This is a genomic window from Zoogloea sp. 1C4 (assembly GCF_009469605.1).
Classification (GTDB): Bacteria; Pseudomonadota; Gammaproteobacteria; order Burkholderiales; family Rhodocyclaceae; genus Zoogloea; species Zoogloea oryzae.
Genome location: NZ_SSXU01000026.1, coordinates 1 through 48,362 on the forward strand (window position 1 = coordinate 1; position 48,362 = coordinate 48,362).

Sequence of the window (48,362 nt, forward strand, 5' to 3'; positions counted from 1 at the left end):
ATTCATCCAGTCCGCCTTGCGGGAGTGGGCCTACGGCCATGCTTACACCAACTCGGACCAGCGCCGCGCGGCCTTGCCGCTCTGGAATCACTTCTACAACTGGCATCGACCCCACCACGGCATCGGCTGCAAAACCCCCAGCTCTCGGCTACCAGGGGACGGAAACAACGTCTTGACTCTTCACAGCTAGCGCAGCTTTTCGAGCAGGCCGTCGAGCTGATCCAGGTTGCCGAACTGGATCGTCACCGCGCCAACGCCCTTCTTGTTGGCCTTGATCTTCACGGTTGCACCCAGGCGATCGGCGATCTCTTCTTCCAGACGCAGGATGTCCCGGTCGGGTGCCGGGGCGGGGAGCTTCGTCTTCGGATTGAGCTCGTGCTGCACGAGGCGTTCGGCCTCGCGCACCGACAGCCCGCGGGCGGCGATCAGGTTGGCGAGGCCGACCTGCGCAGCGCCGTCCAGCGGCAGCAGCGCCCGGGCGTGGCCCATGTCGATGTCGCCCGCCATCAGCAGCTCCTGCACCGGCGGGGCCAGCTGGAGCAGGCGCAGCAGGTTCGAGGCGGCCGGGCGGGAGCGCCCGACGGCGTCGGCGGCCTGCTGGTGGGTCATGCCGAATTCCTCGATCAGGCGCTGGATGCCGGCGGCTTCTTCGAGGGGGTTGAGGTCTTCGCGCTGGATGTTCTCGATCAGCGACATGGCCAGCGCGGCCTCGTCGGGGATCGCGCGCACCAGGCAGGGCACGCTCACCAGCCCGGCGATCTGGGCGGCGCGCCAGCGGCGTTCGCCGGCGATGATCTCGTAGCGTTCGGAATCGAACTGGCCGCCGATGGGGCGCACCAGGATCGGCTGCATCACGCCCTGGGATTTGATCGAGGCGGCGAGCTCTTCCAGCGAGCCCGGGTCCATCCGGGTGCGGGGCTGGTATTTGCCGGGCGACAGTTCGCTGGCGGGCAGCACCTGGAGTTCGCCTTCGTTCTTCGCGTCGTCGTCGGTGTTGGCGGCGAGGAGGGCGTCGAGGCCGCGGCCGAGGCCTTTGAGTTTGGGAGGTGCCATGGTGGGGTCGGTTAAGTCTTGATCCGCGCGATCATTTCCTTGGCGAAGGCCAGGTAGGCCTGGGCGCCCTTGGCGCTGCGGTCGAACACCACGCCGGGCAGGCCGTGGCTGGGGGCTTCGGCGAGGCGCACGTTGCGCGGCACGATGGTCTTGAACACCTTGTCGCCGAAGTGGCTTTCGAGCTGGGCCGAGACCTGCTGCTGCAGCGTCACCCGCGGGTCGAACATCACCCGCAGCAGGCCGATGATCGACAGGTCGCGGTTGAGGTTGGCGTGGACCTTCTTGATCGAATTGACCAGATCGGAGAGGCCCTCGAGGGCGTAGTACTCGCACTGCATCGGGATGATCACCCCGTGGGCCACGCACAGCCCGTTGAGGGTGAGCAGCGACAGGGACGGCGGGCAGTCGATGAGCACGAAATCGTATTCGGCGCGGTGCAGCGCGAGGGCGTCGCGCAGGCGGTTCTCGCGGCGGTCGAGGGCGACCAGCTCGACTTCGGCGCCGGCCAGATCGCGGTTGGCGGGCAGCACGTCGTAGCCGCCGGATTCGCTGCGCACACAGGCGTCGGTGACGGTGCTGAGGCCGACCAGCACGTGGTAGATCGACTTGCCGAGGCTGCGCTTGTCGATGCCGCTGCCCATGGTGGCGTTGCCCTGGGGGTCGAGGTCGATGAGCAGCACGCGCTGGCCGGCGGTGGCGAGGCCGGCGGCCAGATTGACGCAGGTGGTCGTCTTGCCGACGCCGCCTTTCTGGTTGGCGATGCAGAAGATGCGGGCCATGTTCAGGTACGTTTCACAATGAGGAGGTGGCGTTCGGCGCCAAGGCCGGGGACGTCGAGGGGAACGCTGCGTTCCAGCGCGAAACCGGCCGGAATGCGGGCGATCTCGTCCTCGGGATAAACGCCTTTCATGGCGAGGATGCGTGTTTCGGGGCCGGCCAGATGGGCGGTGAGGTTCACGAAGTCGGCCAGATCGGCGAAGGCGCGGGAGATGATGCCGGCCGGGGCGTCGGGCGCGTAGGGCGGCTGCCAGGCTTCGATGCGCGCGTGGTGGGCGCGGAAGTTGGCGAGCTTGAGCTCGATCTTGGCCTGGTTCTGGAAGGTGGCCTTTTTTTGCACCGTCTCGACGGAATCCACCTGCAGATCGGGCCGGCAGATGGCCAGCACCACGCCGGGCAGGCCGCCGCCGGAGCCCACATCCACCAGCCGGTCGATGCCGCCCATGTGGGGCAGCACCGAGAGGGAATCGAGCAGGTGGTGGGTGACGACCTGGGCCTCGTCGCGGATCGCGGTGAGGTTGTAGACCTTGTTCCACTTGATGAGCAGGCGGGCGAAGGCGAGGAGCTTTTCCGGTGCGTCGGCCGGCAGATCAAGGCCGAGGGCGGCGATGCCTTTTTCGAGGATGGTGCTCATGCGGATTTCGACTCCCGGCCGCGGGCCAGTTCGCCGCGCTTCAGCCACACCAGCAGCAGGCTGATGGCCGCCGGGGTGATGCCCTGGATGCGGCTGGCCTGGCCGATGGTTTCGGGCTTGTGCTGGCTGAGGCGCAGCTGGACTTCCTTCGACAGGCCGCGCACGGTGGTGTAGTCGAGATCCGGCGGCAGGCGGGTGGCCTCCGAATCCAGCTGGCGGGCGACTTCATCCTGCTGGCGGTCGATGTAGCCCTGGTACTTGGCGGCGATCTCGAGCTGCTCGACCACCTGCGGGTCGGCCTCGGGCGCTTCGGGGGCGCCGGGGAGCGTCATCAGGCTGGCGTAGCTCACGCCCGGGCGGCGCAGCAGGTCGAAGAAGCTGTATTCGCGTTCGATGGATTTGCCGAGCACGGCTTCGGCGGCTTCGGCCGACACCTTGGCGGGCGTGGCCCAGGTGGCCCGGAGGCGCGCGGTTTCGCGCTCGATGGCCTCGCGCTTGGTGCAGAAGGCGGTCCAGCGCTCGTCGTCCACCAGGCCCAGCTTGCGGCCGGTTTCGGTGAGGCGCAGATCCGCGTTGTCCTCGCGCAGGCTGAGGCGGTATTCGGCGCGAGACGTGAACATCCGGTAGGGCTCGGAGACGCCGCGGGTGATGAGGTCGTCCACCAGCACGCCAAGATACGCCTCGTCCCGGCGCGGGCACCAGGCGTCCTGCCCCTTCACCTGCAGCGCGGCGTTGATGCCTGCCAAGAGGCCCTGGGCGGCGGCTTCTTCGTAGCCGGTGGTGCCGTTGATCTGGCCGGCGAAGAACAGCCCGCCGATGGACTTGGTCTCGAGGCTGGACTTGAGGTTGCGCGGGTCGAAGTAGTCGTACTCGATGGCGTAGCCGGGGCGCAGGATGTGGCAGTTCTCCAGCCCCTTGATGGAGCGCACGATGTCCAGCTGCACGTCGAAGGGCAGGCTGGTGGAGATCCCGTTGGGGTAGATCTCGTGGGTGTCGAGGCCTTCGGGCTCGAGGAAGACGTGGTGGCTGTCCTTGTCGGCGAAGCGGTGGATCTTGTCTTCGATGCTCGGGCAGTAGCGCGGGCCCACGCCTTCGATCACGCCGGAGTACATCGGCGAGCGATCCAGGTTGGCGCGGATGATGTCGTGGGTGCGGCTGTTGGTGCTGGTGATCCAGCACGGCAGCTGGCGCGGGTGCTGGCTGGCCTTGCCGAGGAAGCTGAACACCGGCACCGGGTTGTCGCCGGGCTGCTCTTCCATCACCGAGAAATCGATGGTGCGCGCGTCGAGGCGCGGCGGCGTGCCTGTTTTAAGCCGGCCCTGGGGCAGGGCGAGTTCCTTCAGGCGCTGGCCGAGGCTGATCGCCGGTGGGTCGCCCGCGCGGCCGGCGGAGTAGTTTTGCAGGCCCACGTGGATCAGGCCGTTGAGGAAGGTGCCGGCGGTGAGCACCACCGCGGGCGCCTCGAAGCGCAGGCCGATCTGGGTGACGACGCCCGTCACGCGGTCGCCCACCACGGTGAGGTCGTCCACCGCCTGCTGGAACAGCCACAGGTTGGGCTGGTTCTCGAGGCGTTTGCGGATCGCCGCCTTGTACAGCACCCGGTCGGCCTGGGCGCGGGTGGCGCGCACGGCCGGGCCCTTGCTGGCGTTGAGGATGCGGAACTGGATGCCGCCTTCGTCGGTGGCGGCGGCCATCGCGCCGCCCAGGGCGTCCACTTCCTTCACCAGATGCCCCTTGCCGATCCCGCCGATGGACGGGTTGCAGCTCATCTGGCCGAGGGTTTCAATGTTGTGGGTGAGCAGCAGGGTGGCGCACCCGGCCCGCGCGGCCGCCAGTGCGGCTTCGGTGCCGGCATGGCCGCCGCCGACAACGATCACGTCGAATCGGGTGGGATGGAGCATGGAAAACCGGGAAATGGTGAATCGGGGGAGCCGAATGATACGACCTTGCGCTGCAAAAATACAGCGCCGTACGTCGCGCCAACCGGGAAAAACGGCGGATTTACAACGGCTTATCCGCACTTTTCGGGTTGGCCGGACGGCCCCCGCCGGGGTGCCGGAGGCGGGGGGCGGACGGGGTGCCGGCGATTTCGGCCGTTTCGTGGTGCGTCGAACAAATTGTCGGCCTGCTTCTCCCGTGACTGGGGCGAGGCTGGCGGCCGACGGCGTTGCCGGTGGCGCGTGTATCAGGTCGACTCAATGCCGCGCGCGGGAAGCCGTTAAGAGTTCACTTGAATGGACTCAGCCAGGTAGGCCCGCGCGCGAGTCGGACTCGTGATCCGGCGCAACCGGCCCCCCACTCCTTCGTGACCGCTACTGGTTTTTCTTCTGCACTTTGCCTGCCGACGCTCCCGACCGGGAGCGCCGAGCCCCGTCTCGTCGAGGCGATGTGCCTTCCCGTCGAGGTCGTCCCGACCGCGTGTGCCCTCGCCGAGGCGGCCCGCCGCATGGTGGCCAGGGCGGTGGCGTGGCTGGTCGTCGTCGATGGCGACAAGCCGGTGGGCAGCCTGGGCGGGCAGGATGTGCTGCGCGCGGTGCTGGCGGGCGATCCTGCCGGGCAGACCGTCGGCGAGGTCATGGATACGTCGCACCGCTACGCTGTGCTGGGGGAAAACCTCCAGCTCGTCGTGGCGCGGCTGGGCGCGGGCGCCGTGCCCCGTCCGGTGCTGGTGGTGGATGACGCGGGTCGGGTGGTCGGGCTGCTCGACCCGGAGCGGGTTGCCGCGGCGCTGAAGGCTGCCGCCCACGAGCCCGTGCCGGCCGGGCGGGCATGGCTGGCGCCGGCGCTGATCCGCGCGCTGCCCGATCTGGTGTGGCTGAAGGACCCGGACGGCACCTTCCTGGCCCGCAACCACCGCTTCGAGCGCCTGATGGGCGCGCCGGAAGAGGCGGTGATCGGCCACACCGATTACGACTTCATGGCCTGGGACTTGGCCGACAGCTTCCGCCAGAGCGATCTGGCCGCGATCCACGCTGGCTGCGCCCAGCGCAGCGAGCAGGAAGTGCGCTTTGCCGACGACGGGCACCGGGAGTTGCTGGAGATCATCAAGACGCCGATGTTCGACCAGCAGGGCGGCCTGATCGGCGTGCTCGCCGTGGGGCGCGACATCGGCGAGGCGCGTCGGGCCCAGCAAGCCCTGCGCGAGCGGGAGGCGATCTTCTCCAGCATCGTCAGCCAGGCTGCCGATTCGATCGCGCTGATGGATGTGGAGAGCCGGTGCTTCGTCGAGTTCAATGACGCGTGCCATCGCAATCTGGGCTATTCCCGCGAGGAGTTTGCCCGGCTGGATATCCGCGACATCGACTGCCTGCTGACGCCGGACGAGATCGCTGCGGAGGTTGCCAGAATGATCGGGCCGACCGGTCATGTGCTTGAGACACGCCATCGACACCGGGATGGTTCGGTGCGCGACGTGCGGGTGAGCGGTCGCGGCATCCGCCTGCGGGGCGAGCGGCGCTACGTGGCGGTGATCTGGAGCGACATCACCGACAGCAAGCTGGCGGAGAGCCGGCTCCGGCGCGCCAACGCGGCCTTGCACACGATCAGCGAATGCAATCAGGCCGTGGCGCGCGCCACCGATCCCGCCCGGCTGCTGGACGAGGCGTGCGGGCTGATGGTGGCCTTCGGCGGCTATCTGCTGGCTGCGGCGAAGTTCGACTGCGCGGACGAGTGCGGGCTGCCGGCGGATGGGCAGATCTTCGGCGCGGGGTACGACCACGTCGGGCGGCTGGACCGCTTTCCCGTCACGCCGGAAGCGGACCGGCCGACCATCTGGCGCGATCTGTCTGCCAACCCGCAGCTGGCCGGCTGGGCTGAGGGCCTGCCGGCGGGGGCGGCGATGTGCGCGCTGCCGCTGCGCGCCGAAGACCGCTCGGCCGGTGTGCTGTACGTGGCCTCGTCGGCGCCGGGGGCCTTCGACGAGGAGGAGGTGCGTCTGCTCGCCGAGCTGGGCGGTGACATCCTGTTCGGCCTGCGGGTGCTGCGCGACCGCCGGGAGCGGGAGGTCGCCGAGAAGCGCCAGCGGGTCACCGAACGGCAGCTGCAGAACCTCGTCGAGACCAGCCCCACCGTGCTCTACAGCCTGCGGGTGACACCCCAGGGCGAAGTGGTGCCGATCACCGCCAGCGCCAACGTCCAGTGCGTGCTGGGCTATTCCCTCGAAGAGACTCTGCGGCCCGGATGGTGGTGGGACAACCTTCACCCCGACGACCGGCTGAAGGCGGCCCGTGCCGCGGAGGTGGCGGCGAGCGGCGAGCGGGTGGCCCAGGCGTATCGCTTTGCCCACGGCCGCGGTGGCTACGTGTGGCTGCGGGACGAGCTGAGCCGAGGCCCGGCCCTGGACGACGGCAGTTGCGAGATCGTCGGCTCGCTGACCGACATCTCCGCCCAGAAGACCATCGAGCTGTCCCTCGAGGCCCAGCGCCGGGTGCTCGAGAAGGTGGCCTCCGGCGCCCCCCTCGCCGAAACCCTGGACGTGCTGCTGTGGGGCGTCGAGGCTCGCCTGTCGCGGGTGCGGGCGTCGGTCCTGCTGCTCGATCCGGATGGCGTCCATCTGCGTCACGGCGCCGCGCGACAGCTGCCCGAGGGCTACATGCGGGCGGTGGACGGGGTGGCCATTGGCGAAGCCGTCGGCTCCTGCGGCACCGCCGCCTGGCGCGGCCAGACGGTGATCGTGCGCGAGATCGCCACCGATCCCCTGTGGGCCGATTTCGCCGGGCTGGCTGCATCCTACGGGCTGGTGGCCTGCTGGTCGTGGCCGATCTTCAGTCGCGAGGGGCGCGTGCTGGGCACTTTCGCCCTTTATCCCGACGAGCCCTCCGAGCCCGATGCGCTGACCTTCGAGCAGGTGGCGATCGCCACCCATCTGGCGGCCATCGCCATCTCCAGGCATCGGGAAGAGAGCGCCCTGCGGGAGAGCGAGGCGCGATTCCGTCAGCTTTTCGAGATGGCGCCGCTGCCCCTGAGCTTTGTTCATGCCGACGACAGCGTGGGCGATGTGAACCGCTGCTTCATCGAGACCTTCGGCTACACCCGCGACGAGGTGCCGACGGTGGCCGACTGGCTGCGTCTCGCCTATCCCGACCCCGCCTACCGGCAGCAGGTGGAGGGGCAGCACTTAAGCCAGCGCGTGCGCGAAGGCGCCGAGCGCCGCATCGAGCCGGTGGAGCGTGAGGTCACCTGCAGGAACGGCGAGCGGCGGACCATGCTGGTGTCCGGCGCGCCGGTGGGCGACAGCTTCCTGATGACCTTCTTCGACATCACCGAGATGCGCCGGCTCGATGCCCAGCTGGAGCACTACCGCCACCATCTCGAAGATCTGGTGACCCAGCGCACCGCCCAACTGGCCGAAGCCTCCGAGCGGGCCGAGGCGGCCAGCCGCGCCAAGAGCGCCTTCCTGGCCAACATGAGCCACGAGATCCGCACTCCGATGAACGCCATCCTCGGCCAGGCCCGGATGCTTGAACGCAGCCCCCTCAGCCAGGCGCAGGAAGATCGCCTGACCCGCATCCGCCAGGCCGGCAGCCATCTGCTGGCGCTCATCAACGACATCCTCGACCTGTCGAAGATCGAGGCCGGCAAGCTGCAGCTCGAAGCCGTGGATTTCTCGCCCGAGGCCCTCTTCGACCAGGCCCACTCGCTCATCCACGACCGCCTGGTGGCCCGCCGGCTGAAGTTCGAATCCAGCACCCACGGCCTGCCGCCGGTGCTGCGCGGCGACGTCACCCGGCTGCGCCAGGCCCTGCTCAACTATCTGAGCAACGCGGTCAAGTTCACCGAGCACGGCGGCGTCAGCCTGCGTGCCAGGGTGGTCTCCGAAGACGCCGCCGCCCTGCTGGTGCGCTTCGAGGTGAGCGACAGCGGCATCGGCATCGCCCCCGAGCAGCTTGCCCGGCTGTTCCGTTCCTTCGAGCAGGCCGACGCCTCGACCACCCGCAAGTACGGCGGCACCGGCCTCGGGTTGTCGCTCACCCGCCATCTGGCCGCCCTGATGGGCGGGGAGGTCGGCGTGGAAAGCGAGCCCGGCCGGGGCAGCACCTTCTGGTTCACCGCCCGCCTGCAGCGCCGGCCGGGCGTCAGCATGCCGGCGGTCAGCCTGCCCGCCGCGCCCCAGGGCGGCGGCCACGTGCGCGGCGCCCGGGTGCTGCTGGTCGAGGACAACCTGCTCAACCAGGAGGTCGCCATCGAGATGCTCTCCGATCTGGGCCTCGTCATCGACCGGGCCGCCAACGGGCAGGAGGCCGTGGCGCTGGTGGCCGCCAACCGCTACGACCTGATCCTGATGGACATGCAGATGCCGGTGATGGATGGCCTCGAGGCGACCCGCCGCATCCGTCAGATGCCGACCCCGGCGCCCACGCCCATCATCGCCATGACCGCCAATGCCTTCGATGAGGACCAGGCCGCCTGCTTTGCCGTCGGCATGAACGATTTCGTGGCCAAGCCGGTGGAGCCGGAGACCCTGCACGGGGTGATCTTCAAGTGGGTCGGCCAGCCCCGGCCGCCGGTCGCCGCCGACGCCGCGAGCATCGACTGGCGCACGGCGCTGGCGGGCATCGACGGCCTCGACTGCACCCGCGGGGTGAGCGTCGTCCGCGGACGGTGGCCAACCTATCTGCGCATCCTGCGCACCTTCGTCAGCACCCAGGGCGACGCCGGGCCGAAACTCGAACGCGCCCTCGCCGAAGGCCGGCTCAACGACGTGGAGCACCTCGCCCACGCCCTCAAGGGCTCGGCCGGCAACATCGGCGCCCTGAAGGTTTTCGAGATGGCTGCCGACGTGTGCACGGCGATCCGCGCCGGCGGCGATGCCGAAGCGGCGGCACGCCCGGTGGCCCGGCTGGTGCGTGCCCTGCAGCCCCTGCTGACCGCCCTGCGGCAGCGCCTGCCCAAGGAGGAAGATGCCCCATGAGCCAGCCAGCCCGGTTTGCACCGTTCCAGTGGGCCGACTACTTCGAGACCGGTTTTGGCGAGGTGGACGGCCAGCATCACAAGCTGGTCGATCTGGTCAATGCGCTGGCCCAGCGGGCGGCCGGCGGGGCCGACATCAAGCCCGGCGAACTCGCCCACGTGCTCGACGGCCTGGCGCGCTACGCCGTCCATCACTTCGCCACCGAAGAGGCACTGATGACGCAGGCCGGCATCGACGCCCGACACCTGGACGGCCACCGGCACGCCCACGCGGATTTCGTCGCCCAGGTCGAGGCGATGCGTGGCGCCAGCGACGCGACCCAGGTCGTCCCGGCGCTGTACACCTTCGTCACCAGCTGGCTCACCTTCCACATCCTCGACACCGACCAGTCCATGGCCCGCCAGCTGCGGGCGATGGAGGCCGGCGCCACGGCAGCCGAAGCCTACGAGGCCGACACCGGCCACAGCGCCGACCCCGGCAACGCCGCGCTGATCGGTGCGGTGCGCAGCCTGCTGGGCCTGGTGGCCGAGCGCAACCACGAACTGGGCCGCATCAACGCCAGCCTGGAGCAGCGGGTGGCCGAGCGCACCGCCCAGCTCACCACCGCCAACCGCGATCTGCGCCACACCCAGCAGCGCCTGCTGGAGGCCGACAAGCTGGCCGCAGTGGGGCAGCTGGCGGCCGGCGTCGCCCACGAGATCAACAACCCCCTTGGCTATGTGGCGGCCAACCTGGGTGCCCTGCGCGAGTACGCCGAACGGCTGCTGGCGCTGGTCAACACCGCCGACCGGCTTGCCACCGGCAACGGCGCCTGGCAGGCCGCCCGCGCCGAGGCAGAGCTCGATTACATCCGCGAAGACCTGCCCAAGCTGGTGGATGAATCCCACCGGGGCCTGGCGCGGGTGGGTGACATCGTGCATGCCCTGCAGGGTTTTGCTGCGCCGGGGCCGATGGATACCGCGCCGGCTTCCATCGAGGGCCTCCTTGACGGCGCCATTGCCGCAACCGCGCCGAGCCGTCGGCCGGGCCAGCAGGTGCGCCGCAGCTATGGTTCGCTGCCCAAGCCGGCGGTCAACCAGACCCTGCTTGGCGAGGCCTTCAAGGCGCTGCTGGACAACGCCAGCCGGGCCCTTGGCGGTGATCCCGGCACCATCACCGTCCGCGCCGGTCAGTCGGGCCAGCACCTGCTGGTGGACGTGGAGGACACCGGCTGTGGCATGGACGAGGCGACCCGGGCGCGGGTCTTCGAGCCCTTCTTCACCACCCGCGCGGTGGGGCAGGGGCGGGGGCTGGGCCTGTCGTCCACCTACCGCATCGTCAGCCAGCACGGCGGGCACATCGAGGTGGATAGCGCGCCGGGCAAGGGCAGCCGCTTCCGCGTGGTGCTGCCGCTCGAGTGAGTCCCGGCTCCCGGAGGGCATCCGGCAGACGACAAAAAACCCGGCGCCAGGCCGGGTTTTTTGTTGATGCAGGGGAAGCTCAGCGCGCGCGGGCCAGGGCGCGCAGGCGCGCGACGCGCTCCTCGGTGGCCGGGTGGGTGCTGAACAGGCCGCGAAGGCCGCCGCCGGAGAGCGGGTTCATGATCATCATCTGGCCGGTTTCCGGGTGGGCTTCGGCAGTGGGCATCGGAATGCCGCGGGCGAAGGCGTCGATCTTCATCAGCGCGTCGGCCAGGGCGTTCGGATCACCGGCGATCTCGGCGCCGCCCCGGTCGGCCTCGAACTCGCGGGCGCGGGAGATCGCCATCTGGATCAGGCTCGCGGCCAGCGGGGCGAGCAGGGCCACCGCAATGCCGGCGATCGGGTTGGCCGGGCGGCCTTCCTCGTCACGGCCGCCGAACATCACCGCAAAGTTGGCCAGGGCCGAGATGGCACCGGCCATCGTGGCCGAGATGGTGGAGATCAGGATGTCCCGGTGCTTCACGTGGGCCAGCTCGTGGGCCATCACGCCGCGCAGCTCGCGCTCGGAGAGCATCTGCAGGATGCCGGTGGTGGCGGCAACGGCGGCGTTCTCGGGGTTGCGGCCGGTGGCGAAGGCGTTGGGCTGGTCTTCGTGGATGATGTAGACCTTGGGCATCGGCAGCTGGGCGCGGCCGGCCAGTTCGCGGACCATGTTGTAGAGGTAGGGCGAGCTGGTTTCGTCCACTTGCTGCGCGTTGTACATGCGCAGCACCATCTTGTCGGAGAACCAGTACGAGAAGATGTTCATCGCGCCGCCGAAGACGAGCGCCATGAGCATCCCCGACTTGCCGCCGATCATGGCGCCGATCGCCCCGAAGAGGGCGATGATTCCGGCCATCAGGATCGAGGTCTTGAGCCAGTTGCCGAGCATTGCGGGTATCCGTCCTTTCGAAGTTAAGCGGAAAGCGAAGGGTTAGATGGGGGAGTTCGCAAAAAATTCAATCAGCCGGTGGCCAGATCGAAGCGGCTACCGGCCGCAATCGGCATGCCGCGCAGGAAATCGGCGGCGGGCAGGCGGCGGGCGCCGGGCTTTTGCAGTTCGGTGATGCACAGGGCGCCTTCGCCGCAGGCGACGATCACGCCGGCCCCTTCGGCCAGCAGGACTTCGCCCGGCGTGCCGGTGGCGTCGATGGCGCGGGCGCGCCACAGCTTGACCGGCGTGCCGTCGAAGCTGGCCAGCGCGCCGGGGAAGGGATTGAAGGCGCGCACCGCCCGTTCGATCTCGATGGCCGGGCGGGTCCAGTCCACCGCGGCCTCGGCCTTGCCGATCTTGGCGGCGTAGGTGACGCCTTCGGCCGGCTGGGGCGTGGCCACCAGCGTGCCGGCGGGCAGGGCTTCGAGGGCTTCGACGATCAGCTCGGCGCCGACCCACGCCAGGCGGTCGTGGAGGCTGCCGGTGGTGTCGTCGGGCTGGATCGGCTCCACTCGCTTCATCAGCATCGGGCCGGTGTCGAGGCCGGCGTCCATCTGCATGATGGTGATGCCGGTTTCCAAGTCGCCGGCTTCGATGGCCCGGTGGATCGGTGCGGCGCCGCGCCAGCGGGGCAGCAGCGAGGCGTGGATGTTGAGGCAGCCGTAGCGGGGCAGATCGAGCACCGCCTGGGGCAGGATGATCCCGTAGGCGGCGACCACCAGCACGTCACAGCTGGCGGCGGCGAGCGGCGCCTGCTGTTCGGGCGTGCGCAGCTTTTCGGGCTGATGCACCGGAATGCCGGCGGCCAGCGCCACCTGCTTGACCGGGCTCGGCTGCAGCTGCATGCCGCGGCCCGCGGGGCGGTCCGGCTGGGTGAGGACCAGGGGCACCTCGAAGCCGGCGGCGAGGATCGCCTCCAGGGCCGAGGCGGCGAATTCGGGGGTTCCGGCGAAGGCGACTTTCATCAGGCGGTGATCCGGGCTTTCTTGGCGAGCTTGCCCTTGATGCGGGTCTGCTTGAGTTGGGAGAGGTATTCGACGAAGACCTTGCCGTCCAGGTGGTCGATCTCGTGCTGGATGCACACCGCGAGCAGGCCCTCGGCGTCCAGGTCGAAGGATTCGCCCTTCTGGTTGAGGGCGCGCACGGTGACCTTCTCGGACCGGCTGACCTTGTCGTAGATGCCGGGCACCGACAGACAACCTTCTTCACAGACCTGCTCGCCCGATCGGGCGATGATCTCGGGGTTGATGAGCGCCAGGAGACCGGACTTGTCTTCGGATACGTCGATCACCACCACGCGCTTGTGTACGTCCACCTGGGTGGCGGCGAGGCCGATGCCCGGGGCTTCGTACATCGTCTCGGCCATGTCGGCGATCAGTTTGCGGATGGCGTCGGTCACCTCGCGCACCGGCGCGGCGCGCGTGTGCAGGCGGGGGTCGGGGTAGCGGAGAATGGGTAGAAGGGCCATAAATGTTGCCGGATGAAGACTTTACGTGCAGAATTTTGAGCCAAATCTGCGATGCTCGCGTCTTGGCGCGGCACGCACCCGGCTCCGCCAACTCGACCGCCAAAATAACCGCCTGAGGCAACCGCCAGAGCGGCCGGTTATGTCGCGGCAAAGCAATCCGCCGAAAGCGAGTGGAAAACGAATGATTCGCAGCATTATATCTGCCCTCCTCATCGGCGTCGCTGCCCTGGTTCCGGCGGGTGTCGGTGCCACCGGCCCGATCCGCCTGGCCGACGACGCGCCTGACAGCCACGTGGTGGTGCCCGGCGATACCCTGTGGGGCATCTCCGGCAAGTTCCTGAAGGAACCCTGGCGCTGGCCCGAAGTCTGGCGCCTGAACCGCGAGGAAATCCACAACCCGCACCTCATCTATCCGGGCCAGATCGTCGTCCTCGACCGCAGCGGAGCGACGCCCGCACTCAAGATCGGCAAGCGTATCGGCGGTGCCTTGCCGGGCGACCGCGCCCTCTACGAAAAACGCTTCCCGCAGGTCTACTCCGAGCCCGCCAAGAGCGCGATCCAGAGCATCCCGGTGCGCGCCATCCAGCCCTTCCTGTCCGAGCCGCTGGTGGTCAATGACCAGCAGGACACCGACGCCGGCATCATCGTGGCGACCCAGGAAGGCCGTGTCTTCACCGGCGCCGGCGACACGATCTTCGCCACCCGCGTGCTGCCCGGCATCTACGACTGGAACGTCTATCGCAAGGCCAAGCCGCTGGTCGAACCGGTGACCGGCGAGATCCTCGGTTACGAAGCCACCTACCTTGGCCGTGCCCGGGTGACCGCCGAAGCGGGCCTCCCCTCGCCCGATGCAGCGTCCGGCGATAGCGACAAGGCCCGCCTGCCGGTGCCCGCCAGTCTGACCATCACCGCCGCCAAGATGGAGATCGGCAAGGGCGACCGCCTGCTGCCCGCCGGCCGTCCCGAGCTCCTGAGCTACGTGCCCCATGCGCCCGCCACCGCGATGAACGGCCGGGTGGTGTCGATCTACAACGGCGTGGCCGAAGCCGGCCGCTACAACGTGGTGTCGATCAGCCTTGGCAAGCGCGAGGGCATCGAGATCGGCCACGTGCTGTCCCTCCACCGCAACCGCGGCGAAACCCTCTACCGGGAAGACAACGTCGGCCGGCCCCAGCAGTTCAAGCTGCCCGAGCAGCGCTACGGGCTGGTGTTCGTGTTCCGGGTGTTCGACCGCATCGCCTACGCCCTCGTGATGGACAACGACGGCCCGGTGGCCGTGGCTGACAGCGTCCGCAAGCCCTGACGCGCTGATTCAATCCCGCGCGGGCCGATCCCGCCGCGCCGGTGCGTCTGCCGGTGGCGATGTCGGCCCCGCTCGCGGCGGTTTCGTCGCGACACCCTGATTCCGTTCCAACTTGTCGAATCCTCATCCCCTCGCCGCGTGGCTGAGGCTGACCCTTACGCCGGGTGTCGGCGCCGGGAGTCAGCGGCAACTGCTCGCCGCCTTCGGCCTGCCTGAAAACATCTACGCCGCCGGGCATTCGGCGCTGGCCGCCGTGGTCGGCTCGCCGATCGCCCGCACCGTGCTCGAACACGACACCGCGGCGGCCGTCGATGGGGCGCTGGCCTGGGCCGACGAGCCAGGCAACAGCGTCGTCACCCTCGGCGATCCGCTCTATCCCGCGGCGCTGCTCGAAATCCCCGATCCGCCGGTGCTGCTCTACGTGAAGGGCGATCCGGCGCTCCTGTCGCGCCAGTCCATCGCCGTCGTCGGCGCCCGCAGCGCCACGCCCCAGGGCGAGGCCAACGCCGAAGCCTTCGCCACGGTGCTGTCCCAGGGTGGGCTGGGCATCGTCAGCGGGCTCGCGCTGGGGATCGACGCCGCTGCCCACCGGGGCGGGCTGGCCGGGCCGGGCAGCACCGTGGCGGTGATCGGCACCGGCGCCGACCGCATCTACCCGGCGCGCAACGCAGCCCTCGCCCGACGCATCGCCGAAGCCGGCGCCATCGTCAGCGAATACCCCCTCGGCACCGCGCCGCTGGCCCACAACTTTCCCCGTCGCAACCGGCTGATCGCCGGGCTCGCGAAGGGCGTGCTGGTGGTCGAGGCGGCCCTGAAGAGCGGCTCGCTGATCACCGCCAGACTCGCCATCGACTGCGGCCGCGAGGTCTTCGCGATTCCCGGCTCGATCCATTCGCCGGTGGCCCGAGGCTGCCATCAGCTGATCCGCGACGGCGCGAAGCTGGTCGAATCGGCCGAGGACATCCTCGAAGAGCTGCGCCTCGACACATGCCGCACTGCAGCGCCAGCGGCGCCCACGATGGGGCCGGATGACGACGAAAATGCCCCGGTCATTGCATCCCTCGGGCATGACCCTGTGGACATGGACACGTTGGTGCAGCGCACCAGCTTGACGCCGGAAGCGCTCTACGCCATTCTGCTTACGCTGGAACTCGAAGGGCGCGTTTCCCGCCTGCCCGGAGGTCGTTTCCAGCGTCTCTAAAAATGACCGGCCCCAGGCCCCGCGCCATGTTCGACATCCTCGTGTATCTCTTCGAGAACTACGTTCACGCCGACGCGTGCCCCGAACCCGCGCAACTGGCTCGCAAGCTGACGGCTGCCGGCTTCGAGGAAGAAGAAATCTCCGAAGCCCTCGACTGGCTCTCCGGCCTGCGCCAGCTGTCCGACGGCGAGCGTCCGGCTCAGGTCGCCCGGCCCGGTTCGCTGCGCGTCTATGCCGACGACGAACTCGTCCGTCTGGGCGTCGAATGCCGCGGCTTCCTGCAGTTTCTTGAAAATGCCGGTATCCTCGACGCCGAATGCCGCGAGATGATCGTCGAGCGGGCCCTGGCCCTCGGCGAATCCGAAATCGAACTGGAAAACCTCAAGGTCATCGTCCTGATGGTGTTGTGGCAGCAGGATCGCCCGATCAACGGGTTGATCCTCGACGAGCTGCTCAACGAGTCGGACGAAGACGACGAGCCGGTCTCATACGCCTTGCACTGATTTTCGGGCTGCTTGCAAGCCCGGCGCAGGCTTCCGTATGATGCGCCGCTCCCCCAACAACCTGAGTCGGGCGCACCCACAGGCATGAGCAAGCAGCTGATCATTGCGGAAAAACCCTCGGTTGCGGCGGACATCGCCCGCGCCATCGGCGGCTTCACCAAAGAAAAAGATTTCTTCGAGTCGGAGCACTACGTGCTCTCGTCGGCCGTCGGCCATCTGCTCGAACTCACGGTGCCGGCCGAATTCGAGGTCAAGCGGGGCAAGTGGTCATTCGCCCACCTGCCGGTCATCCCGCCCCACTTCGCGCTCAATCCGATCGAGAAGACCGAGGACCGCCTCAAGCTCCTCACCCGCCTCATCAAGCGCAAGGATGTCACCGGCCTCATCAACGCCTGTGACGCGGGCCGCGAGGGGGAACTGATCTTCAGCTTCATCGTGCAGCACTCCGGCTCCACCAAGCCGGTGCAGCGCCTGTGGCTGCAATCCATGACGGCCGGGGCGATCCGCGACGGCTTTGCGCAGCTGCGTGCCGCGGCGGATGTCGAAGGCCTCCGCCAGGCTGCGGTGTGCCGCGCCGAGAGCGACTGGCTGATCGGCATCAACGGCACCCGGGCGATGACCGCCTTCAACTCCAAGACCGGCGGTTTCCACCTGACCACGGTCGGTCGGGTCCAGACCCCCACGCTGGCGATCGTCGTCGAGCGCGAGGAAAAGATCCGCGCCTTCAAGCCCACCGACTACTGGGAGCTGGAAGCCAGCTTCGGCTGCCAGGCCGGCGCCTACGTAGGCCGCTGGTTCGACGAAGGTTTCAGGAAGCCCGAGGATGGCGCGCCGCTTGCCGAGCACGCCACCGCCTTCCGCCTGTGGGAAAAAGCCCGCGCCGAGGCCATCAAGGCCAAGTGCGAAGGCAAGACCGGCACGGTGGAGGAAGAATCCAAGCCGTCCACCCAGCTCTCGCCGCTGCTGTTCGATCTGACCTCCCTTCAGCGCGAGGCCAACGGCCGCTTCGGCTTCTCGGCCCGCACCACGCTGCAGCTGGCCCAGGCCCTGTACGAGAAGCACAAGGTGCTGACCTACCCGCGTACCGACGCCCGTGCGCTGCCTGAGGACTACGTGGGCCAGGTGCCGGGCATCCTTGCCGGCCTGCCGGACGCTTACGCGCCCTTCGCCAACCAGATCGTCAAGCAGGGTTGGGTCAAGCCCAACAAGCGCATCTTCAACAACGCCAAGATCTCCGACCACTTTGCGATCGTGCCCACGGGCACCGCGCCCAAGAGCCTGTCGGAGGCCGAAGCCAAGATCTACGATCTGGTCACCCGACGCTTCCTGTCGGTGTTCTACCCGGCGGCCGAGTACCGCATCACCACCCGTATCACCCGTGTCGAGGGCGAAGCCTTCAAGACCGAGGGCAAGGTGCTGGTCAATCCGGGCTGGCTGGCCGTGTATGGTAAGGCCGCCGCGGTGAGCGAGGACGAAGGCGGTGCGCCCCAGCTGGTGGCCGTCGAGCCCGGCGAGAAGGTTTCCACCGACGAGATCCTCGTCAAGGCGCTGGTCACCAAGCCGCCCGCACGCTTCAACGAAGCCACGCTGCTCTCCGCGATGGAAGGCGCCGGCAAGATGGTCGATGACGAGGAGCTGCGCGCCGCCATGGCCGGTCGCGGCCTCGGCACCCCGGCAACCCGCGCCCAGATCATCGAAAACCTGATCGGTGAGACCTACATCCTGCGCGACGGCAAGGAGCTGATCCCGACCGCCAAGGCCTTCTCGCTGATCACCCTGCTGCGCGGCCTCGGCACCAACGAGCTCACCTCGCCCGAACTCACCGGCGAATGGGAGCACAAGCTGGCCCAGATGGAGCGGGGCGCGCTGTCGCGGGCCGAGTTCATGGACCACATCCAGGCCATGACCCGGGACATCGTCGAGCGTGCCAAGCGCTACGAATCCGACACCGTGCCGGGCGACTTCGTCACCCTGGCCACGCCTTGCCCCCGCTGCGGCGGCGTGGTGAAGGAGAACTACAAGAAGTTCGCCTGCCAGAGCTGCGACTGGAATGCCTGGAAGATCGTCGCCGGCCGCCAGTTCGAGATCCCCGAGATCGAGGCGCTGCTGGCCACCGGCCGCGTCGGCCCGCTGATGGGCTTCCGCAACAAGATGGGCCGGCTGTTCAATGCCGAGATCCGTCTCAACGACGACAAGCAGCCCGAGTTCGACTTCGGCCAGCCAAAGGAAGACGAAACCGCCGAGCCGGTGGATTTCTCCGACCAGGAAACCCTGGGCGCCTGCCCCAAGTGCTCGGCCCGGGTGTTCGAGCACGGCATGGCCTACGTCTGCGAGAAATCCGTGGGGCCCGAGAAATCCTGCGATTTCCGTTCCGGCAAGATCATCCTGCAGCAGCCCATCGAGCGGGAGCAGATGCACAAGCTCCTCGACACCGGCCGCACTGAGCTGCTGAAGGGTTTCGTCTCGAGCCGCACCAAGCGCAAGTTCTCGGCTTTCCTGGTGCGTGGCGACGACGGAAAGGTGGGCTTCGAGTTCGAGAAGAAGGAACCGAAGACGCCTGCCGCCAAGAAGCCGGCCACCCGCAAGAAGGCCGCCGCTGCCGAGTAAGGCGTCGCGTCAGTCTGTTCGCACATAAACAAAACCCGCCGGAAGGCGGGTTTTGTCTTTGGGGCCGGGGCCCGTCAGGCCGGGTCAGATCAGCGCGGCGGCGATGGTGTCATGCAGTTCGTCCACTTCGGCATCGGAGACGCCCAGGAAGGTCTTGGCGTTCTCGAAGGATCGGTCGCCCACGGCATGGGCGTCATGGGTGTAGTCGCCCAGGACGTGCTCGGCGATGACGCTCACCGCGATCAGCGCCAGGGCGTCGGACGGCAGCTCCTTCTCGGGCAGGATGTAGGCTTCGGGGTCGTGGTGGTAGCGGATGGCGTTGGCGATCCGGTCGGACAGCCCCCAGCTGCGCGCCAGCAGCCAGCCGGCCACGGCGTGGTCGCAGCGGAAATGTTCCTGCTCCAGCTGGACCAGGCTGTAGCCGTGGTCCGCCGCGCCGGTGTAGAGCGCGGCGTAGTCGGGGAAGGTGGTCATCAGCACCGGCACCGCGGCGTCCTGGAACAGCGCAAAGGTGTAGGCCGCGTCGGGCGAGATGCCCACGTGTCCGCGGGCCAGCACGCCGGCGGCGAGGGCCAGGGTCGAGGCCCGCGACCAGAAGCGTTCCATCACGTCGGCCGGCAGGTGGCTGGAGGTGTTGCGCAGCGCGACGGCCACGACCACACTCAGGATGTGGTTGATGCCCAGGCGATTGACCGCCTGCTGGACACTGCGCACCCGGGAGCCCGGCGAGAACATCGGCGAATTGGCCAGCTTGACGGCGGCGGCCGACATGCTGACATCTGAAGCGACGATGCGGCTCAGCACCTTCATCGACGGTTCGTCCCGCTGGGCTTCCCTCAACACTTCAGCAACGATGCTGGGGCAGGGCGGAATTCGCACCGCAGACAGGGTTTCGTTCAGCTCTGCGTGAGTGAGGGGGCGAGTTGCCGTAGCTGTGTTCATGACGGGTGGCCTGCGTTGGATTGTCTAAATTTTATCAAAAACGATATTTTTGTTGTTTCAAATATTTCACATTCGCGGTTTTTTAGTTTTTTGATGGTTTGTGGTGTGCCGTGCATCACGGACCGGCCGCCCCATCACCGACTTTCGAGGAGCCCGGCATGACTCGCACGTCCTTACCCGCGGCCGCCATCGCGACCCTGGTTTACGTCGTGTCACAGGCTCACATTGGCGGCTTGCTCTACCAATTACGGCCGAATATTTTCGTTCTGCAGCTCAGTTTTCAATCTGATCGATACTGGGCGGTGCTCGACCAGTGGGGCGAGGCCGGGCTGCGCAGCTATCGGGCCCATCTGCCGTGGGATTTCGCGCACCTGTTCATCTACGCCGCCTTCGGTTACGTGCTGGCGACCCGCGCCGGCCTGTTCGGCGACCCGGACTCGCCCGCCGCCCGTCGGACGGCCTGGATGCTGCCGCTGTCGGCGGTCTTCGATCTGGCGGAGAACCTGTTTCAGGTCCATCTGCTTGGTGGGCCGTTTGGTGTGGAGAGCCTGGCGATTCCCCTGTCGGCGTGCTGTTCGGCGGTGAAATGGAGCCTCGCGGCGGGTTTCGCGTTGATCATCGGCTGGCGGGTGCTCCGAAAATCTGCGCGGATCGGGCTTCCGTCACAGTGAAGCAGGGCGGTGCCTGTGTATAACTCTGTGTCTGAAAAACCCTTTCCGACTGTCCATGCCTCATCGACCCCGCGCGAGCATCCAGGCTGCCGAGCAGGCTGCGCTCCTGCTCGCGCGCGCCCGCGAAGGTTTCCTGAAAGCCCTTCTCGAAGGCGCTGGCGAGGTGATCCGGCACCGGACGTGGCAGGATGTGCTGTCGGCAGCGGCGGGCGCCTGCTTTGACGAACTGGTCGGCGGGCGCCGGGCGCCCAAGCCGGCCGAGGGTGCGCGACCGATCAATCTGGTCCGCTCCGACGAATCCGATTACTCCATCGGCCTGATCAATCTCGACCGCCGGCTGCAGGAATTCTGCGGCCGTGAACTGGCAACCCTCCATCTGCGTCTGCGCCTGCAACTGGTGGATGGCGGCATCGAGCTCCATGAGGAATCGCCCCTCGGCACCGCCACCGTGTGCCGCGCCCTGCGTGTGCTCAAGGAGGTCGAGAAGCTCAGCCCGTCCCAGGCGCTCCAGTTGCTGCAGCGCCTGGAGCAGCCGATCGGCGACCGCCTGTCCCGCTTCTATCGGGAGATGGAGCATGAGCTGGCCGACGAGGCGCTGGCTGTCCGGGGGCAGGTGACCCGAGGGCTCTTCGCAGCGATCCGCCACGGCGCCGACGAAGAGGAGGAGTGGACCGACACGCCGGCGGCCCGCGCCAGCCTGCCCATCGATCCGGTGGATGCGCTGCGCCTGGCGTCCATGGCCCAGCACGAGGCCGCGCCGGCGCAGACCGGCGGCGTCGACCCGGGGCTGGCGTCGGCGCTGGTGGAGCGCATCGAGGCGTGGCTGGTGGAGCGCCAGAAGTTCGGAGGCGTGCCGGCCGCGCTGGGCGCCAGCGAGCTGGGCGCGCTCCTCAGCCCTGTCCAGGCGGTGGCCGTGGAGGTGGTGGAGACGGTCTGCAACCGGGCCGAGACCGACCCCGATCTGCCCCAGACGATCCGGACTCTCCTGGTCGGCCTGCGGGTGCCGCTGCTGCGCCTTGCCCTGCGTAGCCAGAAGCTGCTTTCCATCGAACGTCACCCGGCCTTCCAGCTGGTGGATCGCATCGCCAATCTGGGTCGCACGCTGCCGCCCGACTGCACGCCGGAGCTGCCCGTGTGCCGCGGGCTGGCGTCGATGGTGCGTTCCCTCGGGCGTCTGCCCCGGCCGACCCGGCGGGATTTCGAACTCGCCCTCGGGGTGCTCGAAACCCTCCTGACCACCCGTCAGAAGAGCGCCATCACCCGCGCCGCCCAGCACATCGACACCGCGGTGAACATGGAGCGCCGGGAGGTGGCCCTGCACCAGGCCAGCCGAGCCATCTACCTGCTGGTGGGGCAGGAGCCGGCCAGCGTCGCCCGCAACTTCCTCGAACGCTACTGGGTGCACGTGCTGGCCAAGGTGGTCTACCGCTACGGCCCCGACAGCCCCCAGTGGGCAAGCCGCCTGCTCATCGCCAACCGCCTGCTGGCGTGTGTCAATCCGCCGGCCGACGAGGCCCTGCGCCGCAAGATGCTCGGTGAGTTCCCGGCGCTGATCCATGATCTGGACGAGGGGCTCGCCTGGATCGCCCTGCCCGCCAAGCAGGCCGGTTCGGCCCTGTCGTCGGTGCAGGCGCTGCACGCCAGCCTGCTCGCCGGCCGCACGCCGCCGGTGCCCACCCTGCGCCGGACAACCTCGCCGCCCACCCTCAAGAAGCCCGAGGGCAGCCAGGGCCTGCTCACCCTCAAGCACAAGCAGTACGTGGCTGGCGAGCTGTCGCTGCCGCCCGAATGGGCTGGGCTGCGGGTGGGCGACAACGTGGCGGTGGGGCTGCCCAACGGCAAGGTGATGCGCGGCTATGTGGCCCATGTGGCGCCGGCTGGCCAGGTGGTGCTGATCTCCGACGGCGACCACGATGCGGTGATGGCGATCACCGCCCGGGCCCTGGCCCAGCAGACCGAATCCCCCGATACCCGGCTGTTCCGCGACGTCTCGCTGGTGGATCAGGCCGCCACCGACAAGCTCCTCGGCACCTGAACCACGCGGGCGCAGTGGTGTCGGACGCTACAATCGCGTTCGCCGCTTCCTCAGACTGCTCCCCCCATGTGCTCCGATCCCGCCTGCTCCGGCGACCACGCCGCGCCCGCCACCGATAGCGTCATCCGCATCCGCGGCGCGCGCCAGAACAACCTCAAGAACCTGTCCCTCGACATCCCCCACCACGAACTCGTGGTGGTGACGGGCGTGTCCGGCTCGGGCAAGAGCTCGCTGGTGTTCGACACCCTCTACGCCGAGGGCCAGCGCCGCTACGTCGAGACCTTCTCGCCCTACGCCCGGCAGTTCCTCGACCGGATGGACAAGCCCCAGGTGGACCGCATCGACGGCGTGCCGCCAGCCATCGCCATCGACCAGACCAACCCGGTGCGCACCTCGCGCTCGACGGTCGGGACGATGACCGAGCTGGCTGACCACTTCAAGTTGCTCTACGCCCGCGCCGCGCGCCTGCACTGCTGCGGTTGCGGCAAGCCGGTGACGCGGGATACGCCGGCGACGATCTTTGCCGACATCGCCGCCCGCGCCGCTGCGGCGGGCGACCCGCGGCTGGTGGTGAGCTTTCCCGTCACCGTGCCGGCCAACTTCGGCGAGGACGAGGTCGCCGAGCTCCTCGCCCGCCAGGGCTACACCCGCATCCACGCCCGCGACGGCGAGGTGCTGCATGTGGTGCAGGACCGCTTCCGCCTCGGCAACGCCGAGCACGCCCGGGTGATGGAAGCGCTGGAGATCGGCCTGCGCGCCGGTCACGGCAAGCTCACGGTGCATGCCGTCGATGGCGAAGCCGAAACCCGCTGGAAGTACAGCAGCGGCCTGCACTGCGCCGACTGCGACATTTCCTATCCGGACCCGACGCCCAGCCTGTTCTCGTTCAACTCGCCCATTGGCGCCTGCGACACCTGCCGCGGCTTTGGCCGGGTGATCGGCGTGGATTTCGGGCTGGTGATCCCGGACGAATCCAAGACCCTCGCCGAAGGCGCCGTGAAGCCCTGGCAGAGCCCCAGCTTCAAGGAATGCCAGGACGACCTGGCGAAGATGGCGAAGAAGTACGGTGTGGCGATGGACATTCCCTTCCGCGACCTGCCCGAGGATCACCGCCGCTGGGTGCTTGAAGGCGACGAGAAGTGGAAGAACTGGGATTCCAGCTGGCCGCGCTACTGGTACGGCGTGCGCCACTTCTTCGACTGGCTCGAGACCAAGGCCTACAAGATGCACATCCGGGTGCTGCTGTCGCGCTACCGCAGCTACACCGAATGCCCCGCCTGCCACGGCGCGCGGCTCAAGCCGGAGGCGCTGCTATGGCGCCTGTGGCGCCGTGAGGAGAGAGGAGTAAGGAGTGAGGAGGCCCCTGCCGATCGCCAGCGCACCAGCGCCGGGCAAGGCCCACTCCCCACTTCCCATGCTCCATTCCCCCAGCTCGCCATCAGCGAGCTGCTCGCGCTGCCCATCGACGACGTGACCACCTTCGTCGCGGCGCTGGATCTCCCGGCGCCACTCGACGAAGCCACCGAGCTGCTGGTGGACGAGATCAAGGGCCGCCTGCGCTACCTGCAGGACGTGGGCCTCGGCTACCTGACGCTGGACCGCCAGTCGCGCACCCTGTCGGGCGGCGAGGTGCAGCGGATCAACCTCACCACGGCGCTGGGCACCTCGCTGGTGAATACCCTGTTCGTGCTCGACGAGCCGTCCATCGGTCTGCATCCGCGGGACATCGGGCGCATCCTCGGGGTGATGGAGCGCCTGCGCGACGCCGGTAACTCGCTGGTGGTGGTGGAGCACGACCCGCAGCTGATGCTCGCCGCCGACCGCCTGCTCGACATCGGCCCCGGCCCCGGCGAGCGGGGCGGCGAGATCGTCGCCTACGGCCCGCCCACCCAGATTGCCAACGACCCGACGTCCCTCACCGGCGCCTACCTTTCCGGCCGCAAGCGCGTCGACACGCGTCGCCAGCCGCGCCCGGTGGCTGGGGATGCGCCGCGCCTCACCCTCACCGGCGCGCGCCAGCACAACCTGCAGGGCGTCGATCTGGCGATCCCGCTGCAGCGGCTGGTGGGCATCACCGGCGTGTCCGGATCGGGCAAATCCACCTTGATCCAGGACGTGCTGTTCCCGGCGCTGGCCAAGCACTTCGGCCAGCCGTCCGAGCCGCCCGGCGCCTTTGATGGCCTGGTGGGCGTGGATCAGCTGAAGGGCGTGGTGATGGTCGACCAGTCGCCCATCGGCAAGAGCGCCCGCTCCAACCCGGTGAGCTACGTGGGCGCCTGGGACGCCATCCGCAAGCTCTTCGCCAACCTGCAGGAGGCCAAGGACCGCGGCTACACGCCGGGCACCTTCAGTTTCAACTCCGGCACCGGGCGCTGCCCGACGTGTACCGGCTCGGGCTTCGAGCACGTGGAGATGCAGTTCCTGTCCGACGTGTATCTCCGCTGCCCCGACTGCGACGGCAAGCGCTACCGGCCCGAGATACTGGCCCTGGAATGGCGCGGCAAATCCGTGGCCGACGTGCTGGAGATGACCGTCTCCGAGGCCCTGGCCTTCTTTGCCGACCAGAAAGCCGTGCTCGCCGCCCTGGCGCCCCTGGCCGACGTGGGCCTCGAATACCTGCGCCTCGGCCAGCCGGTGCCCACGCTCTCGGGCGGCGAGGCCCAGCGCCTCAAGCTCGCCGGCTATCTGGCCGAAGCGGCCCAACTGGCGGCAAAACGATCGAAAAAATCGATAGATTCCGCCGATCCAGGCCTGCTTTTTCTGTTCGATGAGCCCACCACTGGCCTGCATTTTGAGGACGTGGCCCGGTTGTTGTCGGCATTCGAAAAACTGATCGATGCCGGCCACTCGTTGGTGGTCATCGAGCACAACCTGGACGTGATCGCCGCCGCCGACTGGCTGGTGGACCTCGGCCCCGAAGGCGGCGCGGGCGGCGGGTTGATCGTCGCCGAAGGCACGCCGGCCCAGGTGATCGCCACGCCGGCGTCCCACACCGGCAAGGCACTGGCCGACTACGCCGACCAGCTCGCCCGCCTGCAGGCCGCGCCGGTGGTGGCCGAGCCGCCGGCCCGCTACCGCGCGGTGCCCGACAACGCCATCACGATCCGCCACGCCCGCCACCATAACCTGAAGAACGTCAGCCTCGACATCCCGCGCGATCAGTTCACGGTGATCACCGGGCTTTCGGGCTCGGGCAAATCCACGCTGGCCTTCGACATCGTGTTCGGCGAGGGCCAGCGGCGCTATCTGGAATCCCTCAACGCCTACGCCCGGCAGTTTGCCCAGCCCTCGGCGCGGCCGGATGTGGATGCGATCTTCGGCATCCCGCCCACCGTCGCCATCGAGCAGCGGGTGAGCCGCGGCGGACGAAAGAGCACGGTGGGCACGCTCACCGAGATCCAGCCCTTCCTGCGCCTGCTGTACGTGAAGCTGGGCACCCAGTACTGCCCCGATTGCGACGTGCCGGTGACGCCCCAGAGCTTCGAGGCCATCGTCGCCCAGATCCTGCGCGACCACGCCGGCGAGTCGGTCGAGCTGCTGGCGCCGCTCATCATCAACCGCAAGGGTTTGTACACCGACCTCGCCAAGTGGGCCCGCGGCAAAGGCTTCGAGCAGCTGCGCGTGGATGGCGACTACCTGCCCACCAAAAAATGGCCGCGCCTCGACCGCTACAAGGAGCACAACATCGAGCTGCCGGTGGGCATGGTCAAGGTTGGCGTCGAGACCGAAGCCTTGCTGCGCGAATACGTGCAGGCCGCGCTCGACCACGGCAAGGGCGTGCTGAAGGTGCTGCCCCTGGCGGTGCCCGGCGCGGCGCTCACCACGCTGTCCACGCTGCGCGCCTGCCCGGATTGCGGCACCAGCTTCCCCGAGCCCGATCCGCGCCTGTTCTCCTACAACGCCAAGCACGGCTGGTGCCCCGATTGCTACGGCACCGGCGTGAAGATCGCCGGCAAGGTCGAGAATCCGGACGACCTGGATCTGGGCGAGCTGGAGCACGAATCCGACGAAGCCTGCCCCAGCTGCCACGGCGCGCGCCTCAACCCGGTGGCGCGGGCGGTGCGTTTCCGCGACCTGGGTCTGCATGAGCTGGCGTCGCTGGCGGTGGGCAAGGTGTCGGGCTTCTTCGAGGGGCTGCAGCTGGAACGCCGCGAGGCCGACATCGGCCGCGACCTGATCACCGAGATCCGCGGCCGGCTGGACTTTCTGCAGCAGGTGGGCCTCGGCTATCTGGCGTTGGACCGGGCCGCGCCCACGCTCTCCGGCGGCGAGGCCCAGCGCATCCGGCTGGCGGCCCAGCTCGGCTCCAACCTCACCGGCGTGTGCTACATCCTCGACGAGCCGACCATCGGCCTGCACCCGCGGGACAACCGGCTGCTGCTGGATACGCTCGAAAAACTCCGCGGCCGCGGCAACACCCTGCTGGTGGTGGAGCACGACGAGGACACCATCCGCCGCGCCGACCACGTGATCGACCTGGGCCCCGGCGCCGGTGTGCGCGGCGGGCGCATCGTCGCCGAAGGCAGGCTGCCCGAGCTGATGGCCGCGCCGGAATCCGCCACCGGCCGCTGCTTTGCCCATCCGCTGGTGCATCCGCTGGCCCCGCGCCGCGATGTGGCAGACGACCACCCGGCGCTGGTGGTGGCCGGCGCCACCCTCCACAACCTCAAGCACGTCTCGGCCCGCGTGCCGCTGGCCCGGCTGACGGTGGTCACCGGCGTGTCCGGCTCGGGCAAGTCCACCTTCGCCCGCGACGTGCTCCACGCCAGCCTGGTGGCGCAAGGCCCGGTGGGCTGCGCGTCGGTGGACGGCATGGCGCAGATCGGCCGTGTTCTCGAAGTAGACCAGACCCCGATCGGCAAGACGCCGCGCTCCTGCCCGGCCACCTACATCGGCTTCTGGGACGCCATCCGCAAGCTCTTCGCCGAAACGACGGAAGCCAAGATGCGCGGCTGGAACGCCTCGCGCTTCTCCTTCAACACCGGCGCCGGGCGCTGCCCAGTGTGCGAAGGCCAGGGCCGCATCACCATCGAGATGAACTTCCTGCCCGACGTGAAGCTGCCCTGCGAGGCCTGCGGTGGCGCCCGCTTCAACCCCGAGACGCTCACCGTGCAATGGAAGGGCAAGAGCGTCGCCGAGATGCTGAACATGGCGGTGGAAGACGCGGTGGAGTTCTTCGCCGCCCATCCGTCCATCGCCCATCCGCTCAGGCTGCTGCAGGACGTGGGCCTCGGCTACCTCACCCTCGGCCAGCCGAGCCCGACGCTATCGGGCGGCGAGGCCCAGCGGATCAAGCTGGTGTCGGAGCTCGCCAAGGTGCGCGGCCGGGCGGGCGAATCCGCCACCGGCCCCGGCCGCCCGCTGCCGCCCGAAAAGCACACGTTATACGTGCTCGACGAGCCCACCGTCGGCTTGCACATGGCCGACGTGGAAAAACTGATCCACGTGCTCCACCGGCTGGCGGATGCCGGCCACACGGTGCTGGTCATCGAGCACGACCTCGACCTGATGGCCGAGGCGGACTGGATCATCGACCTGGGCCCGGAAGGCGGCGAGGGCGGCGGCGAGATCGTTGCCGAAGGGCCGCCGGAGGCGGTGGTGGAAATCGCGCGGTCGCACACCGGGCGTATCCTCGGGGAGTTTCTGGCCTCGCGCCGGGCCGGCTGAACACCTTCAAGACAATCGGAGATGAACGCATGAATGCAAGGCAACGACTGGCCATCGTCGGGCTGCTGATGGGCGCCGGCGGCGTCGCACTGGCCGCCGATCCGGCCAGCTGCGCCAAGGTGGCCGACAACACCGAGCGCCTGGCCTGCTACGACGAGGCCGTGGGCCGTCCCCACCAGGAGGCGCCGGCGCCGGTGGCTTATGACGACTCGCCGTTTTCGGCCCGCTGGGAGCTGGACGCCGAGGACAAGAAGGGCACCTTCCTGATCCGCCCGTACAAGCCCACCTACCTGCTGCTGGCCCGCTGGAGCAACTCGCCCAACACCCTGCCGACCTCGCCCAACCCGCTCAACGTGGTGACGACGCCGAACAACGTGGACCCGGCCGAGGCCAAGTACCAGATCAGCTTCAAGACCAAGCTGTGGGAAGGCCTGTTCGGCCGTCACGGCGACCTGTGGATGGGCTACACCCAGCAGTCCAACTGGCAGGTGTACAACAAGCGTTTCTCGTCGCCCTTCCGCGAGACCGACTACGAACCCGAGCTGATGGCGGTGTTCCGCACCAACCTGGATGCCGGCGCCGGCTTCAAGGTGAAGATGATGTCCCTGGGGCTCAACCACCAGTCCAACGGCCGCAGCCAGCCGTTGTCGCGCAGCTGGAACCGGATCGTCGGCCAGATCGGCATCGAGCGCGGCGACTTCGCGCTGGTGGTCCGCCCGTGGCTGCGCCTTCCGGAGAAGACCACCAAGGACGACAACCCGGACATCACCTCATACATGGGCCACGGCGACATCCAGGCCATGTGGCAGGCGGGCGAGCACGGCTTCGGCCTGACCCTGCGCAGCACCCTGCTGTCCGGTGAAAAATCCCGCGGGGCGGCCCAGTTTGACTGGAGCATCCCGATCCATCGCAACCTGAAGGGCTATCTGCAGCTCTTCACCGGTTACGGCGAAACCCTGATCGACTACAACCACCGCCAGACCACCTTCGGTCTGGGCGTATCCCTGGTGGATTGGCTGTGACGTCATTTTTCATGCCAAAAACGTGACAGGTTTGTGAGTTTTTGCAAAAGACATTTGCTAGGATCATGAACTTCAAGTTCGCCGCCTTGCAGCATGTAGGTGCGGCGGCGGGCTGAAGTCAAACAGACAACCCGACAGAGGTTACTGCCATGCCCCAGCAGATGTCGTCGACGCGTGCGTCGATCCGTACTTCCTTGCCTTGCCGGATCGCGGGATAAGCCCATGGCAAGCCAATTCAAGCTCAGCGTGTGTCCCCACGACACGGCCAAGAACCTGCTCGGCTGGTTCACCCTCAACACCTATCTCCAGCGCAACCTGGGCATCGGCATCCACTTCGAGCCCCAGGACAACTTCCTGGTCGAGCGCCAGGCGGTGCTCGAGAACAGCTTCCACGTGGTGTACGCCAACCCCTTCAGCGCCCTGTGCTACGCCCGGGACAAGGGCTTCGTGCCGGTGGCCCGGCCGGCCGGGGTGAATGACGAGACCATCGTGGTCACCCGGGCGGGCGCCGCCGTGCCCGACGCGCCGCGCATCGCCAGCGCCACCGACAAGCTCGTCATCCACGACCTGGGCCTGCAGGTCCTGCGCCGCGAAGGCCTCGACGTGGCCGGGGCGGATTTCCGTTTCGTCGGCAACCACCTCAACGCCGCCAAGGCGGTGCTGCAGGGCGAGGCCGATCTGGGCTTCGTGTTCAACGAAACCTGGAGCGGGATGAGCGCCGCCACCCGCGACCAGCTTCAGGTGGTGGGCGAGAGCCGCGACGGCGCCGCCTTCCACTGCTTCATGGTGGCGCCGGAGTGGGCCGACAAGCGCGAGGCGATCCAGCGCATCCTGTGCGCCATGCACCAGGACCCGGCCGGCCTTCGGGTGCTCGACGACCTGCACTTCAAGCGTTTCGAACCCATCGACGAGACCCACCTCGCGCCGCTGGCCACCCTGATCGGGGCCTGATCCGCAGGCGCTCAGGGCGCCTCGTTGAGGCTGGCGATGATCTGGCGGACGACGCCTTGCACGGCGTCGTCGAGCTGTCCGCGGGCGCTGGCGGGGGTGACTGGCGCCTGTCTTTCCTCGAAGCGCTGGCGATAGATCACGCTGCCCCCGTCGAGGGGCTCGCTGCCGTCGGGGGCGTGCCGGAAGCGCAGCAGGGCGGGCGCGCGCGGGTAGATCTCGACCTGGGCGGACACCACCAGCGCGCTGTCGCGCAGGCGGTAGTCGATGTTGGCGAACATCACCGCCGAGCCCCGCGCGTTGTCGAAGAGGGTGCGCATCTGCGCCGCACCGGCCGGGTCGCCGGGGGAAATGCGCTCCACCCGGAGCTTCGGCACGAAGCGGATCGCGCTGCTGCGGCCGGATTCGGCGCGCCAGGCCTCCCGCAGCGCAGCGCGCAGATCGTAGTCACGCAGGGTGTCGAGGATCGGGTCGGCACGGCCGGTGTCGGCCCCGGGCGTGCTGCGGGGAACGATGAGGACGCTGTCGAGGGTGTCGATTTCGGCCCGGGCCTCCGGTTTCAGCCGGACCTGGGGTGCCGCACAGGCGGTGATGAGGGCAAGGGCGCCAAGCGCAAGCAGTTTCGTTTGTGACATCGGGACCTCCGTGGCAGGTTGCGTCTGCCGGGTCGGGCGCATCGGTGCGCCTCTGATCTGGTCCTGAGCTTACCCCGCTGCGGAATGGCGCGCAGCCAGGGGGTGCAAGCGATCGTGTCGCCCGAAAGGAAGTGTTGCCCTTTTAAGACAGGCGCTCAGCCGAACTGCCGGTTGAACCACGCCATGCCGACGCCGAAGATCGTCACGCCCAGGGCGCCCATCGCCAGCACCGAATCCCACAGCAGGTCCATCCCCGCGCCCTTGAGGAGGATGCCGTAGGCGGAATCCAGGTAGTAGTGCAGCGGCGAGAAGCCGGCGGCGAGGCGCATCCACGGGGGCATGGCCTCCAGCGGTGTCCACGCGCCGGAGAGCAGCAGCATGGGCATCAGGATCACGATGGTCAGCATGCCCACCTGGGCCAGGTTGCGCGACACCGTGGCCGCCAGCAGGCCCAGGCCGGCGGTGGTGAAGACGTACAGCGCGGTGATCAGGAAGAAGGCCGGCAGGCTGCCGCGCATGGGCAGGTCGAACACCGGCCCGAGCACGCCAAACAGCGCGATGGCGGTGCCGGCGACGATGGCCAGCGTCATCGCGATGACCTTCGGGAAGAGGATCTGGAAGGGCGTGAGGGGCGTGACCATCAGCTGCTCGATGGTGCCGCGCTCCTTCTCGCGGACCATCGCCGCCGCCGGCAGCAGGATCGAGAACAGGGTGACGACGGTGAGGAGCTCCGAGATGCCCATGAACCACGGGTCGTACTGGTTGGGGTTGTACCAGATGCGCGTCTCGGCCTCGATCATCGGCCCGCCGCTGCCGGCAAGGCCTTCCCGCAGCATCGCCACCTCGCCGGCGTAGCGGCCGACGATCTGCGCCGCGTAGCTGGAGGCGAGGAAGCCCAGCACCGAGTTGGTGGTGTCCACCTGCAGCTGCACCGGCACCTGTTCGCCGCGGGTGAGGCGCTCCTCGAAGCGCGGCGGGATGTCGAGCACCGCCATCGCGTCGCCCCGGTCGAGCAGCTTGAGGCTGGCGTCGGGGCTGGCGGCCTCGCCGGCGTGCTTGAAATAAGGCGGCTGGAAACGGCCGGCCAGCTCCCGCGAGGCGAAGCTGCGGTCGTTGTCGAGCACCGCCAGCGCGGCATTGCGCAGCTGCATCGACACGCCGGAGGCGGCCACGTAGATGTCGCCGGTGAAGCTGTAGAGGAAGAACACCATCAGCGCGGTGTCGCGCAGGAGCTGCAGCAGCTCCTTCCAGGTCATCACCCGCAGGCGGCGCAAGCCGGCGATGGAGAAGAAGCCCTTCATGATTTCGGCCTCTTGGAAAACAGCAGGTAGCCGATGGCGAACAGCCCCACCGCGTAGCCGGCGAGCACCAGCGCGTCGGGCCACAGCTCGGCGGCGCCGGCGCCCTTCAGGAAGCAGTCGGTGACGATGCGGCCGTAGTACATCGGCGGCAGGGAGTGGGCGATCAGCGAGGCGCCGGGCGAGAGCGACGACAGGGGCAGCAGCAGGCCCGAGTACAGCACCGCCGGGATGATGGTGACCACACTGGTGATGATCATCGCCGCCACCTGCGTCTGCACCAGCATCGAGATCACCAGCCCGAAGCCGGTGGTGCACACCACGTAGATCAGGCTGGCGAGGGTGAAGAACAGCGGGTCGCCCTTGAAGGGCACCTGATACACCGAGAGGCACAGCATCCACAGGATGAACCAGTTGGCCGCGGAGATCAGCACGTAGGGCGCCAGCTTGCCCAGCAGGAACTCGCCCGGCGACACGGTGGACGAGTAGATGTTGAAGATGGAGCCGGATTCCTTCTCGCGCACCACGCCCAGCGCGGTGAGGAAGGGCGGCGACAGCATCATGATGAGCATGATGAGCTTGGGCGCCATCGACCAGATGCTCTTGATGCTCTGGTTGTAGAGGTAGCGCACCTCCAGCTTCACCGGCTGGACGCGGGCGCGGGCCTCGGCCAGGGGCACGCCGCGGGCGGTGGACAGCGCCTGGGCCATGTTCTCGGCGCTCACCGCGGCGTTGATGGCGGCCACGTAGCCCTGGGTGGTCTGGGCGCGCATCGGGAAGGTACCGTCGATGATGACCTGCACCGGCGCCGGCTCGCCCCGGCTGAGGCGCTCGTCGAAGCGCGGCGGGATCACCAGCGCCACCCGCACCTGGTTGTCGGCCAGCAGGCGGTCGATGGTCCGCTCGTCGTCGGCGTAGCCCTTGAAATCGAAGTAGCGCGACGAGATGAAGCGGTAGGCGTAGTCGCGGCTGGCGGGCGTGCGGTCGTGGTCCACCACCGCGAAGGGCAGGTTCTCCACGTCGAGGGTCAGGCCGAAGCCGAAGATCAGCATCAGCATGGTGGGCACGATGAAGGCCAGTGCGAAGAACAGCCGGTCGCGGACGATCTCCCGCCATTCCTTCCAGGCCAGCGCGACGATCCGTTTCAGGTTCATGGCGTGCCCCGCTGGGCGGCTTCGAGGGCGCTCACCTGATGGACGAACACGTCCTCCATCGACAGCGGGCGCGGCTGCACCGACTGCAGCTGCACGCCGGCCGCGTCAAGCACGCCGGGCAGGCGCGCGAGATCCGCGTCGGCGGTCTTCGACAGCAGATGCACCGCCCGGCCGTGGAGCACGGCGCTGGCAAAGCCGGCGGCCACCAGCGCCGCCTGGGCCGGCGCCGGGCGGTCGACGCGCAGCTCGAGGAGCTGCCCGGCCTCGGCGGTGACGGCCTGCTTCATCTGCTCCGGCGAGGCGTCGGCCACCACCTTGCCGGCGAACATCAGGGCCAGGTGGTCGCAGTGCTCGGCCTCGCCCATGTAGTGGGTGGTGACGAGGATCGCCACGCCCTCACGCCGCGAGAGGTGGAACAGGATGTCCCAGAACACCCGCCGGCCGATGGGATCGACGCCGGAGGTGGGTTCGTCGAGAAACAGCACCTGGGGCTGATGGACCAGCGCGCAGCCCAGCGCGAGGCGCTGGCGCAGGCCCATGGGCAGGCGCCCGGCGGCGTCGTTCTCGAAGCCGGCGAGGCCGGCCATGCCGATCACCCAGTCGGTGCGCACCCTGGCGGCCTTGTCGTCGAGGCCGTAGATTCCGGCGTAGAGGCGGATGTTTTCCACCACCGAGAGGTCGTGATAGAGCGAGAAGGCCTGGCTCATGTAGCCGATGCGTTCCTTGATCGCCCAGCCGGCGGTCCGCATGTCGGCGCCCGCCACCATCCCGAAGCCGGACGAGGGCTTGAGGATGCCGGTGAGCATCTTGATGACCGTTGTCTTGCCGGCGCCGTTGGCCCCCAGCAGGCCGAAGATCTCGCCCTGGGGCACCCGGAAGCTCACCGCGTCGGCGGCGCGGAAGTCGCCGAAGACCCGGGTCAGCTCGCGGGCCTCGATGGCCGGCGCGCTGCTGGTGTGGGGCGTGAGGCCGTCTTCGGGGAAGACCGATTCGAGTTTGGCGCCGCGCTGGCGCAGCATCGCGACGAAGACGTCTTCCAGCTCGGGCTCGCGGGCGAACCAGTCGGTGAGGCGGATGGGGGGTGCTTCCGTAGGTCGGACTTCAGTCCGACAAGTCGGCGCATCGGAGAGCGAATGTCGGACTGAAGTCCGACCTACAGGGTGGGCGGGCTGGTCGAGGCAGGCGTCGATCTCGGCTCGGGCGGCGGTGGCGTCGAGCCCTTCGGCGAACACCCGCAGCCAGGTGCCCATCGCCTCGGTCTGGGGAAAGCGGGCCTTGAGGCGCGGCAGGGCGTCGGCCTGGGGTTCGGCGCGGAAGAGAGCGAGCGTGCCGGGCACGACGGCGACCAGTTCGGCCGGCGTGCCTTCGCCCATCACCTTGCCTTCGTGGAACAGCGACACGCGATGGAAGCGGTCGGCCTCGTCGAGATAGGCGGTGGACACCAGCGCGGTGACGCCCTTTTCTTCGAGCAGCCTGCCGAGGATGGCCCAGAAGTCTCGCCGCGAGACGGGATCGACGCCGGTGGTGGGCTCGTCGAGGATCACCAGATCGGGCTCGTGGATCAGCGTGCACACGAGGCCCAGCTTCTGCTTCATGCCGCCGGAGAGCTGGCGCATCGGGCGGTTGCGGAAGGCGTCGAGGCGGGTCATGCCGAGGAGCACGCGCTTGCGCTCGGCGAGCACGTCGGCCGGCACCAGACGCAGGCGGCCGAAGAAGTCGATGTTCTCGTCGATGGACAGATCGGGGTACAGGTTGAGCCCCAGCCCCTGGGGCAGAAAGCCGATGCGCTGCTTGACCTGCTCGGCTGCGCGGGCCGAATCGATGCGGGTGCCGAAGACCTCCACCGTGCCGCCGTCGAAGGACAGCACGCCGGCGATGGCTTTCATCAGGCTGGACTTGCCGGCCCCGTCGGCGCCCACCAGCCCGTAGATCTCGCCGCGCTTCACCTCGAGGGTGAGCCCGTCGGCGGCCAGGCGCTTGCCGTAGCGCTTGGTGAAACCGTCGACGCGGATGGCGGTTTCGGTGGTCATGGTGATTCCGGCGCTACCAGCGGGGCGCCTGCCAGGGCACGCCGTCCTTCCAGCGGATCACCGCGTCGGCGGGCACGCCGGGGGTGAGGCGGTGGTCGGGGTTGGTGTCGAGATACAGGCGCACCGCGTAGCTGAGCTTCACCCGCTCGTCGGGGGTCTGCACTTCTTTCGGGGTGAATTCGGCCTGGCTGGCCACGTAGCGGATGGTGGCGGCGAAGGTCTGGCCGGGGTAGGCGTCGGTGTAGACCTGGGCCGGCAGGCCGAGGCGCACGAGGCCGATCTGCTTTTCGGGCACATAAACCTTGAGGTAGAGCTTGTCGAGATCGACGATGTCGAAGATCGGCGCGCCGGCGGCGACCACCTCGCCGGTGTCGCGCAGGCGCGACAGCACCACGCCGCCGGCCGGGGCGCGGAGGGTCAGGTCATCCACCAGGCTGGCGACTTCCTTCGATGCGGCCTGGGCTTGGCGAAGCCCGGCTTCGAGGGCGGCGATGTCGTTCTCGCGGGCGCGCACCTTGTCGCGGCCGAGGCGCGACGACGAGGCGGCCTGTTCGGCCTGGCGCAGGTCGGCGCTGGCGGCGGTGAGGGCGAGGCGGGTCTGCTCGGCCCGGCGCGGCTCGACGGTGCCCCGGGCGGCGAGCTCGTCGAAGCGCTTCGCGTCGCGGGCGGCCTGGGCTTCGGCGGCGCGGGCCTTGGCAACCACCGCGTCGGCGCTGGCTTCGGCCAGCGGCACTTCGCGGCGGGCGATGTCGAGCTGGCTGCGGGCGGCCTGGAGCTGGGCGGCAAGGGTGGCGACGGCGGCGTCGGCCTGTTGCTGGCGGGCGGCGAGCTGGGTGTCTTCCAGCCGCGCCAGCACCTGCCCGGCGGTGACGGTGGCGCCTTCACGCACCTCCAGCTTGGCGATGCGGCCGGCGAGCTTGCTGGCGACGGTGGTGTGGTCGCCCTCGATGCGGCCGTTGGCCTGGATCAGGCCTTCGGGCAGGGCGTTGCTGCCGGAGAAGGTGTGCCACGCCCACACGCCGCCGGCCACGAGGGCGACGACCGCGGCGGCGGCGATGAGCTGGGTCTTGTCGAGACGCATGGCGGGGCTCCGGTCACAATTCGCCGACGGCCTTCCTGAGCCGCAGGCGGGCCAGGTGGAGGTCGTAGAGGGCGTTCAGGTGGTTGTAGTCGGTGAGGCTGCGCAGGGCTTCGGCGTCGAGCACTTCGGTGTGGGTGCCGACGCCGTTGCGGTAGCGGTCGCGGGCCACGCGCAGGTTCTCGTCGGCCTGGCCGACGGCGGTTTCGGTGGTGGCGAGGCGGCGGGCGGCTTCGTCGGTGGCGAGCCATTCGCGCCGCACTTCGAGCTCGATCAGCGTGCCGGCGTCGGTCTGGCGTTCGCGGGCGGCCCGGGCCCGGGCCCGGGCGGCGTCGGCCTGGTGGCGCAGCAGGCCACCGTCGAAGAGCTGCCACTCGACGCCGACGGCGAGCTGGGCCACGTCCTGGCGGACGCGGTAGCGGTTGTCCTCATGCACCGCGGCGGCCGACAGCCCGACCTGGGGCCGCAGCCCGGCGCGGGCCTGGTCGGCTTCGTGGTCGGTGACATCCGCCTGGGCGCCGAGCAGGGCGAGCTCGGGGCGCTGGCTGCGGGCGCGGCCAGCGAGGGCGGCGATGTCGCCGGGCGCGGTGTCGGCGATTGGCGGTTCGGTCAGATCGACCGGCGCATCGAGCGGCCGGCGCAGCAGGCGGTTGTAGGCGGCGGCGGCCAGCTGGGCGGCGTTGCCGGCCTGGGTGAGGCGCTGGGTGGCGTCGGCCCGGGCGACGGCCACCGAGAGGATGTCGTTGCGGGCGACGAGGCCCTGCTTGCCCAGCTCGGCCACGTCGGCGGCGTGGGCGTCGAGGGCGGCCAGGTGGTGTTCGGCGGCCCGCAGGGCGCGGCGGGCGCGCAGCACGTTGAGGTAGGCCTCGGCCACGTCGAGCTTTACGGCTTGCTCGCTGCGGGTGCGCTCGAAGCCGCTGGCGGCGACGCCGGTCTCGGCCGCGGCCACCGCCGAGGCGATGCGCCCGCCGGTGTAGAGCGGCAGCGTGGCCTGCAGGGCGTGGGTGGCGTAGCTGCGCTCCTGCAGCGGCATCTGGCTGGGCAGCGCGATGCCGGGGATCGCCGGAAAGTCGATGCGCGCGGCGGGCTCGTTGCTGAGCACGGTGTAGCGGCTGCTGGCGGTGGCGCGGGGCAGGGCCAGGGCCCGGGCGGCTTCGCGGGTGGCGCGGGCGGCGTCGGATTCGGCGTCGGCAGCGCGCAGGCGGCTGTCCACGGCGAGGGCGTCACGCCAGGCGTCGGCGAGGGTTTCGACGGCGGGGAGCGGGGGCGGGAAGAGGGGAAGCAGCAGGGCGAGGGTGAGGAGCACCCGCGCCGGGGTGGGATGGCCGGGTTTGCTGTGGCTTTCGACGACGGTTTCGAGCATGTCATCCTCCGTCGGAAAAATTAATGACTCTATAGTCAGTAACTTACTCCCAAGCCTCGCACGGGGCATTGCGCCAGATCAAACCCCGGTGTCGCGGGGGGTAGAATCGCGCTCCATTCCCTTTGTGTCCGTCGCGCCATGCTGCCCGCTCCTCACCTGAAATATCTCGCCGGGTATCCGGCGCACCTCGTCACCCAGGTGGGCGAGGTGCTGGCCCGGGGCGAGCTGGGCGACATCCTGCGGGACAAGTACCCCCGGCCCCACGGGGTGCGCAATGACGGCGCGCTGTACGACTTCGTGGGGGAGCTGAAGGCGCGCTTCCTGCGCAACGCGCCGCCGCTATCCAAGGTGGCCTGGGACGGGAAGCTGCAGAGCATCCACAACGCGCTGGGCACCCACACGCGGGTGGCGCGGGTGCAGGGGGGCAAGCTGCGGATCAAGCGGGAGATCCGCATCGCCAACCTGTTCCGCGAGGCGCCGGAGGAATTCCTGCGGATGATCGTCGCCCACGAGCTGGCTCACCTGAAGGAGCCGGAGCACGACAAGGCCTTCTACCAGCTGTGCTGCCGGATCGAGCCGGCCTATCACCAGCTGGAGTTCGACGTGCGGGTGTGGCTGTGTCTGGTGGAGACGACGGGGGCGATGCTGTGGGCGCCGCCGGGCGCGAACCCGACGGCGGGGTGAGGCGGCTGCGGCTTACAGGGCGAGGCTGCCCTTCAGCTTGTCGAGGAGCTTGGCGCCAACGCCCTTGACGGCCAGCAGATCATCCACCTGCTTGAAGGGGCGGGCGGCGACGATGGCCGCGGCAACGGCCTTGGGCAGGCCCTTGACGGCGGCGAGCTCGGCTTCGCTGGCGGTGTTGATCGACACCTTGCCGGTTTCGGCCTTGGGGGCGGCTTTCGGGGCGGCCTTCTTCGCGGCGGGCTTCTTGGCCGGCGTGGCGGGGGCGGCAGGCTCGACTTCGGCAACCGGCGCGGCTTCGGCGGCCCAGCTGACGGGCAGCGGGAAGTCGGTGAAGTCGCGGGTCACGTAGCCGGCGGCGGTCCATTCGCGCAGCAGCAGGGCGACGTGCCAGCTGCCGGCCGGGCGGGCGGCCAGGGGCAGGTCGAAGGCGAGGTGCTGCCAGCCCTGCTGGCCGGCCAGGCTGCCCAGGAAGACGCCGGCGAGCTGCACGCCGTCGGTGTTGCCACGCTCGCCGAAGGGGGCGGGCAGGGCCCACAGCTCGGCGACGAGGCTGCCGCTCAGGTTGTCGGCGGCGCGGGGGTTGTCGATGCCGTCGATGGTGATGTGCACCTGGCTGTCGCCGAGGGTGAAGCCCGCGCTGCCCTGGATGCGGGGCTGGGCGAACTGCTCGGGGAGCGGGAAGTTGGCGAAGTCGTGGACGCTGCCGTCGTGGCCGTCGGCGAGCACCAGCACCATGGCGTGTTGGGCGTGACCGGCGGGCGGAAAGGCGGGGACGCTGGCGCTGACCCGGGCTTCATCACCACCGACCGCCACTTCGGCCACCTTGGTGCCGCGCACGGGCTGGCCGTCGAAGGGCGCATCGCAGGCCCACAGCTGGAGGGCCCAGTTGCCGGCAGCGTTGCCGAGGAGTTCGGCGTTGAGCTGCACCTGGTCGCCGTCAAAGGCGTAGCCGTGGTCGGGGCCGAGGCGCAGGGCGCCGGGGGTGAGGCTGGTCGGGGTCTGGAGGGTGTTGCGCGTCTGCATCTCGTGTCACCTGCGGGAGTCGGGGCGCGCGATTCTGCGGGTGCGTGGATTGCAGCGTCAATCGTTTGGCGATTGATTTTTTGGATGCCCCAACAGGGGGCGCAAAACCGCCGAAAACCGCACCAATACTGGGATTGCACTGTATTGGTGCGGTTATTTCATCGGCATTGTCGGGTTTGCTTCAAAGCAGCACGATGTCGAACTGCTCCTGGCCGTAGCTGGCCTCGGGGTGCAGGGAGATCGTCTTGTCGATGAAGTCGGAGAGCATCGCCAGCGACTGGGATTCTTCTTCCAGGAAGAGGTCGATGACGATGGGCGAGGCGAGCACGCGGAATTCCTTGGCGTTGAACTGGCGGGCTTCACGCAGCAGCTCGCGGAGGATCTCGTAGGCCACGGTGCGGGCGGTCTTGACCTCGCCCCGGCCGTTACAGGTGGGACAGGGCTCGCACAGCAGGTGGGCGAGGGATTCCCGGGTGCGCTTGCGGGTCATCTCGACGAGGCCCAGCGACGTGAAGCCATTGACCGTCATCTTGGTGTGGTCGCGGGACAGCGCCTTGCGGAACTCGTCGAGCACGGCGGCCCGGTGTTCGGCGCTCTCCATGTCGATGAAGTCGACGATGATGATGCCGCCCAGGTTGCGCAGGCGCAGCTGGCGGGCGATGGACTGGGCGGCCTCGAGGTTGGTCTTGAAGATGGTGTCGTCGAAGTTGCGGGCGCCGACGAAGCCGCCGGTGTTCACGTCGACGGTGGTCATCGCCTCGGTCTGGTCGATGATGAGGTAGCCGCCGGATTTGAGATCCACCCGCCGGGCCAGGGCCTTCTCGATCTCGGCTTCGACGCCGTGCAGGTCGAACAGCGGCCGCTCGCCGGTGTAGTGGTCGAGGAGCGGCGCCACCTGGGGCATGTACTCGCTGGCGAAGGCCATCAGCTTCTGGAAGTTCTCGCGGGAGTCGGCCACGATGCGCGAGGTGGCGTCGGTGACGAAATCGCGCAGCACCCGCTGGGCGAGGTTGAGATCCTGGTACAGCACGGTGGGCGGGAAGGCGCCGACGGTGCGGTTGCGGATCTCGGCCCACAGCTTGCGCAGGTAGGCGATGTCGGCGGCGAGTTCCTCGTCGGTGGCGTATTCGGCCATCGTGCGCACGATGTAGCCGCCCTTCTCGTCGGGCGGTAGCAGGCGGCTGACCCGCTCGCGCAGGGCTTCCCGGCCGGCTTCGTCGCCGATCCGCTGGGAGATGCCGATGTGCTTGTCCTGGGGCAGGTAGACCAGCATCCGGCCGGCGATGGATATCTGGGTGGACAGCCGCGCGCCCTTGGTGCCGATCGGATCTTTCAGCACCTGCACCATGAGGTTCTGGCCTTCGGCGAGGATGCGCTCGATGGGCCGCAGGGCGTCGCCGGCGTGGCGGTCGGTCCAGATGTCGGCCACGTGGAGGAAGGCGGTGCGCTCAAGGCCCACGTCCATGAAGGCCGACTGCATGCCGGGCAGCACGCGCACGACCTTGCCCAGATAGATGTTGCCGACGATGCCGCGGCTGGCGGTGCGCTCGACGTGGACTTCCTGGACGACGCCCTGCTGCATGAGGGCGACGCGGGTTTCCTGGGGGGTGAAGTTGATGAGGTATTCGTCGGACATGATGGCGGGTGCAAATGGTGATGGGTGAGGGCCGGGCTGGGCCGGGCCTTCACCGATCGCCACTCGTCCTGCGGCGGGCGCGGGCGCTTGTCCGATGGGGCGTCATGGCGCCCCGGTTGTGGGTTTGTCTCCTCGTCAGGCGTGCCGGCTGGCGGTCACAGAGAATAGCCGAATTCCTGCAGCAGGGCGCCGGTCTCGAAGAGCGGCAGGCCCATGATGCCGGTGTAGCTGCCGCGGATCTCCTCGATGAACAGCGCGGCGCGACCCTGGATGCCGTAGGCGCCGGCCTTGTCGTCGGCTTCGCCGGTGGCCACGTAGTAGCGGATCTCGTCTTCAGACAGGGGGCGGAAACGTACCTCGCTGGTGGACAGCCGTGTCTCGAAGCGCAGGCCATCGCTCACCACCACCGCGGTGAGCACCCGATGGACGCGGCCCGACAGGCGCTGCAGGATCGCCACGGCGTGCTCGCCGTCGTCGGGCTTGCCGATGATCTCGCCATCAAGCTCGAGGGTGGTGTCGGCGGCCAGCAGCAGGCGCTGGGGCAGCTCGCGCCAGCGCATGCGCTGGATGCCGCCGGTAGCCTTGGCGTTGGCGACGCGCTGCACGTAGGTGACGGCATCCTCGCCGGGGAGCACGTCTTCGGCGATGTCGTGATCGTTGCGACCGGGGCCGCGGAACAGCAGGGGCTCGAAGTGAACGTGGATCTGCTGCAGCAGTTCGCGCCGGCGGGGGCTGTTGGAGGCGAGGTAGATCATGGGGCGGCAATGCGTGAAGGATGAACGGCAGGATGCCCGGCCGGACGGCCTTGCGCCTTATGCAAAAGCGGTTCCGGACCAACCGGAAGCATAAAGCGAAACAGGGCCGCGCGGGCACCCGGCGTGGCGCTTCACGTGCGCCCCGTCACTCCCGGTGGTAGGGGTGGTTCTTGAGGACGCTCCAGGCCCGGTAGAGTGCCTCGGCGAGCATCACCCGGACGAGGGCGTGGGGCAGGGTGAGGCTGGACAGGCGCATCGTCTCGTGGGCGGTGGCCTTGAGGGCGGGGTCGAGGCCGTCCGGCCCGCCGATGATGAGGGCCACGTCGTCGCCCCCGTCCTGCCAGCGTTCGAGCCGTCTGGCGAGGGCCTTGGAGGTGAGATCCTCGCCCCGTTCGTCGAGGATCAGCCGCCGGCAGCGGGGCGGGAGGGCGGCTTCGATGCGGGCGGCTTCGGCGGCCATCATGGCTTCGACCGTCTTGCCGGTGGTGCGCGGCTCGGCCTTCACCTCGACGAGCTGGATGGGCAGCTCGCGGGGCATGCGCTTGGCGAAGTCGTCGAAGGCGGTGTCGACCCACGCGGGCATGCGTGTGCCGACAGCAACCAGCAGCAGCTTCATGGGGCGCTCAGGCGGCGCGGCGCGGGCGTGCGGGCGTGGCGGCCCACAGTTCCTCGAGGTTGTAGTAGCTGCGTACGGCCGGCTGCATGATGTGCACGACGATGGCGCCGAGGTCGACCAGCACCCATTCGCCGCTGCCTTCGCCTTCGATGCCGATGATCTGGATGCCGGCTTCGCGGGCCTTGTCGGCCACGCTGCGGGCGAGGGCGCGGGTCTGGCGGTTGGAGTCGCCGCTGGCGATCACGACGCGCTCGAAGAGGGCGCTGATGCGCGTGGTGTCGATGACCTGGATGTCCTTGGCCTTGATGTCTTCAAGGGCGGAAACGACGAGCTGTTCGAGTTGGGTGATGTCCATTGAGTCAGAGATAGAGTTGATGCCGGGAAATATAGTCAACAACCGGCGGGGGGAGCAAATAACGCAGGCTCAGCCCGGCAGCCGCGCGGGCGCGGATGTCGGTGGCCGAGATTGCCAGGGGAGTCATTTCGAAGGGCACGATGGCGCCGGCCGGGGCTGCGCCGAGGGCGGCCGGGCTGGCCTTGCAACGGGCGACGAGGTCGGCCAGCGCCGGGGGCATTTGCGCGGCGTCTAGGGTGTAGCCGGGGCGGTTGGCCACGGCCAGGTGGGCGAAATCCAGGAGCTCCGTCCAGCGCCGCCAGGTGGGCAGGCCGAGGAAGGCATCCACGCCCAGCAGCAGCACCAGCGGCCGCGCGGGGCCGAGTTCGGCGCGCAGGCGTTCGAGGGTCAGGATGGTGAAGCTGGCCTGGGCGGCGGTGACTTCGGCGGCATCGACCTCGAAGGCCGGGTTGTCGGCGGTGGCGAGGCGGGCCATCGCCAGCCGGTGGTTGCCGCTCGCGCCGGGCGTGGCACGGTGGGGAGGCTGGCCGGCGGGGATCAGGCGCACGCGCGCCAGGCCCAGCGCCTCGCGGGCGGTTTCGGCGAGGCGCAGGTGGCCCAGGTGGATCGGGTCGAAGGTGCCGCCGAACAGGCCCAGCGGGCCTGCGGGGTCAGTCCTGCTCATCCGGGGTGATCTTGCCGAACACGTCGGTGGTGTTGGCGTAAAGGCTGGCAAAAACCACCGGCATGAAGACCACCGGGAAGGCGAGGGCGGCGAGGCTGCCGAGGATGGGCAGGGCCAGGTCGAGGACCACCACCACCAGGCTCACCGCCTGGGTGACGAGCATCAGGCACAGCCCGTACACCAGGAACGCGCGCCAGTTGCGCAGGCAGGCCACGTAGCTGAAGAACAGCGCCTTGACGGCAGGCACCTTGCCCCAGGCAGCCAGCAGCGGGGCGAACCAGTAGGCCATCGCCAGCGGCGTGAAACCGACCACCACGATCAGCACCGCGAGGCCGAAGGACGGGTTTTCCGAGAGGGTCTCGCCGGCGTCGGCCTTGCCGAGCAGGATGTTCACCATCCGGTCGCCCATGCTGCCGTCGATCAGCACGGCCAGCCCGACCAGGGCCAGGGTGCACAGGAAGTTGATGCCGCCGATCTTGATGAGCTCGGGCAGCTGCTGGCGAAAGCCCGAGAACATCACCTCGGGCCCCACCTTGCGGCCTTCGGCGACGGCCTTGCAGCCGTTGTAGATGCCCAGCGCCAGGGCCGGCGTGGTGAGCGAGATGACGATTGGCCCGATGTACGGGACGATGAACATCACCAGCTGGATGAAGGAGTAGGCCATCACCAGGAAGGTGATGAGGGCCGGGTTGCGTTTCCAGATCGCGAAGCCGTCGACGATCCAGGCCCAGCCGCGCCGGGCGGGAAGGGTGCGCGCCTGCACCGGCTTACTCCGGCGTGGCTTCGGGCTGCGCGGCCGGCGGCAGGGCCGGGCGTTCGCCGAAGACGTCCTGGAACGAGGCGTAGAGGGTGCCGGCGAGCACCGGGATCAGCACCAGCACGCCCAGCCCGGCGGGGAGCATCGCCACCCAGATCAGCACGTAGATCAGCACCCCGAGGACGACGAAGGCCCCGAAGTTGTTGAAGCACGCGGTGAGCGAGAGCTTCATCGCATCGAGCGGCGGGGTGTCGCGCAGCACCACCAGCGGCGCGGCGAACCACAGCGCGGTGATGAGCAGCACCCACAGCACCGAGAACACCACGCTGCCCAGCACCACGCCGCTCACCAGGCCCAGCCCGAGGCCGGCCAGCGCGCCGAGGATGTAGCCGGTGAGCAGCGCGCCGCCGCCCACCACCACCGACACGAAACCGGCGACGAGGCCGCCGAGCAGGTAGAACACGCCCACCAGGGCGAGGTTGCCGGCATGCACCTTGAGGCCCGCGGCGAGGTGATCGACCCGCAGGGGCTGGCCCTGGGCGAGGGCGTGGCAGCCCATCACCATGCCGGCGACCATCACCGGGAAGCCGATCAGCACCACCGCCCAGCCCAGCAGGGGCACCAGCCCCAGCACGAAGAGCATCACGATGAAGATCACCGCGATGGCGATCCACACGCCGGGGCTCTGCATGAAATAGGACCAGCCGGCCTTCAGCCACACCAGGCTTTCGGCAGGGGACACGTGGCGCGGCTGGGGATGCCGGGCGCTGCTGTACGGATGGGATGCCGGGGAGGCCGGTTCGGTCATGACTGGGTTGGGGAAAACAGGAATACGGGACGAAAAATCAGCATGTTGCGTTGCAGTGAAATGCTAGCCCAAATCGCCGGCGGTGTTCAAACCGCCGATCGGATCGCGACCGGATTTCATGCGGGCAGGGCCGGCAGCGCGGTGTCGGTGGCGCGCTGGTTGAGGATGCGCCGGTATTCGCCCGGGTCCTTCACCAGCACCATCTCGCCGGCCCGCGGACGGTGGAAATCCTCCAGCCGCGACAGCCAGAAGCGCAGCGCCGCGGCGCGCAGCATCGCCGGCCAGGCGGCCCGCTCGGCGGCGGTGAACGGGCGCGATTCGGCATAGCCTTCGAGGAGCGCAGCGGTGCGCACAGGGTCGAGGCGCCCGTCGGCGTCGGCGCACCAGTCGTTCACCGTCACCGCCACGTCGAACAGCAGGGCATCGACGCCGGCAAAGTAGAAATCGATCACCCCGCCGACGAACTCGCCGTCCCACAGCACGTTGTCGCGGAACAGATCGGCGTGGATCACGCCCTGGGGCAGCTTGCGCAGATCGAAGCCGGCCTGGAAGACGAGTTCGGCGTCGAGCTCGGCCTGCTCGTAGGCCGAAAGATGCGGGCGCACCCGCTGGGCGCAGTCGCGGCGCCAGTCGGCGTTGCGCGGGTTGGCCTGCTTGCGGCCGAAATTGACGCCGGCCAGATGCAGCCCGGCCATCATCGCGCCGATGCGCCGGCAGTGGGCTGGGCCGGGGTTCATCTCGGACTTGCCGGAGAGCCGCGCCACCAGCACTGCCGGCTTGCCGGAGAGGGTGCCCAGGTATTCGTTGTCGCGGTTGGCTACCGGCGCGGGCACGGGCAGGCCGTGACGGGCCAGGTGGGCCATCAGGTGCAGGTAGAAGGGCAGCTCGGCCCGGGGCATCGTCTCGAACAGCGTGAGCACGTAGCGGCCCAGGCTGGTGGTGACGAAGAAGTTGCTGTTCTGCACGCCGGCAGAGATGCCCTGCAGGTTTTCGAGGCGGCCGATGGCGTAGTTGCGCAGCCAGTCGGCGAGCTCGGATTCGGTGACGGGAGTGAATACAGACATGGTGGCGGGAGCTTACATCAATCGGTGGCGGTAGAATGCCCTCCCCCGCTTCACCCGTTGCACCGCCATGTCCTTCCAGCTCAACCCCCCCCAACGCGAAGCCATCCACTATCTGGACGGCCCCTGTCTGGTGCTGGCCGGGGCGGGCTCGGGCAAGACGCGGGTGATCACCCAGAAGATCGCCTATCTGGTGAATGACTGCGGTTTCAACCCCCACGCCATCGCGGCGATCACCTTCACCAACAAGGCTGCGAAAGAGATGCTGGAGCGCATCTCCAAGCTGATGGGCGGCCGGGCGGCGAAGGGGCTGACGGTGTGCACCTTCCACGCCCTGGGTGTGCGCATCGTGCGCCAGGAAGCCCAGCTGCTGGGCCTCAAGCCCCAGTTCTCGATCCTCGATTCGGGCGACACCACCCAGATCATCGCCGAGATGACCGGCAACACCGACAAGAACCGCGCCAAGGCCCTGCAGTGGCAGATCTCCAGCTGGAAGAACGCGCTGGTCGAGCCCAACGAGGCCGCCCACATCGCCAACGATGAAGTCTCGGCTGCCGCCGCGCTGCTCTACCGGGATTACGACAAGACCCTGCGCGCCTACCAGGGCGTGGACTTTGACGACCTGATCCGCCTGCCGGTGAAGCTCTTCGACGAGCACCCCGAGGTGCGCGAGCGCTGGCAGAACCGCCTGCGCTACCTGCTGGTGGATGAATACCAGGACACCAACCGCGCCCAGTACCGGCTGCTCAAGCTGCTCACCGGCGTGCGCGGGGCGTTTACTGCGGTGGGCGACGACGACCAGGCGATCTACGCCTGGCGCGGCGCCGACATCGAGAACCTGCGCCAGCTGCCGGTGGATTTTCCGAGCCTCAAGGTCATCAAGCTGGAGCAGAACTACCGCTCCACCACGCGCATCCTGCACGCCGCCAATACGGTGATCGCCAACAACGAGAAGCTCTTCGACAAGAAGCTGTGGTCCGAGCACGGCGCCGGCGAGCCGGTGACGGTGGTGGCCTGCCAGACGCCGGAGCACGAGGCCGAATCGGTGGTGATGAAGCTCTCGGCCCACAAGTTCGAGCACCGCACCCACTTCAAGGATTACGCCATCCTCTACCGGGGCAACCACCAGGCGCGGCTGTTCGAGCAGCAGCTGCGCAACCAGAAGATCCCCTACGCCATCTCCGGCGGGCGCAGCTTCTTCGAGAACGCCGAGATCAAGGACCTGTGCGCCTACCTGCGCCTGATCGCCAACGAGGACGACGACCTGGCCTTCATCCGGGCGATCACCGTGCCGCGCCGGGGCATTGGCGCCGCCACCATCGAATCCCTCAGCCATTACGCCAGCAACCGCAACATCAGCCTGTTCACCGCCGTCTTTGAAGAGGGCGTGGTCGAGCACGTGGCCGCGCGCCAGCTGGAAGGGATGCGGGAGTTCTGCCACTTCATCAACCGCATCACCCACCGCGCCCCGCGGGAGCCCGCCGGGCCGGTGATCAACGACCTGCTGAAGGCCATCGGCTACGAGGCCTGGCTGTATGAAAGCTGCGAGCCCCGCGAGGCCGAGACCAAGTGGAGCAACGTGAGCGACTTTACCGGCTGGCTGGTGCGCAAGGGCGAGGAGGACGGCAAGACCCTCACCGACATGATCCAGACCATCAGCCTCATCACCATGCTCGACAAGGACGACGAGGAGCTGGATCAGGTGCAGCTGGCCACGCTGCATGCCTCCAAGGGGCTGGAGTTCAAGCACGTGTTTCTCGTCGGCGTGGAGGAGGGGCTGCTGCCCCACCAGAGCTCCATCGACGAGGACAAGATCGAGGAAGAGCGGCGCCTGATGTACGTGGGCATCACCCGCGCCCAGCGCAGCCTCACCATCAGCTACTGCGAACGCCGCAAGGCCGGCCGCGAGGTGCGCACCTGCGACCCCTCACGCTTCATCGACGAGATGGGGATGGAAGGCATCCGCCGCAGCGACCGCAAATCCGCCGAGCCGGTGAGCAAGGAAGACGCCCGCGCCCGCATCGCCAACCTGCGCGCGATGCTGGGCAACAAGCCGGGGACGATCGGCTGATTGCCGAGGATGTTGTGTCGGGTTACGCCCTGACGGGCTAACCCGACCTACTTGCAGATACCCGGACGGTAGATACTGTTATCCCAGTCAAGCCCCGTGGAGCGCCGGCTGGAATGTCTGGCCCGACTTGAGGACGCCGTAGCTGACGTGGAGGAGCTTGCGCATCATGGCGCCGATGATGAGCATCGGGGGTTTGCCCTTGGCGGCGAGGCGTTCGCGGAAGAGCTTGCCCCAGTCGGTTCGGTAGAGGGCGACCATGG

At 68.6% G+C, this 48,362-nt stretch carries 37 protein-coding genes and 1 pseudogene; 14 read left to right on the plus strand and 24 right to left on the minus strand.

The features are described 5' to 3' along the window. A partial coding sequence (locus GH681_RS20085; protein WP_153163330.1) for an integrase core domain-containing protein occupies positions 1–190 on the plus strand: 190 nt, incomplete at its 5' end. Here GH681_RS20085 and GH681_RS20090 read toward each other — a convergent pair. Genes GH681_RS20090 through mnmG form a run of 4 tightly spaced genes read right to left on the minus strand, consistent with a single transcriptional unit; the run spans position 187 to position 4,365 of the window. Continuing rightward, positions 187–1,053: a ParB/RepB/Spo0J family partition protein gene (locus GH681_RS20090; RefSeq protein WP_153163331.1), complete on the minus strand. Its 867-nt coding sequence runs from the start codon at positions 1,051–1,053 to the stop codon at positions 187–189. The two genes, GH681_RS20085 and GH681_RS20090, sit on opposite strands and share 4 nt — an antisense overlap. Before the next feature lie 11 nt (positions 1,054–1,064). Next, a complete protein-coding gene (locus tag GH681_RS20095; protein ID WP_153163332.1) occupies positions 1,065–1,832 on the minus strand; it encodes a ParA family protein in 768 nt (255 codons plus the stop codon). A gap of 2 nt (positions 1,833–1,834) precedes the next feature. After that, positions 1,835–2,464, minus strand: a complete 630-nt coding sequence (gene rsmG, locus GH681_RS20100; protein WP_153163333.1) for a 16S rRNA (guanine(527)-N(7))-methyltransferase RsmG — start codon at positions 2,462–2,464, stop codon at positions 1,835–1,837. Further along, positions 2,461–4,365, minus strand: a complete 1,905-nt coding sequence (gene mnmG, locus GH681_RS20105; RefSeq protein WP_153163334.1) for a tRNA uridine-5-carboxymethylaminomethyl(34) synthesis enzyme MnmG — start codon at positions 4,363–4,365, stop codon at positions 2,461–2,463. Before mnmG ends, rsmG begins: the two co-directional genes overlap by 4 nt. Before the next feature lie 485 nt (positions 4,366–4,850). Between mnmG and GH681_RS20110 the strand changes: the two genes are divergently transcribed. Together GH681_RS20110 and GH681_RS20115 are read left to right on the plus strand one after the other, a co-directional pair. Next, positions 4,851–9,374 carry a PAS domain S-box protein gene (locus tag GH681_RS20110; protein WP_153163335.1) on the plus strand — a complete coding sequence of 1,508 codons (4,524 nt, stop codon included), beginning with the start codon at positions 4,851–4,853 and terminating at the stop codon, positions 9,372–9,374. Then, positions 9,371–10,774 (plus strand): bacteriohemerythrin, encoded by a 1,404-nt coding sequence (locus GH681_RS20115; RefSeq protein WP_153163336.1) that lies wholly within the window; start codon positions 9,371–9,373, stop codon positions 10,772–10,774. Before GH681_RS20110 ends, GH681_RS20115 begins: the two co-directional genes overlap by 4 nt. 79 nt (positions 10,775–10,853) lie before the next feature. Here the strand turns inward: GH681_RS20115 and htpX are convergent, their stop codons facing one another. The 3 genes from htpX to def all read right to left on the minus strand — a co-directional run bounded on the left by htpX (position 10,854) and on the right by def (position 13,215). Next, on the minus strand, positions 10,854–11,705 hold the full coding sequence (htpX, locus tag GH681_RS20120; RefSeq protein ID WP_153163337.1) for a zinc metalloprotease HtpX: 852 nt from the start codon (positions 11,703–11,705) through the stop codon (positions 10,854–10,856). A 71-nt stretch (positions 11,706–11,776) separates the two neighbouring features. Then, positions 11,777–12,712 carry a methionyl-tRNA formyltransferase gene (fmt, locus tag GH681_RS20125; RefSeq protein ID WP_153163338.1) on the minus strand — a complete coding sequence of 312 codons (936 nt, stop codon included), beginning with the start codon at positions 12,710–12,712 and terminating at the stop codon, positions 11,777–11,779. Beyond that, positions 12,712–13,215, minus strand: coding sequence for a peptide deformylase (def, locus tag GH681_RS20130; protein ID WP_153163339.1), 504 nt, complete (start codon positions 13,213–13,215; stop codon positions 12,712–12,714). Before def ends, fmt begins: the two co-directional genes overlap by 1 nt. 181 nt (positions 13,216–13,396) lie before the next feature. On the opposite strand from def, the gene GH681_RS20135 reads away from it, so the two are divergent. The 4 genes from GH681_RS20135 to GH681_RS20150 all read left to right on the plus strand — a co-directional run bounded on the left by GH681_RS20135 (position 13,397) and on the right by GH681_RS20150 (position 18,829). Further along, complete coding sequence (locus tag GH681_RS20135) at positions 13,397–14,518, plus strand: LysM peptidoglycan-binding domain-containing protein (RefSeq protein WP_153163340.1); 1,122 nt, start codon at positions 13,397–13,399, stop codon at positions 14,516–14,518. Positions 14,519–14,630: 112 nt separating this feature from the next. Next, the gene (gene dprA, locus GH681_RS20140) at positions 14,631–15,719 is read left to right on the plus strand and encodes a DNA-processing protein DprA (protein ID WP_153163341.1); all 1,089 of its coding nucleotides are present in this window, start codon (positions 14,631–14,633) and stop codon (positions 15,717–15,719) included. 26 nt (positions 15,720–15,745) lie between these two features. Beyond that, a complete protein-coding gene (locus GH681_RS20145) occupies positions 15,746–16,222 on the plus strand; it encodes a DUF494 family protein (RefSeq protein ID WP_153163342.1) in 477 nt (158 codons plus the stop codon). Positions 16,223–16,306: 84 nt separating this feature from the next. Further along, positions 16,307–18,829, plus strand: a complete 2,523-nt coding sequence (locus GH681_RS20150) for a DNA topoisomerase III (RefSeq protein ID WP_153163343.1) — start codon at positions 16,307–16,309, stop codon at positions 18,827–18,829. Positions 18,830–18,913: 84 nt separating this feature from the next. On the opposite strand, the gene GH681_RS20155 is transcribed toward GH681_RS20150, so the two are convergent. After that, positions 18,914–19,771, minus strand: coding sequence for an HDOD domain-containing protein (locus tag GH681_RS20155; RefSeq protein WP_153163344.1), 858 nt, complete (start codon positions 19,769–19,771; stop codon positions 18,914–18,916). A gap of 158 nt (positions 19,772–19,929) precedes the next feature. Here GH681_RS20155 and GH681_RS20160 point away from each other — a divergent pair, with 158 nt between their 5' ends. The 5 genes from GH681_RS20160 (at position 19,930) to GH681_RS20180 (ending at position 30,117) form a co-directional block, all read left to right on the plus strand. Further along, the gene (locus tag GH681_RS20160) at positions 19,930–20,442 is read left to right on the plus strand and encodes a hypothetical protein (protein ID WP_153163345.1); all 513 of its coding nucleotides are present in this window, start codon (positions 19,930–19,932) and stop codon (positions 20,440–20,442) included. A 55-nt stretch (positions 20,443–20,497) separates the two neighbouring features. Beyond that, the gene (locus GH681_RS20165; protein WP_153163346.1) at positions 20,498–22,477 is read left to right on the plus strand and encodes a DUF1631 family protein; all 1,980 of its coding nucleotides are present in this window, start codon (positions 20,498–20,500) and stop codon (positions 22,475–22,477) included. A gap of 66 nt (positions 22,478–22,543) precedes the next feature. Beyond that, positions 22,544–28,144 (plus strand): excinuclease ABC subunit UvrA, encoded by a 5,601-nt coding sequence (gene uvrA / locus GH681_RS20170; protein WP_153163347.1) that lies wholly within the window; start codon positions 22,544–22,546, stop codon positions 28,142–28,144. A gap of 29 nt (positions 28,145–28,173) precedes the next feature. Next, the gene (locus GH681_RS20175) at positions 28,174–29,166 is read left to right on the plus strand and encodes a phospholipase A (protein ID WP_153163348.1); all 993 of its coding nucleotides are present in this window, start codon (positions 28,174–28,176) and stop codon (positions 29,164–29,166) included. A gap of 222 nt (positions 29,167–29,388) precedes the next feature. Beyond that, positions 29,389–30,117 carry a PhnD/SsuA/transferrin family substrate-binding protein gene (locus GH681_RS20180; protein ID WP_153163349.1) on the plus strand — a complete coding sequence of 243 codons (729 nt, stop codon included), beginning with the start codon at positions 29,389–29,391 and terminating at the stop codon, positions 30,115–30,117. A gap of 11 nt (positions 30,118–30,128) precedes the next feature. On the opposite strand, the gene GH681_RS20185 is transcribed toward GH681_RS20180, so the two are convergent. From GH681_RS20185 to GH681_RS20210, 6 genes are all read right to left on the minus strand, one after another. Next, the gene (locus GH681_RS20185; protein WP_153163350.1) at positions 30,129–30,749 is read right to left on the minus strand and encodes a hypothetical protein; all 621 of its coding nucleotides are present in this window, start codon (positions 30,747–30,749) and stop codon (positions 30,129–30,131) included. A 155-nt stretch (positions 30,750–30,904) separates the two neighbouring features. Then, the gene (locus GH681_RS20190) at positions 30,905–32,050 is read right to left on the minus strand and encodes an ABC transporter permease (protein WP_153163351.1); all 1,146 of its coding nucleotides are present in this window, start codon (positions 32,048–32,050) and stop codon (positions 30,905–30,907) included. Continuing rightward, on the minus strand, positions 32,047–33,201 hold the full coding sequence (locus tag GH681_RS20195; RefSeq protein WP_153163352.1) for an ABC transporter permease: 1,155 nt from the start codon (positions 33,199–33,201) through the stop codon (positions 32,047–32,049). Before GH681_RS20195 ends, GH681_RS20190 begins: the two co-directional genes overlap by 4 nt. Next, positions 33,198–35,231 (minus strand): ATP-binding cassette domain-containing protein, encoded by a 2,034-nt coding sequence (locus tag GH681_RS20200; RefSeq protein ID WP_153163353.1) that lies wholly within the window; start codon positions 35,229–35,231, stop codon positions 33,198–33,200. Before GH681_RS20200 ends, GH681_RS20195 begins: the two co-directional genes overlap by 4 nt. Before the next feature lie 13 nt (positions 35,232–35,244). Next, a complete protein-coding gene (locus tag GH681_RS20205; protein WP_153163354.1) occupies positions 35,245–36,312 on the minus strand; it encodes an HlyD family secretion protein in 1,068 nt (355 codons plus the stop codon). 13 nt (positions 36,313–36,325) lie between these two features. Further along, positions 36,326–37,672: a TolC family protein gene (locus tag GH681_RS20210; RefSeq protein WP_194271297.1), complete on the minus strand. Its 1,347-nt coding sequence runs from the start codon at positions 37,670–37,672 to the stop codon at positions 36,326–36,328. Positions 37,673–37,810: 138 nt separating this feature from the next. Here GH681_RS20210 and GH681_RS20215 point away from each other — a divergent pair, with 138 nt between their 5' ends. Then, positions 37,811–38,356 carry a M48 family metallopeptidase gene (locus GH681_RS20215; protein WP_153163356.1) on the plus strand — a complete coding sequence of 182 codons (546 nt, stop codon included), beginning with the start codon at positions 37,811–37,813 and terminating at the stop codon, positions 38,354–38,356. A 12-nt stretch (positions 38,357–38,368) separates the two neighbouring features. On the opposite strand, the gene GH681_RS20220 is transcribed toward GH681_RS20215, so the two are convergent. The 9 genes from GH681_RS20220 to GH681_RS20260 form a co-directional block, all read right to left on the minus strand. Further along, positions 38,369–39,379 (minus strand): helix-hairpin-helix domain-containing protein, encoded by a 1,011-nt coding sequence (locus GH681_RS20220; RefSeq protein ID WP_153163357.1) that lies wholly within the window; start codon positions 39,377–39,379, stop codon positions 38,369–38,371. A gap of 181 nt (positions 39,380–39,560) precedes the next feature. Then, positions 39,561–41,015, minus strand: a complete 1,455-nt coding sequence (rng, locus tag GH681_RS20225; RefSeq protein ID WP_153163358.1) for a ribonuclease G — start codon at positions 41,013–41,015, stop codon at positions 39,561–39,563. Positions 41,016–41,170: 155 nt separating this feature from the next. Continuing rightward, a complete protein-coding gene (locus GH681_RS20230; RefSeq protein ID WP_153163359.1) occupies positions 41,171–41,770 on the minus strand; it encodes a nucleoside triphosphate pyrophosphatase in 600 nt (199 codons plus the stop codon). A 145-nt stretch (positions 41,771–41,915) separates the two neighbouring features. Further along, complete coding sequence (gene rlmH, locus GH681_RS20235; RefSeq protein WP_153163360.1) at positions 41,916–42,386, minus strand: 23S rRNA (pseudouridine(1915)-N(3))-methyltransferase RlmH; 471 nt, start codon at positions 42,384–42,386, stop codon at positions 41,916–41,918. Between the two features lie 7 nt (positions 42,387–42,393). Beyond that, positions 42,394–42,741: a ribosome silencing factor gene (rsfS, locus tag GH681_RS20240; protein WP_153163361.1), complete on the minus strand. Its 348-nt coding sequence runs from the start codon at positions 42,739–42,741 to the stop codon at positions 42,394–42,396. Between the two features lie 4 nt (positions 42,742–42,745). Further along, entirely contained in the window at positions 42,746–43,405 is a 660-nt protein-coding gene (gene nadD, locus GH681_RS20245; protein ID WP_153163362.1) for a nicotinate-nucleotide adenylyltransferase, read from the minus strand. Then, the gene (locus GH681_RS20250; protein WP_153163363.1) at positions 43,392–44,168 is read right to left on the minus strand and encodes a BPSS1780 family membrane protein; all 777 of its coding nucleotides are present in this window, start codon (positions 44,166–44,168) and stop codon (positions 43,392–43,394) included. The genes nadD and GH681_RS20250 overlap by 14 nt, the downstream gene beginning before the upstream one ends. A 4-nt stretch (positions 44,169–44,172) precedes the next feature. Continuing rightward, on the minus strand, positions 44,173–44,970 hold the full coding sequence (locus GH681_RS20255) for a BPSS1780 family membrane protein (RefSeq protein WP_228112004.1): 798 nt from the start codon (positions 44,968–44,970) through the stop codon (positions 44,173–44,175). A gap of 116 nt (positions 44,971–45,086) precedes the next feature. After that, the gene (locus GH681_RS20260; RefSeq protein WP_153163364.1) at positions 45,087–46,034 is read right to left on the minus strand and encodes a homoserine kinase; all 948 of its coding nucleotides are present in this window, start codon (positions 46,032–46,034) and stop codon (positions 45,087–45,089) included. Between the two features lie 67 nt (positions 46,035–46,101). On the opposite strand from GH681_RS20260, the gene GH681_RS20265 reads away from it, so the two are divergent. Beyond that, positions 46,102–48,102 carry a UvrD-helicase domain-containing protein gene (locus GH681_RS20265; protein ID WP_153163365.1) on the plus strand — a complete coding sequence of 667 codons (2,001 nt, stop codon included), beginning with the start codon at positions 46,102–46,104 and terminating at the stop codon, positions 48,100–48,102. An 87-nt stretch (positions 48,103–48,189) separates the two neighbouring features. On the opposite strand, the pseudogene GH681_RS23390 reads toward GH681_RS20265, so the two are convergent. After that, positions 48,190–48,362, minus strand: a pseudogene (locus GH681_RS23390) (IS110 family transposase); the annotation flags it as partial.

What these genes read in the sequence shown, in the direction of transcription:
- rsmG (WP_153163333.1), bottom strand. Translation starts at nt 2,464, where the DNA reads ATGAGCACCATCCTCGAAAAAGGCATCGCCGCCCTCGGCCTTGATCTG.
- GH681_RS20180 (WP_153163349.1), top strand. Translation starts at nt 29,389, where the DNA reads ATGGCAAGCCAATTCAAGCTCAGCGTGTGTCCCCACGACACGGCCAAG.
- uvrA (WP_153163347.1), top strand. Translation starts at nt 22,544, where the DNA reads ATGTGCTCCGATCCCGCCTGCTCCGGCGACCACGCCGCGCCCGCCACC.
- htpX (WP_153163337.1), bottom strand. Translation starts at nt 11,705, where the DNA reads ATGCTCGGCAACTGGCTCAAGACCTCGATCCTGATGGCCGGAATCATC.
- GH681_RS20150 (WP_153163343.1), top strand. Translation starts at nt 16,307, where the DNA reads ATGAGCAAGCAGCTGATCATTGCGGAAAAACCCTCGGTTGCGGCGGAC.
- GH681_RS20115 (WP_153163336.1), top strand. Translation starts at nt 9,371, where the DNA reads ATGAGCCAGCCAGCCCGGTTTGCACCGTTCCAGTGGGCCGACTACTTC.
- GH681_RS20200 (WP_153163353.1), bottom strand. Translation starts at nt 35,231, where the DNA reads ATGACCACCGAAACCGCCATCCGCGTCGACGGTTTCACCAAGCGCTAC.
- GH681_RS20110 (WP_153163335.1), top strand. Translation starts at nt 4,851, where the DNA reads ATGTGCCTTCCCGTCGAGGTCGTCCCGACCGCGTGTGCCCTCGCCGAG.
- GH681_RS20215 (WP_153163356.1), top strand. Translation starts at nt 37,811, where the DNA reads ATGCTGCCCGCTCCTCACCTGAAATATCTCGCCGGGTATCCGGCGCAC.
- GH681_RS20175 (WP_153163348.1), top strand. Translation starts at nt 28,174, where the DNA reads ATGAATGCAAGGCAACGACTGGCCATCGTCGGGCTGCTGATGGGCGCC.
- GH681_RS20205 (WP_153163354.1), bottom strand. Translation starts at nt 36,312, where the DNA reads ATGCGTCTCGACAAGACCCAGCTCATCGCCGCCGCCGCGGTCGTCGCC.
- GH681_RS20185 (WP_153163350.1), bottom strand. Translation starts at nt 30,749, where the DNA reads ATGTCACAAACGAAACTGCTTGCGCTTGGCGCCCTTGCCCTCATCACC.
- GH681_RS20145 (WP_153163342.1), top strand. Translation starts at nt 15,746, where the DNA reads ATGTTCGACATCCTCGTGTATCTCTTCGAGAACTACGTTCACGCCGAC.
- GH681_RS20160 (WP_153163345.1), top strand. Translation starts at nt 19,930, where the DNA reads ATGACTCGCACGTCCTTACCCGCGGCCGCCATCGCGACCCTGGTTTAC.
- GH681_RS20210 (WP_194271297.1), bottom strand. Translation starts at nt 37,672, where the DNA reads ATGCTCGAAACCGTCGTCGAAAGCCACAGCAAACCCGGCCATCCCACC.
- rng (WP_153163358.1), bottom strand. Translation starts at nt 41,015, where the DNA reads ATGTCCGACGAATACCTCATCAACTTCACCCCCCAGGAAACCCGCGTC.
- GH681_RS20090 (WP_153163331.1), bottom strand. Translation starts at nt 1,053, where the DNA reads ATGGCACCTCCCAAACTCAAAGGCCTCGGCCGCGGCCTCGACGCCCTC.
- GH681_RS20195 (WP_153163352.1), bottom strand. Translation starts at nt 33,201, where the DNA reads ATGAACCTGAAACGGATCGTCGCGCTGGCCTGGAAGGAATGGCGGGAG.
- GH681_RS20135 (WP_153163340.1), top strand. Translation starts at nt 13,397, where the DNA reads ATGATTCGCAGCATTATATCTGCCCTCCTCATCGGCGTCGCTGCCCTG.
- def (WP_153163339.1), bottom strand. Translation starts at nt 13,215, where the DNA reads ATGGCCCTTCTACCCATTCTCCGCTACCCCGACCCCCGCCTGCACACG.
- rsfS (WP_153163361.1), bottom strand. Translation starts at nt 42,741, where the DNA reads ATGGACATCACCCAACTCGAACAGCTCGTCGTTTCCGCCCTTGAAGAC.
- GH681_RS20255 (WP_228112004.1), bottom strand. Translation starts at nt 44,970, where the DNA reads ATGACCGAACCGGCCTCCCCGGCATCCCATCCGTACAGCAGCGCCCGG.
- GH681_RS20260 (WP_153163364.1), bottom strand. Translation starts at nt 46,034, where the DNA reads ATGTCTGTATTCACTCCCGTCACCGAATCCGAGCTCGCCGACTGGCTG.
- GH681_RS20190 (WP_153163351.1), bottom strand. Translation starts at nt 32,050, where the DNA reads ATGAAGGGCTTCTTCTCCATCGCCGGCTTGCGCCGCCTGCGGGTGATG.
- GH681_RS20095 (WP_153163332.1), bottom strand. Translation starts at nt 1,832, where the DNA reads ATGGCCCGCATCTTCTGCATCGCCAACCAGAAAGGCGGCGTCGGCAAG.
- GH681_RS20220 (WP_153163357.1), bottom strand. Translation starts at nt 39,379, where the DNA reads ATGCAGACGCGCAACACCCTCCAGACCCCGACCAGCCTCACCCCCGGC.
- GH681_RS20155 (WP_153163344.1), bottom strand. Translation starts at nt 19,771, where the DNA reads ATGAACACAGCTACGGCAACTCGCCCCCTCACTCACGCAGAGCTGAAC.
- GH681_RS20230 (WP_153163359.1), bottom strand. Translation starts at nt 41,770, where the DNA reads ATGATCTACCTCGCCTCCAACAGCCCCCGCCGGCGCGAACTGCTGCAG.
- nadD (WP_153163362.1), bottom strand. Translation starts at nt 43,405, where the DNA reads ATGAGCAGGACTGACCCCGCAGGCCCGCTGGGCCTGTTCGGCGGCACC.
- GH681_RS20265 (WP_153163365.1), top strand. Translation starts at nt 46,102, where the DNA reads ATGTCCTTCCAGCTCAACCCCCCCCAACGCGAAGCCATCCACTATCTG.
- fmt (WP_153163338.1), bottom strand. Translation starts at nt 12,712, where the DNA reads ATGAAAGTCGCCTTCGCCGGAACCCCCGAATTCGCCGCCTCGGCCCTG.
- mnmG (WP_153163334.1), bottom strand. Translation starts at nt 4,365, where the DNA reads ATGCTCCATCCCACCCGATTCGACGTGATCGTTGTCGGCGGCGGCCAT.
- rlmH (WP_153163360.1), bottom strand. Translation starts at nt 42,386, where the DNA reads ATGAAGCTGCTGCTGGTTGCTGTCGGCACACGCATGCCCGCGTGGGTC.
- GH681_RS20165 (WP_153163346.1), top strand. Translation starts at nt 20,498, where the DNA reads ATGCCTCATCGACCCCGCGCGAGCATCCAGGCTGCCGAGCAGGCTGCG.